At 43.6% G+C, this 55,939-nt stretch carries 60 protein-coding genes and 3 pseudogenes (2 of these 63 cut by a window edge); 28 read left to right on the top strand and 35 right to left on the bottom strand.

Going from position 1 to position 55,939, the window contains the following annotated elements:
- Both CWO08_RS15225 and catB read left to right on the top strand, forming a co-directional pair.
- On the top strand, positions 1-142 hold the 3' portion of the coding sequence (locus CWO08_RS15225; protein ID WP_102479144.1) for an SDR family oxidoreductase. 590 nt of this gene lie to the left of the window's left edge; 142 of the gene's 732 nt are visible here — the last part of the coding sequence; its start codon lies beyond the left edge, outside the window; its stop codon occupies positions 140-142.
- Positions 143-247: 105 nt separating this feature from the next.
- Positions 248-874: a type B chloramphenicol O-acetyltransferase gene (gene catB, locus CWO08_RS15220; protein WP_102479143.1), complete on the top strand. Its 627-nt coding sequence runs from the start codon at positions 248-250 to the stop codon at positions 872-874.
- 78 nt (positions 875-952) lie between these two features.
- Here catB and CWO08_RS15215 read toward each other — a convergent pair whose 3' ends face one another.
- Positions 953-1,318, bottom strand: coding sequence for a c-type cytochrome (locus tag CWO08_RS15215; protein ID WP_108020719.1), 366 nt, complete (start codon positions 1,316-1,318; stop codon positions 953-955).
- Between the two features lie 205 nt (positions 1,319-1,523).
- Between CWO08_RS15215 and CWO08_RS15210 the strand changes: the two genes are divergently transcribed.
- The 3 genes from CWO08_RS15210 to CWO08_RS15200 are packed head-to-tail and all read left to right on the top strand — an operon-like array spanning position 1,524 to position 2,527.
- Positions 1,524-1,775, top strand: coding sequence for a Rho-binding antiterminator (locus CWO08_RS15210; protein WP_048658678.1), 252 nt, complete (start codon positions 1,524-1,526; stop codon positions 1,773-1,775).
- An 8-nt stretch (positions 1,776-1,783) separates the two neighbouring features.
- Entirely contained in the window at positions 1,784-2,017 is a 234-nt protein-coding gene (locus tag CWO08_RS15205; protein WP_108020718.1) for a hypothetical protein, read from the top strand.
- 60 nt (positions 2,018-2,077) lie between these two features.
- Complete coding sequence (locus CWO08_RS15200; protein ID WP_108020717.1) at positions 2,078-2,527, top strand: GyrI-like domain-containing protein; 450 nt, start codon at positions 2,078-2,080, stop codon at positions 2,525-2,527.
- Positions 2,528-2,706: 179 nt separating this feature from the next.
- Here the strand turns inward: CWO08_RS15200 and CWO08_RS15195 are convergent, their stop codons facing one another.
- Positions 2,707-3,369, bottom strand: coding sequence for a glutathione S-transferase (locus tag CWO08_RS15195; RefSeq protein ID WP_108020716.1), 663 nt, complete (start codon positions 3,367-3,369; stop codon positions 2,707-2,709).
- Between the two features lie 104 nt (positions 3,370-3,473).
- Between CWO08_RS15195 and CWO08_RS15190 the strand changes: the two genes are divergently transcribed.
- Positions 3,474-5,729: a peptidase U32 family protein gene (locus CWO08_RS15190; RefSeq protein ID WP_017063916.1), complete on the top strand. Its 2,256-nt coding sequence runs from the start codon at positions 3,474-3,476 to the stop codon at positions 5,727-5,729.
- Positions 5,730-5,884: 155 nt separating this feature from the next.
- On the opposite strand, the gene CWO08_RS15185 is transcribed toward CWO08_RS15190, so the two are convergent.
- Together CWO08_RS15185 and CWO08_RS15180 are read right to left on the bottom strand one after the other, a co-directional pair.
- Positions 5,885-6,349 (bottom strand): thioesterase family protein, encoded by a 465-nt coding sequence (locus CWO08_RS15185; RefSeq protein WP_108020715.1) that lies wholly within the window; start codon positions 6,347-6,349, stop codon positions 5,885-5,887.
- 179 nt (positions 6,350-6,528) lie between these two features.
- Complete coding sequence (locus tag CWO08_RS15180; protein WP_108020714.1) at positions 6,529-8,352, bottom strand: ABC transporter ATP-binding protein/permease; 1,824 nt, start codon at positions 8,350-8,352, stop codon at positions 6,529-6,531.
- 553 nt (positions 8,353-8,905) lie between these two features.
- Here CWO08_RS15180 and artP point away from each other — a divergent pair.
- The 6 genes from artP to CWO08_RS15150 all read left to right on the top strand — a co-directional run bounded on the left by artP (position 8,906) and on the right by CWO08_RS15150 (position 13,272).
- On the top strand, positions 8,906-9,634 hold the full coding sequence (gene artP / locus CWO08_RS15175; protein ID WP_032545343.1) for an arginine ABC transporter ATP-binding protein ArtP: 729 nt from the start codon (positions 8,906-8,908) through the stop codon (positions 9,632-9,634).
- A 120-nt stretch (positions 9,635-9,754) separates the two neighbouring features.
- Entirely contained in the window at positions 9,755-10,486 is a 732-nt protein-coding gene (locus CWO08_RS15170) for a lysine/arginine/ornithine ABC transporter substrate-binding protein (RefSeq protein WP_102431858.1), read from the top strand.
- A gap of 3 nt (positions 10,487-10,489) precedes the next feature.
- Positions 10,490-11,176, top strand: coding sequence for an arginine ABC transporter permease ArtQ (artQ, locus tag CWO08_RS15165; RefSeq protein WP_108020713.1), 687 nt, complete (start codon positions 10,490-10,492; stop codon positions 11,174-11,176).
- Positions 11,173-11,841, top strand: a complete 669-nt coding sequence (gene artM / locus CWO08_RS15160) for an arginine ABC transporter permease ArtM (protein ID WP_102431859.1) — start codon at positions 11,173-11,175, stop codon at positions 11,839-11,841. The genes artQ and artM overlap by 4 nt, the downstream gene beginning before the upstream one ends.
- A gap of 320 nt (positions 11,842-12,161) precedes the next feature.
- Positions 12,162-12,632: a GNAT family N-acetyltransferase gene (locus CWO08_RS15155; protein WP_108020723.1), complete on the top strand. Its 471-nt coding sequence runs from the start codon at positions 12,162-12,164 to the stop codon at positions 12,630-12,632.
- A gap of 145 nt (positions 12,633-12,777) precedes the next feature.
- Positions 12,778-13,272: a GNAT family N-acetyltransferase gene (locus tag CWO08_RS15150; RefSeq protein WP_102530232.1), complete on the top strand. Its 495-nt coding sequence runs from the start codon at positions 12,778-12,780 to the stop codon at positions 13,270-13,272.
- Positions 13,273-13,309: 37 nt separating this feature from the next.
- Here CWO08_RS15150 and CWO08_RS15145 read toward each other — a convergent pair whose 3' ends face one another.
- On the bottom strand, positions 13,310-14,266 hold the full coding sequence (locus tag CWO08_RS15145) for an IS110 family transposase (RefSeq protein ID WP_108020712.1): 957 nt from the start codon (positions 14,264-14,266) through the stop codon (positions 13,310-13,312).
- Positions 14,267-14,610: 344 nt separating this feature from the next.
- Here CWO08_RS15145 and CWO08_RS15140 point away from each other — a divergent pair, with 344 nt between their 5' ends.
- On the top strand, positions 14,611-15,108 hold the full coding sequence (locus CWO08_RS15140) for a DUF2867 domain-containing protein (protein ID WP_108020711.1): 498 nt from the start codon (positions 14,611-14,613) through the stop codon (positions 15,106-15,108).
- A gap of 22 nt (positions 15,109-15,130) precedes the next feature.
- Here CWO08_RS15140 and CWO08_RS15135 read toward each other — a convergent pair.
- Together CWO08_RS15135 and CWO08_RS24010 are read right to left on the bottom strand one after the other, a co-directional pair.
- Positions 15,131-15,406 (bottom strand): annotated as a pseudogene (locus CWO08_RS15135) (transposase); the annotation flags it as partial.
- A 13-nt stretch (positions 15,407-15,419) separates the two neighbouring features.
- Positions 15,420-15,554 (bottom strand): annotated as a pseudogene (locus CWO08_RS24010) (IS110 family transposase); the annotation flags it as partial.
- A gap of 189 nt (positions 15,555-15,743) precedes the next feature.
- Between CWO08_RS24010 and CWO08_RS15130 the strand changes: the two are divergent.
- The 9 genes from CWO08_RS15130 to CWO08_RS15090 all read left to right on the top strand — a co-directional run bounded on the left by CWO08_RS15130 (position 15,744) and on the right by CWO08_RS15090 (position 20,379).
- Positions 15,744-16,226, top strand: a complete 483-nt coding sequence (locus CWO08_RS15130; protein WP_108020710.1) for a DUF523 domain-containing protein — start codon at positions 15,744-15,746, stop codon at positions 16,224-16,226.
- Positions 16,227-16,348: 122 nt separating this feature from the next.
- Positions 16,349-16,828, top strand: a complete 480-nt coding sequence (locus CWO08_RS15125) for an ATP-binding protein (protein ID WP_108020709.1) — start codon at positions 16,349-16,351, stop codon at positions 16,826-16,828.
- A 210-nt stretch (positions 16,829-17,038) separates the two neighbouring features.
- On the top strand, positions 17,039-17,461 hold the full coding sequence (locus CWO08_RS15120) for a hypothetical protein (RefSeq protein WP_102431971.1): 423 nt from the start codon (positions 17,039-17,041) through the stop codon (positions 17,459-17,461).
- Positions 17,462-17,487: 26 nt separating this feature from the next.
- Positions 17,488-17,940, top strand: coding sequence for a hypothetical protein (locus CWO08_RS15115; RefSeq protein ID WP_108020722.1), 453 nt, complete (start codon positions 17,488-17,490; stop codon positions 17,938-17,940).
- Between the two features lie 104 nt (positions 17,941-18,044).
- Positions 18,045-18,449 carry a DUF1801 domain-containing protein gene (locus tag CWO08_RS15110; RefSeq protein ID WP_102479195.1) on the top strand — a complete coding sequence of 135 codons (405 nt, stop codon included), beginning with the start codon at positions 18,045-18,047 and terminating at the stop codon, positions 18,447-18,449.
- 194 nt (positions 18,450-18,643) lie between these two features.
- Complete coding sequence (locus CWO08_RS15105; RefSeq protein ID WP_102431969.1) at positions 18,644-18,925, top strand: hypothetical protein; 282 nt, start codon at positions 18,644-18,646, stop codon at positions 18,923-18,925.
- 63 nt (positions 18,926-18,988) lie between these two features.
- The gene (locus tag CWO08_RS15100; RefSeq protein ID WP_102431968.1) at positions 18,989-19,438 is read left to right on the top strand and encodes a DUF3291 domain-containing protein; all 450 of its coding nucleotides are present in this window, start codon (positions 18,989-18,991) and stop codon (positions 19,436-19,438) included.
- Between the two features lie 104 nt (positions 19,439-19,542).
- Complete coding sequence (locus CWO08_RS15095) at positions 19,543-19,839, top strand: hypothetical protein (protein ID WP_102431967.1); 297 nt, start codon at positions 19,543-19,545, stop codon at positions 19,837-19,839.
- Between the two features lie 87 nt (positions 19,840-19,926).
- Positions 19,927-20,379 (top strand): hypothetical protein, encoded by a 453-nt coding sequence (locus tag CWO08_RS15090; protein WP_102431966.1) that lies wholly within the window; start codon positions 19,927-19,929, stop codon positions 20,377-20,379.
- A 129-nt stretch (positions 20,380-20,508) separates the two neighbouring features.
- Here the strand turns inward: CWO08_RS15090 and CWO08_RS15085 are convergent.
- The 18 genes and pseudogenes from CWO08_RS15085 to CWO08_RS15000 form a co-directional block, all read right to left on the bottom strand.
- A pseudogene (locus tag CWO08_RS15085) lies at positions 20,509-20,805 on the bottom strand (hypothetical protein); the annotation flags it as partial.
- 81 nt (positions 20,806-20,886) lie between these two features.
- Positions 20,887-21,546, bottom strand: coding sequence for a sugar transferase (locus CWO08_RS15080; RefSeq protein ID WP_102431965.1), 660 nt, complete (start codon positions 21,544-21,546; stop codon positions 20,887-20,889).
- Positions 21,547-21,555: 9 nt separating this feature from the next.
- Complete coding sequence (locus tag CWO08_RS15075) at positions 21,556-22,743, bottom strand: glycosyltransferase family 2 protein (RefSeq protein ID WP_108020708.1); 1,188 nt, start codon at positions 22,741-22,743, stop codon at positions 21,556-21,558.
- A complete protein-coding gene (locus CWO08_RS15070) occupies positions 22,740-23,840 on the bottom strand; it encodes a glycosyltransferase (RefSeq protein ID WP_102431963.1) in 1,101 nt (366 codons plus the stop codon). Before CWO08_RS15070 ends, CWO08_RS15075 begins: the two co-directional genes overlap by 4 nt.
- A 341-nt stretch (positions 23,841-24,181) precedes the next feature.
- Entirely contained in the window at positions 24,182-25,606 is a 1,425-nt protein-coding gene (locus CWO08_RS15065; RefSeq protein ID WP_102478763.1) for a Wzz/FepE/Etk N-terminal domain-containing protein, read from the bottom strand.
- Complete coding sequence (locus CWO08_RS15060) at positions 25,603-26,721, bottom strand: glycosyltransferase (RefSeq protein WP_102431961.1); 1,119 nt, start codon at positions 26,719-26,721, stop codon at positions 25,603-25,605. The genes CWO08_RS15065 and CWO08_RS15060 overlap by 4 nt, the downstream gene beginning before the upstream one ends.
- Positions 26,714-27,499: a DapH/DapD/GlmU-related protein gene (locus tag CWO08_RS15055; protein ID WP_108020707.1), complete on the bottom strand. Its 786-nt coding sequence runs from the start codon at positions 27,497-27,499 to the stop codon at positions 26,714-26,716. The genes CWO08_RS15060 and CWO08_RS15055 overlap by 8 nt, the downstream gene beginning before the upstream one ends.
- A gap of 92 nt (positions 27,500-27,591) precedes the next feature.
- Positions 27,592-28,968: an O-antigen ligase gene (locus CWO08_RS15050; protein ID WP_108020706.1), complete on the bottom strand. Its 1,377-nt coding sequence runs from the start codon at positions 28,966-28,968 to the stop codon at positions 27,592-27,594.
- 242 nt (positions 28,969-29,210) lie between these two features.
- Entirely contained in the window at positions 29,211-30,317 is a 1,107-nt protein-coding gene (locus tag CWO08_RS15045) for a glycosyltransferase family 4 protein (RefSeq protein WP_108020705.1), read from the bottom strand.
- Positions 30,298-31,809: a sigma-54 dependent transcriptional regulator gene (locus CWO08_RS15040; protein WP_102431957.1), complete on the bottom strand. Its 1,512-nt coding sequence runs from the start codon at positions 31,807-31,809 to the stop codon at positions 30,298-30,300. Before CWO08_RS15040 ends, CWO08_RS15045 begins: the two co-directional genes overlap by 20 nt.
- Before the next feature lie 223 nt (positions 31,810-32,032).
- Positions 32,033-32,437, bottom strand: coding sequence for an Hpt domain-containing protein (locus tag CWO08_RS15035; RefSeq protein WP_102431977.1), 405 nt, complete (start codon positions 32,435-32,437; stop codon positions 32,033-32,035).
- 348 nt (positions 32,438-32,785) lie between these two features.
- Positions 32,786-34,018, bottom strand: coding sequence for a glycine betaine/L-proline ABC transporter ATP-binding protein (locus tag CWO08_RS15030; protein ID WP_102431956.1), 1,233 nt, complete (start codon positions 34,016-34,018; stop codon positions 32,786-32,788).
- Positions 34,011-34,910 carry a proline/glycine betaine ABC transporter permease gene (locus tag CWO08_RS15025; protein ID WP_108020704.1) on the bottom strand — a complete coding sequence of 300 codons (900 nt, stop codon included), beginning with the start codon at positions 34,908-34,910 and terminating at the stop codon, positions 34,011-34,013. Before CWO08_RS15025 ends, CWO08_RS15030 begins: the two co-directional genes overlap by 8 nt.
- A 144-nt stretch (positions 34,911-35,054) precedes the next feature.
- A complete protein-coding gene (locus CWO08_RS15020) occupies positions 35,055-36,047 on the bottom strand; it encodes an ABC transporter substrate-binding protein (protein ID WP_019823101.1) in 993 nt (330 codons plus the stop codon).
- Positions 36,048-36,591: 544 nt separating this feature from the next.
- Entirely contained in the window at positions 36,592-37,281 is a 690-nt protein-coding gene (locus CWO08_RS15015; protein ID WP_108020703.1) for a tyrosine-protein kinase family protein, read from the bottom strand.
- Complete coding sequence (locus CWO08_RS15010) at positions 37,281-39,380, bottom strand: SLBB domain-containing protein (protein ID WP_102431953.1); 2,100 nt, start codon at positions 39,378-39,380, stop codon at positions 37,281-37,283. The genes CWO08_RS15015 and CWO08_RS15010 overlap by 1 nt, the downstream gene beginning before the upstream one ends.
- Entirely contained in the window at positions 39,377-40,213 is an 837-nt protein-coding gene (locus CWO08_RS15005; protein WP_107899215.1) for an OmpA family protein, read from the bottom strand. The genes CWO08_RS15010 and CWO08_RS15005 overlap by 4 nt, the downstream gene beginning before the upstream one ends.
- Before the next feature lie 62 nt (positions 40,214-40,275).
- Positions 40,276-40,605, bottom strand: a complete 330-nt coding sequence (locus CWO08_RS15000) for an STAS domain-containing protein (protein WP_004733793.1) — start codon at positions 40,603-40,605, stop codon at positions 40,276-40,278.
- 311 nt (positions 40,606-40,916) lie between these two features.
- On the opposite strand from CWO08_RS15000, the gene CWO08_RS14995 reads away from it, so the two are divergent.
- Entirely contained in the window at positions 40,917-41,759 is an 843-nt protein-coding gene (locus CWO08_RS14995; protein ID WP_048658712.1) for a DNA ligase, read from the top strand.
- A 101-nt stretch (positions 41,760-41,860) separates the two neighbouring features.
- On the opposite strand, the gene CWO08_RS14990 is transcribed toward CWO08_RS14995, so the two are convergent.
- A complete protein-coding gene (locus CWO08_RS14990) occupies positions 41,861-43,231 on the bottom strand; it encodes an MATE family efflux transporter (RefSeq protein ID WP_061017956.1) in 1,371 nt (456 codons plus the stop codon).
- 161 nt (positions 43,232-43,392) lie between these two features.
- On the opposite strand from CWO08_RS14990, the gene CWO08_RS14985 reads away from it, so the two are divergent.
- Positions 43,393-44,001, top strand: coding sequence for a riboflavin synthase subunit alpha (locus CWO08_RS14985; protein ID WP_102431951.1), 609 nt, complete (start codon positions 43,393-43,395; stop codon positions 43,999-44,001).
- Positions 44,002-44,170: 169 nt separating this feature from the next.
- Here the strand turns inward: CWO08_RS14985 and CWO08_RS14980 are convergent, their stop codons facing one another.
- Positions 44,171-44,374, bottom strand: a complete 204-nt coding sequence (locus tag CWO08_RS14980; protein WP_004733789.1) for a CPXCG motif-containing cysteine-rich protein — start codon at positions 44,372-44,374, stop codon at positions 44,171-44,173.
- Positions 44,375-44,485: 111 nt separating this feature from the next.
- Complete coding sequence (locus CWO08_RS14975) at positions 44,486-45,352, bottom strand: fructosamine kinase family protein (RefSeq protein ID WP_048611040.1); 867 nt, start codon at positions 45,350-45,352, stop codon at positions 44,486-44,488.
- A gap of 586 nt (positions 45,353-45,938) precedes the next feature.
- Between CWO08_RS14975 and CWO08_RS14970 the strand changes: the two genes are divergently transcribed.
- Positions 45,939-46,283: a DUF3802 family protein gene (locus CWO08_RS14970; RefSeq protein WP_108020702.1), complete on the top strand. Its 345-nt coding sequence runs from the start codon at positions 45,939-45,941 to the stop codon at positions 46,281-46,283.
- An 87-nt stretch (positions 46,284-46,370) separates the two neighbouring features.
- On the opposite strand, the gene CWO08_RS14965 is transcribed toward CWO08_RS14970, so the two are convergent.
- Positions 46,371-46,856: a C40 family peptidase gene (locus CWO08_RS14965; RefSeq protein WP_108020701.1), complete on the bottom strand. Its 486-nt coding sequence runs from the start codon at positions 46,854-46,856 to the stop codon at positions 46,371-46,373.
- Positions 46,857-46,960: 104 nt separating this feature from the next.
- Between CWO08_RS14965 and CWO08_RS14960 the strand changes: the two genes are divergently transcribed.
- Positions 46,961-49,006 (top strand): methyl-accepting chemotaxis protein, encoded by a 2,046-nt coding sequence (locus tag CWO08_RS14960; protein ID WP_108020700.1) that lies wholly within the window; start codon positions 46,961-46,963, stop codon positions 49,004-49,006.
- A 189-nt stretch (positions 49,007-49,195) separates the two neighbouring features.
- Here the strand turns inward: CWO08_RS14960 and CWO08_RS14955 are convergent, their stop codons facing one another.
- On the bottom strand, positions 49,196-49,999 hold the full coding sequence (locus CWO08_RS14955) for a sterol desaturase family protein (RefSeq protein ID WP_108020699.1): 804 nt from the start codon (positions 49,997-49,999) through the stop codon (positions 49,196-49,198).
- A gap of 68 nt (positions 50,000-50,067) precedes the next feature.
- Between CWO08_RS14955 and CWO08_RS14950 the strand changes: the two genes are divergently transcribed.
- Positions 50,068-50,814, top strand: coding sequence for a tRNA-uridine aminocarboxypropyltransferase (locus CWO08_RS14950; protein ID WP_102448257.1), 747 nt, complete (start codon positions 50,068-50,070; stop codon positions 50,812-50,814).
- 163 nt (positions 50,815-50,977) lie between these two features.
- Positions 50,978-51,886: an N-acetylglucosamine kinase gene (gene nagK, locus CWO08_RS14945; protein WP_004733781.1), complete on the top strand. Its 909-nt coding sequence runs from the start codon at positions 50,978-50,980 to the stop codon at positions 51,884-51,886.
- A gap of 187 nt (positions 51,887-52,073) precedes the next feature.
- On the opposite strand, the gene CWO08_RS14940 is transcribed toward nagK, so the two are convergent.
- The 5 genes from CWO08_RS14940 to CWO08_RS14920 all read right to left on the bottom strand — a co-directional run.
- Complete coding sequence (locus tag CWO08_RS14940) at positions 52,074-52,340, bottom strand: DUF2960 family protein (RefSeq protein ID WP_004733780.1); 267 nt, start codon at positions 52,338-52,340, stop codon at positions 52,074-52,076.
- A gap of 282 nt (positions 52,341-52,622) precedes the next feature.
- Positions 52,623-54,440 (bottom strand): bifunctional molybdopterin-guanine dinucleotide biosynthesis adaptor protein MobB/molybdopterin molybdotransferase MoeA, encoded by a 1,818-nt coding sequence (locus tag CWO08_RS14935; protein WP_108020698.1) that lies wholly within the window; start codon positions 54,438-54,440, stop codon positions 52,623-52,625.
- The gene (mobA, locus tag CWO08_RS14930; RefSeq protein ID WP_048611024.1) at positions 54,440-55,024 is read right to left on the bottom strand and encodes a molybdenum cofactor guanylyltransferase MobA; all 585 of its coding nucleotides are present in this window, start codon (positions 55,022-55,024) and stop codon (positions 54,440-54,442) included. Before mobA ends, CWO08_RS14935 begins: the two co-directional genes overlap by 1 nt.
- Entirely contained in the window at positions 55,002-55,721 is a 720-nt protein-coding gene (locus CWO08_RS14925; RefSeq protein WP_004733775.1) for an energy-coupling factor ABC transporter ATP-binding protein, read from the bottom strand. The genes mobA and CWO08_RS14925 overlap by 23 nt, the downstream gene beginning before the upstream one ends.
- 10 nt (positions 55,722-55,731) lie before the next feature.
- Positions 55,732-55,939, bottom strand: partial view of an ABC transporter permease gene (locus CWO08_RS14920; RefSeq protein ID WP_108020697.1) — the 3' end only. 491 nt of this gene lie beyond the right edge of the window; 208 of the gene's 699 nt are visible here — the last part of the coding sequence; its start codon lies off the right edge, out of view — the gene reads right to left on this strand; its stop codon occupies positions 55,732-55,734.

Below are 55,939 nucleotides of genomic sequence, written 5' to 3'. Positions count from 1 at the left end.
TCGCGTAGACAGACTAGCTTCGCAGCTACCGTTACAACGAGGTGGCACACCAGAAGAAGTCGCGAACTCTATCGCTTGGTTGTTATCAGATGAAGCTTCATATGTCACTGGCTCATTTATTGATATTGCGGGCGGTCGATAGGGCTTAGGGGCTCTAAAATTAAGAGAACGTAGGCTCTAAAAAACGCTTGTGAAGAACCAAGCAACAAAAGTACCTAACTAAAAGAACGAAACTAAGAGTACAAACATGAAAAACTATTTTGAAAGCCCGTTTGTCGGCAAGTCACTCAAAGAACAAGTGACTAACCCAAATATCATTGTGGGCGAGCACAGTTATTACTCGGGTTACTACCATAACCACAGCTTTGATGACTGTGCGCGTTACCTTTTACCGGATAGAAGCGACATCGATAAGTTAATCATCGGTAGCTATTGCTCGATTGGTTCTGGCGCCGTGTTCATGATGGCGGGCAACCAAGGCCATCAAAACCAGTGGGTGAGTACATTCCCGTTTTTCTATCAAGAGGATGAGAAGTTTGAAGGTGCGATAGACGGCTTTGAACGCTCAGGCGACACTGTGATTGGTAACGATGTGTGGATCGGTACAGAAGCGATGATTATGAGCGGTGTTAAGGTCGGTGATGGGGCTATCATTGCAAGTCGAGCGGTTGTGACTAAAGACGTTGCACCATACTCGATTGTCGGTTCGAACCCAGCACGCCACATTCGATACCGCTTTAGCGAAGCGGAAATTACACTGCTATTAGAAATGAAATGGTGGGAATGGAGCGAAGAGCAAATCAAAGGTGCAATGTCGCTGATGTGTTCTTCAGATATCGGTGGACTTTACCAATACTGGAAGGCGCTCAAGTAGTCGCCTTCCCGATATAGCTTCGCGTGAAAATATATTCCCACATGATGTTTATACAAGAATACTCAAACAAGTGAAAACTTACTGAATTGCTTCTACGTACGTCAGAATATCCAGAGCATCTTGCTTTGTGATTACACCTTGCCACGCTGGCCTGCCTTGCTCTACATCGCCTTCTAAAATGTCATCCGCCAAAGAACTTGGACTGGTAAAAAAGCCGCTCAATTTATTAGCGATGTTAGCGGGCTTGTGTGGCAATGAAGCGGCTGTAGGCCCGTCTCCGTGACCTTTGTCGCCATGACACACCTGACAAAGCTGTCGATATTTGGTTTTGCCATTGGCGAAGTGGCTCGCATCGACTTCTGAGGCAGCACTCGCACTAAACGCCATCATTGAAGCGACTAAACCCAAGAAAGCTAACACGTGTAACTGGTTGATGTATTTCATTGTTTTATTCTCGATTGTTATTTAATGGTGCAAGAATAAATAAGCGTGAGTAAAAGAAACGTGAATGACTACAGCGAGACTAAACTTAACTTAAATTCGCTTATGTGATTAAAGGTAAGCAATGTGATCTAAGTAAATGATTGATTATAAACAGTTTGCATAGTACAGCGTGCCGCATTAGCGTGATGGATGAATGGGAGGCATTATGATTAGTTGCAGTGATTACGATTATATTGAAATTGTGTGTATGCACCGGTACCCAATTAAGCTGACTTTGAATTCTGGTGAATGGGTTGAAGGTGTTGCTTTAGATACTAAGCGTAACCAAGACCGAGAAGAGTGCATCAAGCTAAGTGTTGAAGGTCGAGAACAACTTGTTGTGTTGACTGAAATTATCGAATTAGAAGTGTGTGTCGACAACCCTCATTTTAAGCAAATATCTTTCAAAACGTCATAGGGTGACATATGAATAATTCAATAGAACAAGGCTACTGCACATCTTGTCGTGAACGCACGCAACACGTTGTTGTTTTGGTTAGAAAGGAAAGTGCATTTGCAGGCAAGCCAAACCAAAAGCGACATGAATTTATCGCAGGCTTAATTAAAGGGTGGTTTTTGGGGCCTTTTATCGCCTCTATGGATGAGTTTTCTCGTCATGTTGTGTGTGAAAAGTGCGGACACAAAGAGATTCAAGATTAGAATTCGATTCAACGCGTACTGAACCTTCTGGTTTAAGAAAATGGCTTAGGAAATAGAAGAGTGAAAGAACAAATATTAGAAGCGGTAAAAGCATATGGTTTCTCGGTAAGAACCAACAATACCGATGAGGTTGATCCGGCTAAGGCGCAAATTGGGCAATTGTGGCAAGGCTTTTTCGAACAAGCTTTTCCTAAGCTGACCCCAGACTCAAAGGTATACGGCGTTTACACCAACTACGAGTCAGATTTTACGGGCGAGTTTGATGTTATCGCGTGTACCAATGCGCTTACCGATAATAGTTTAGATAATCTAGTTGAAACCAATATCGAAGCAGGCAAGTACTTAACGTTTTCTGTTGAGGGTGAATTACCGCAAGCTGTGATCGACCTATGGGGTGAAGTGTGGGCGTATTTCAACGCAGCAGACTGCCCACATGTTCGAGCTTACACAACAGATTTCGAATTCTACAAAGGTGAAACTGAAGTCGAGATTTCGATTGCGATTAAGTGATTGGTTTAAAATGAACAAAAGGCTTAGCTTAGACTGTGGTCGCTAGTTAAGAGACAGTAGTTACCGGTAAAGAGACAACGGAAACCCAGTTAAGCCTTTGAATATCTGCTCATTACAAAGAAGATACAGTGTCACGTACTTATCTTGATTACTACGCTTTCTCTATCCTTGAATTACCATTATCCACCAAAAAGACAATCGTGCTTGGTTTCATTCCACAAAGGGTATTGCTTCATTACTTGGGTGTAGAGCTTACTTTCGAGATGCGCTCTTAACCAACGTCCTACGTTTTGATATTCCGATTTCACAAACCACTTCTTTTCGACTCGCACAAACTGGCTGACAAAAGGCATCACCGCAAAATCGGCCAAGCTTGGGGTTTCTCCAAAAAAGTAGGGCTGATCGGTGAGTCGCGCTTCCAGCTGACTAATGAAGGTTTCGCAGGCTTGTCGGCGTTGTTCAACATCAATGTTTCGGTAACGAAACGATGCACGATACTTTTCTAAATAGCTAATAAATTCTTCATCGTTGGTTTTAATGAGTTGCTGCACTTGTTCGCTAAGTATTGGCTCACTTGAACGCAGAAGATCTTGAGGATCGTTCTGTTGAAGTGCCCAGTTCATCACATCCAAGCTTTGTTCAATGACTTGTCCGTTGGGTAACACCAATACCGGTACTGTCCCTTTTGGCGAACTGGCTAATAGTTCGCTAGGCTTGTCTTTGGTAATGATTTCTCGAAGTAACACTTTTTGCTGTGATAGTGCGATGCCCATTCGTCCGCGCATTGCATAAGGGCAACGGCGCAAAGAATAAAGGATAGGTAGATCGGATTCGTTCGGCATTATTGAGGTCATTTAGTTTGAAAAGTGTTGTACGGTGGTAAAGAGATCGTGATGTGGGTAGAATACGCGGCTTAAAAATTATAAGTAAGTGAGCGACTTCAAAAATGAGCAGAAAAATTGAGTTATTAGCCCCAGGTGGCGATGTAGAAGCGATAAAAGCCGCCATCGTAGCGGGTGCTAATGCAGTTTATTGTGGTTTAGACACATTCAACGCTCGTAACAGAGCCTCTAACCTATCGTTAGACGAATTGAATGGTGTGATTCGCCTTGCTCATGAATACGGCTGTGAAGTGTTCCTGACTCTTAACGTTGTGCTACTGGAGCACGAGACTAAGAGCATCACCAAACTGCTGAACCAGCTTGTGAACACCAAAGTCGATGGCATCATTGTTCAAGACTTGGGTTTATTCAACCTGGTTAAGAAGCATTTCCCATCGTTAGACGTTCACGCGTCGACTCAGTTAACTACGCACAACGAAGGCCAGATTAAGTTCTTGTCTAAGATTGGCGCGACGCGCGTTAACTTGTCTCGTGAGTTGAACCTGCCTGAAATCAAGATGCTGACGGAAGTGGCACACGATCACGATGTACTAACCGAAGTGTTCGTACACGGCGCTCTGTGTATCGCATTCTCTGGTCAATGTTACTCAAGCTCAGTAAGTGTGGGTAACTCAGGTAACCGTGGTCGTTGCAGCCAAGCGTGTCGTGATGAATACGAAATCACCAATGCAGGCAACAAGTTCCCACTCAACCTGAAAGATAACTCAGCATACTACGACCTACCTGAATTGGTTGACGCGAAAGTCGACTCACTGAAAGTAGAAGGCCGTATTAAAGGCGCACACTACGTTTACACCGTGGTAGACACATGGCGTAAACAGATTGATAGCTTTGTAGAAAGTGGTTTGTTGATCGAAGACGATTCGAACCTGCACAAAGTATTCAACCGTGATTTCACCAACTCTTTCCTAAAGGGCAACCTAACGAAAGACATGTTCATCGATAACCCGCGCGACAACAGCATGAACTACGCTGTTGAGAAAGCGACGGAGCAGAACAACGAAATCTCAGTAGTACAAATTCAAGAAGTGACCAACGAACTTCACCAAGCGAAAGACGTTCTTGGTAACGAAATGCGTGACAAGATCGAGTTCCTTGATATTCGTAAGACACCAGTAGCCCTGTCGTTCAGTGCAAAAGTGGGTCAACCATTTACGGTGACTGTGAACACGCCAAAAGAGAACTTTACCCTTCAATCTAAATCGCTATTGAAAGCGGTTGAAGAGAAGGCTATTACTCAAGAGCTACTTGAGAAGCGATTCAAAAACGTGAAGAGTGCGGTTCACACACTAGAGAGCCACGACTTCAGTGAAGTGGATGCGGGCTTGCTGATTCCTCTTAAAGAGGTTTCGGATCTGAAAGACGAGATCGACTTCATTCTGAACGGTTCTGTGGAAGTGATTAAGCACGTTGAAGTGCCTGCACTGCCTCAACACCCTAAAGTGAACGAGAAGCCGACTATGTCGATGCTTATCGCTGACGTTGAAGACTTACACCTATGTGATGTGACTGACGCGGATGTTTACTTCAAACTGCCAGAAAGCTTCAAGAAGCGTTGTAACAAATACATCGACATCTTGGCAGCAAACCCACGTTTGATTCCTTGGTTCCCAGCGGTATTGATCGGTAAAGATTACGACGAAGCGGTTCGTATTCTAGAAGAGATCAAGCCAGCTCGCATCGTGACTAACAACACGGGTATTGCTTACAAAGCTTATGAGATGGGAATTGAGTGGGTTGCAGGCCCGTTCATGAACACAACCAACTCTCACGCACTGGTTACTTTGAAAGAAGAGCTTAACTGTGCTGGCGCATTCATTTCGAACGAGATCAACAAAGGTCAGATTCGTCATATTCGTCGTCCAGAGAACTTCAAACTGTTCTACAGCATTTACCACCCAATCTTGATGATGACTAGCCGTCAGTGTTTCTTCCAAAGAACAGTGGGTTGTAACAAGCCAAGTATTGAAGCGGGTTGTATGTTGAAGTGTGAGAAAGCAACCACGATTACCAACGTGAAAGGCATCTCTTTCGCGGTTGATAAACAGAAGGGTGGCTACCCAAGCATTTACAACCACGAGCAGTTTTTGAACCATGACGCAGTGACAGATTTCTCTGGTCTGTTCGACGAGTTCTTCATTGACCTAACCAACATCGGTGCAGGTTCTAAAGAAGTGAAAGATAAAGTCGAGCTTATCAAGCATTTCGAAGCGCTACTGAACGGCGTAGAAGGTTCACAACAGAACCTAGAGCAGATGGTTGAAGTTCGAACTAACGCTCAGTACGTCCAAGGTCTATAGGGTTCAAGGTTTATAGCTTCCAAGGTCGAGAGCACTCAAGGTCTATAAGTCTTAACCGCTGATAAGCATTCTGAACCAATAAACAAAAGGCCACTCAATCGAGTGGCCTTTTTAATGTCTGAAACTTTCTGAGTCTTTCTCAATCAGCGAATACGTTATTCTGTCACGGCTTCTTGTTTGAAGCATGGGCTTTTCAACGTGTTCATCTTTTCGATTTCATTGGTTAAGCGTAACGAGAGCAGGGCTTTTTGGTTTGAAGCAAAATCAAACATCACGATAGTTGCGGTGCCGATGGTCGTCAGTTTCTGCTGAGCCTTACTGACAATCGCGTATTCCATAATGAACCGGTCATCTTGAATGTCGGTAACACGTGAGCCAACCATCAAGGTATCTGGATACGTGACTGGGCGGAAATACTTACAGTAAGTGTCACCTAGAACAGGACCAACTTTGGTAATCGCCATCTCTTCCATTAGCTCGACGTGTTTGAAAAAATCTAAGCGAGCGGTTTCGAAATAGCGAAAATATACTGCGTTGTTAACGTGATTGAGTGCGTCCATTTCTCCCCAAGCGACAGGGATTTCTGTTACTACCGGGTAGTCAGATAATAGTGCTTCCATGCGAACTCTCTTATGCTTATCTGTGTAATTAACGTTATCGACTTACCCTTCATCGGGATAAGTTGTTATTGGAATAAAACCCTACCGCCAAATTAACAAAACTGCAACACGTGTGATTCAAGTTTTTGAAGCTCGAAACCACACAATGTCAGTCACTTAGTTACACCTGCACGCAATGGTTAGGCACTAAGGTGTTTGAACTGCAGCTCAACCAAGCGTTGGTACAATTCGCAGCTATTGATGAGAGACTGGTGGTCGCCGATGTCTACTAGCTGTCCTTTATCGAGCACCGCAATCTGGTCGGCGTGTTTAATTGTTGATAATCGATGGGCGATAATGATCGTCGTTCTGCCACGCATTAACTCTTCTAACGCTTGTTGTACGTGATGCTCACTTTCGCTGTCTAGTGCACTGGTTGCTTCATCCAACAATAGAATATTCGGATCTTTCAAGATGGCACGTGCGATGGCAATACGTTGTCTCTGCCCACCAGAAAGCCTTACACCACGCTCACCAAGAAAGCTGTTGTAGCCATCTGGTAGGTTCTGAATAAACTCGTGCGCGTGTGCTTTCTTAGCCGCTTCGATAACTTGCTCGTCTGTTGCCTGCGGGTTGCCGTAGCGAATGTTATGGAACACATCATTACTGAACAGAGCAGGTTGCTGCGGCACCAATGCCATCTGCTTTCTTAGCTCGTTAGGATCAAACTGATTTAGTTCAACGCCGCCTAACGTCACTTTACCCACTTGTGGGTCGTAGAAACGTTGCAGCAGCTCGAATAGGGTAGTTTTACCTGCGCCAGATGGGCCAACCAGTGCCAATACTTTGCCTTCATGGGCAGTGAGCGTGAGGTTGCTTGTTGCGGGCTGGTCCGGTCTTGATGGGTAACAGAAGGTCACATCATCAAATGCGACCTCTGGCGTTACGTTAGCAAGCGAAGTTGGATTCGTGACTGGCGCAACAATATGGCTTTCAACTTGTAGGATCTCGATTAATCGCTCGGTCGCACCTGCCGCGCGTTGCAGTTCGCCCATCACTTCAGAGATCGTACCTAATGACGAAGCAACCATGATTGCGTAGAACACAAACGCGGCTAAATCACCTGCTGACATAGTGCCGTTAATAACATCACTGCCGCCAACCCAAAGCATGCCTGCGATAGCACTGAATACAATCACGATAACGCCAGATATAAGAATCGCGCGCTGTTTTACACGCTGACGGCCAATCTCATACGCCTTTTCCACTTCAACCGCGAATGACGCTTTCTCTTGCTCTTCTCGGCTGTAGCTTTGCACCGTTTTTATGTGCTCGATCGCTTCACCTGCGTAAGAGCCGACATCAGACATTGAATCTTGGCTTTGACGAGATAGGGCTCTGACACGACGCCCGTACACAAGGATCGGAATCAAGATAAACGGCACCGAGGCCAATACAATCAACGTCAGCTTAATATTGGTCGCGAACAACATGATGATTGCACCTGCACACATCAACGCGCTGCGCATCGCCATAGAGAACGATGAACCTATGATGCTTTGAAGCAGAGTGGTATCCGTTGTGATGCGCGACATGATGTCTCCACTGCCATTGGTCTCGAAGTAACTCGGATGCAGCGTAACGACATGATTGAAAACCGACAAGCGAATGTCCGCACTCACGCGTTCCCCAACAGAAGAAACCAAATAGAAGCGGAAGAAAGTACCAATCGAGATCAATACGACCACGACCATGATGAATTGAATCGCGCTGCCTAAATCTGAGAGTGATTGTTGGCTGAAACCTTGGTCGATGAGAAGACGAATACCGTGTCCGACGGAAAGGGTTAAGCTTGCCGTGAAGATCAACGCGATCAACGCTGCAATAACACGACCTTTATAAGGCTTAATGAATTTACTGAGCTCAAACAAAATACTGAGGCTTTTTTTCTCAGGTTTGGCATCGGGATTATTTTGAGTCTGTCGCTGAGTTGAGTCGAGCGTAGAAGAGACATCGTTTTGCATATGACTGCCTTAATGTGTTGTCGCTTTAAAATAGATGGCTTGTTACTTGTTACTTATTGCTTATGACTTATTGCCTGTACTGCGCGTTGTTCGCTGGGAAGTAATTGCTGTTGAGAATAGAACCCATTAAAGCATTTATTGCGCTGTGACGCTCCCTAGGAAACTCAATTTCCAATATTTCCTCACCTATAAATGAATAATTCGAAACGATCTGAAAGGAAAACTAAGCATTCTGATTCAGTCAGTTCGATACTAAAGTAGGGGAGTTACCCCTAATTTTTATGCAAGTAAATTGGCGTTTATAGGAGAGTGTACTCATAAGTTACCAATCGAACGATGATTATAAATTGATAGCGAAACGATTGCTTTTTGTCTCGATATTAACTTTATCAATGACTTGCAACTTTTGGTTGTAAGACCAGTTATAGCGACTGTTTTTTGTGCAATATTTGTTACAAAAATTCAACAAAGTAGTTTTTTATACATTTTTCTTGCATAAAACCTCGGATTGAATAGAATAACCAACAAATGACAATTAATGCAGTATTGTGGCATGAGTATTCAAGTAAAGAGCATCAACAAATCATACGGTGATACCCAAGTTCTTCACGACATCAGTTTCGACTGTGAGAGTGGCGAAACCTTGGTATTGCTTGGCCCAAGCGGCGCGGGCAAGAGTTCATTACTGCGTGTATTGAACCTGCTAGAAATCGCGGACAACGGCGAATTAGACATTGCGAACGAGCAATTCGACTTTTCAAGCCAAATCCAAGAGAAGCAGGGGCTTAAACTTCGTCGTAAAGTCGGCATGGTGTTCCAGCAATACAACTTATGGCCACACATGACGGTGATGGAAAACTTGATTGAAGCACCAACCAAAGTGGCGGGTTTGGATAAGCAAGAAGCGATTAAGCAAGCTCAAGAAGTACTAAAGACACTTCAACTTGCTGACAAAGCAGACGCTTGGCCACTTCAACTATCTGGCGGTCAACAACAGCGTGTTGCGATTGCTCGTGCTCTTATGATGAAACCGGATGTGTTGTTGTTTGATGAACCAACAGCGGCGCTTGATCCTGAGATCACCAACCAAGTCGTGAGCATTATTAAAGAATTGAGCGGAACGGGCATTACCCAAGTGGTCGTAACGCACGAAGTCGATTTCGCGAAGAAAATTGCTAGCCACGTTCTGTACCTAGAGAAAGGGTACATCGTGGAACACGGCACCAGCGATTCATTCGTTAATCCGCAGACACCTGAGTTTGCCGAGTATCTGACTCATTAAGTAAGTCAGTTACTAAAAGAAAGTTGACTCACTAGATTTAGCTAAACACAACATCAATTAAAACAATCAAATTATAAGAATGGCCACAGGCCGCTATTACACAGTATTCGGAGTAACAAAATGAAAAAGATTCTACTAGCTTCACTTATCGGCCTTGCTTCTTTCAACGCAGCAGCTCAAGAAGAAATCAAATTCGCAATGGAAGCAACTTACGCACCATTCGAATACATGGATGAGAACAACCAAATCCAAGGTTTTGATGTAGATCTAGCAAACGCACTTTGTGAAGAGATGAAAGCGACATGTACTTTCCACAACCAAGCGTTCGATAGCTTGATCCCTGCACTTAAATTCAAACGTTACGATGCCGCTATCTCAGCAATGGACATCACTGAAGCGCGTCTTCAACAAGTAAACTTCTCTAACGCTTACTACGATAACTCTGCAGCATTCATCTCTTTCGAAGGCAAAGTAGCAGACCAAGCCGCTCTAGAAGGCAAGCGTGTTGGTGTTCAAAATGGTTCGACTCACCAGAGCTACCTACTTGAGCAAATGACTGGCGTAACAGCAGTACCTTACTCAAGCTACCAAGATGCATTCATCGACATGAAGAACGGTCGTATCGATTCTGTATTCGGTGACACAGCTGTTGTAGCTGAATGGTTCAAGAAAGAAGACAACCTAACGTACGTTGGCGGCCAAGTAACAAACCAAGAGTACTTCGGTAACGGCTTTGGCATCGCAGTAAACAAGAGCAACCAAGAGCTTGTAGACCAGCTTAACGTTGCACTGGCAGCAGTGAAAGCGAACGGCGAATACGACAAGATCTTCAACAAGTACTTCGGTAAGTAATTTATGGAATTAACGGGTTACTCTTTAGGGCTCGTCGAAGCAAGCTGGATGACTGTTCAGCTTGCGTTCGTAAGCCTATTGGTTGGATTGGTTCTAGCAGTTTTGTTTGCAAGTGGTGAGATGTCTCGTCGTATCGCAATCAAATGGCCAACGGCTGCATTTGTGACGATTGTTCGTGGTTTACCAGAAATTCTGGTCGTACTGTTTATCTACTTTGGTTCGACACAAGTTCTGTTCATGATCACTGGCGACTTCATAGAAGTGAGCCCGTTCTTATCTGGTGTTGTTGCACTGTCACTTATTTTTGCTTCTTACGCTTCGCAAACCTTGCGTGGTGCTTTGAAAGCAGTAAGCAAAGGGCAGAGAGAAGCAGCAAGCGCGCTTGGTATTTCTCAGTCTCGTGCATTCTTTCGTATTGTGTTACCTCAAGCGGTAAGACACGCACTGCCAGGATTAACCAACCAATGGTTAGTGTTATTGAAAGACACAGCGTTAGTTTCGCTGATTGGTGTAACAGATTTGCTGAAACAAGCACAACTAACATCAGCGGCAACGCACGAAGCATTTACTTGGTACGCGACAGCAGCAGCAATCTACTTGGTCATCACTTTAATCACACAAAGACTAGTAAAAGTGATTGATGGTAAGTTCTCTATTCAAGGTTTGGGTAACAAAGGGGCAATGGCATGAATCAACAATACCTCTCTCAAATGCTTGAAGGCTTAGCGACCAGTATTCAACTCACAGGCGCTTCACTGCTTGTTGGTTGTATCTTGTCATTGCTGATGACGGTTACGCTAATCCTAAGAATACCAGCCATTCACTGGTTCACTCGCGGCATCATCACGCTGTTCACTGGCACACCATTATTGGTGCAGATCTTCTTGGTGTATTACGGCCCGGGTCAGTTCGATTGGATTCGTGAAAGCTTCATGTGGGCTTGGTTAAGCCAGCCGTGGTTCTGTGCGATGCTAGCATTAGCTTTGAACACCGCCGCATACAGCACGCTACTGTTCAGAGGTGCGTTCAACGCGATTCCAGCAGGTCAGTGGGAAGCATGTCGCGCGCTAGGCATGGACAAAATCGCAACGCTTAAAGTGTTACTGCCATACGCTTTGCGCCGTGCTGTTCCAGCTTATTCGAACGAAGTGATTCTAGTCTTCAAAGGTACGTCACTGGCAAGCACCATCACCATCATGGATTTGATGGGCTACGCTCAGCGTATCAACGGCCAAACCTACGACACGCTCACCGTGTTCGGCATTGCTGGCGCATTTTACTTAGCAGTGAACGGCATACTAACGCTGATCTTCCGTCAGGTAGAGAAAAAAGCGCTCGCTTTCGAAGCCGCGTAAGCCAGTCACTCACAAGCTTAACTAACGTATAAAAGCCTGCCATTTATGTTCGCATAGATGGCAGGCTTTTTGATGTTTGGGGTATGTAAGGTGAGTACAGTGTTTACGTACAGTTCAGTGGGATTTTCGCAAAAATCATACTATATAGAAACATTCTGCATTTTGTCATTCAATGAGTTTATCTATGTTTTAAGTCACTGAAATACTATGATTAATCGTGATAGATTACCGTGCATATGAAACTAGATAGAAAGATTCTATATTTAAATGCAGAATTTTTCGGTCTAATAGCTGTTATACGAATAAGGAAAATTTGGAATATGGAAATTAAAATAGACGATCTATCGGGTGGTGAAGTCATTGAATTACTCGAAGAGCACTTGGCTGATATGTATGCAACTTCGCCTCCAGAAAGTGTTCATGCTCTAGATGTCGATGCACTTAAATCATCAGATATTACATTCTTCAGCGGTTGGGTTAACGGTGAATTACAAGGTTGTCTTGCTATCAAGCAACTCAATCCCCGTCATGTTGAATTGAAATCAATGAGAACTTCTAGTTCATCCCGAAAGTCCGGTGTTGCAACTAAGCTGTTAACTCATGCTTTGAATACTGTTATCGACAAGGGATACCGCAAAGTTAGCCTTGAAACCGGCACTCAACAATTCTTCCAACCAGCTCGAAATCTGTATGAGAAATTCGGGTTTACCTATTGTGAACCATTTGCCAACTATGAACTCGATCCACATAGTCACTTTATGACACGGGAATTGGTGGAAAAATTCGTATAACAAAGCATTTAAGACGGATTCCCAACGCTTGGAATTTTCGGCTTACTTTGGGTTAAGTGTTTATGTCACAATGGTTTAGGCAGGGTGGTAGCGTTGCTCACCACTTAATGCGGCGTTATAAGGCTCGAAAATAAAAGGAACTTTCGTGGAAATTAGAGTAGGGCAACTAAGCGATGTTGCAGCTATTACAGACATCTTCAATTTTTACATTGAGCACACTAATGCTCGTTTTGAAGAATGCGCATTTACGCAAGATAATCGTCTAAATTGGTTCTCTCAGTTTTCAAGCAATAGTAAGCATCAACTTTTCGTTGCTACCGAAAATGGGGAGTTGCTAGGTTTTGCATGTTCCCAACTATATAGGGACATTTCAGCATTTGAAGATGCGGTAGAAGTGACAGTGTACCTTGCTTCAACAGCAAAAGGTAAAGGAGTTGGTTCAAAACTATATTCCAAACTGTTCTCATCAATTTCTGATTACGGAGTCCACAGGGTGTTGTCAGGTATCGCATTACCTAATGACGCTTCAGTTGCTCTACATAAACGTTTTGGTTTTAGAGAAATTGGCGTATTTAATGAATATGCAAAGAAAAATGGTCAGTACATCAGTTCGGTTTGGTTGGAAAAGGCGCTTGACTAAACGTCCGCCTTATAACAAACGACTATGGCGTCAATGATTAGTTTTTGGCTGTATTTTCATCCCACATTGCGCCATCTCTCAGCATAGAATTAAGGGTCACAACCATCTTTCGAACACATGCGATTATTGCGACTTTCTTTGGCTTCCCAGCAGCTAAAAGTCGAGCATATGTTGCTTTGAATACGGGGTTACATTGCATGGCCGACATCATTGCCATATATAAAACTGTGCGTACTTGCGCTCGACCACCTTGGATTACGCGCTTACCTTTGTAGCGACCACTTTCGCGTGTAATTGGAGCTACACCAATCAGTGATGCCGCTTGTTTATTCGTGATGTAACCAAGTTCAGGTACGTTGCTAATTATTGATGCAGCGGCAATGTTTCCTATTCCTGGGACGCTCTGCAATATTGTGTTTTTTGCCTGGTATTCAGGGCTATCTTCAATGAGTTTAACGAGCTTTTCTTCTAACTTGGTGATTTGATTCTTTATCGTGGTTAGCATTGGTTTGATAGTCGGATGGAGAGAAGCGGGAAGTATCTGGATTCGGTTCTTTTCCATGGTTTGCATGGATAACAACTGGTTTCGGCGAATAACTAAGTCACTCATTAAACGTATGTTTTTTGGCTTTATGACAGTAAAAGCTGGTTTGATTGCTTCACCATAGTGAGCGATCAACTCTGCATCTAAACGATCATTTTTGGCTCTGCGGCCAATAGCATCAGCGAATCGTTTTATGTGGACAGGGTTTGCTCTAACAATAGGTAGTTGAGCCTCTGCACATGCAAGAACAAAAGGCATTTCTAATCGGCCTGTTGCTTCAATAACTATACGTTCAGGATTATGACTTTTAATTGTTTTGAGTGCTTTCTTGATGCCTTTTTCATTGTTCTCTACTGAGAAAAATAGGTCTAGTGGCCTGATATGGATGTCTAATTGTGTTTTGCCGGTATCAACTCCAACGTTGATGCTTTGATTGATTTTGGTATTCATAATAAGCTAACTCATGCTTGCGTAATGCGGGTTCGAGACCCAGTCGACTATTCGAGGTTTATGCTTGAAGTCCTATGTAGCGTTCATGTTTGTTATCGGTCTCTCGATAGAGGAGCCAGCGTTTAAACGAACTACTACATAGAAAGCTTTAGTTGCAGCTAAAGCCTGGGTCTCACATTACCCGATTGGAGTGCTTATTATCCATACAAGCGTTTAAGGCAGATTCCCAACGCTTGGCGGCTTCAGTTCAAAGTCTAGTTTAAGTGTTTATGGCACAATGGTTTAGGTTAGGTGGTGGCGTTGCTCACTACTTAACGCGGCGTTATGCCTTTTGGGAGAAATACATGTCAATTCCAAAACATTCTGAGTTGTTTGATTATGCTAAAGGGGCTTATTTCGCTGATAGCTTTTCGCGCGAAATCCCTAACAATGACCAAACCGCACTCGATATCTATCTTGAAATCGCGAAACAAACACCAGCGTGGGTTTCATTCTTAATGGCAACGAGAAATCGCATCGTATCAGTGCTTGGTCTAAAGAACTTAGGCCGACTTCAGGATGCTATGTCAGCGGAAAATGTAGCAAAAATTAGCGTTGGTGAGAGAGTCGGTATTTTCACGTTACTTAGCAATAGTGATACTGAAATTGTCTTAGAGGACAGTGACAAACATCTTGATGTAAGAGTGTCGTTTTTACTGGACGTAGTTGGCGATAAAATTACAGTACACGCAACCACGGTGGTGTATGTACATAACATGTTTGGCAAAGTGTACATGTTTTTTGTTGCTCCAGTTCACAAGCTCATCGTCCCTAGTTCTTTGAAAACGTTGGCACAGGCATAACAAACGACTATGGCGTCAGTGATTAATTTTTGGCTGTATTTTCATCCCACATGGCGCCACCTCTCAGCATAGAATTAAGGGTCACAGCGATCTTGCGTACACACGCGATTATTACGACTTTCTTAGGCATCCCGGCAGCTAAAAGTCGAGCATAAGTCGCTTTGAATACGAGGTTACATTGCATGGCTGACATCATTGCCATATATAACACTGTGCGTACTTGCGTTCGACCGCCTTGGAGCTCGCGCTTACCTTTGTAGCGTGCACTTTCGCGTGTTATTGGAGCGACACCAATGAGCGGCATATTTGCTATTGTAGTTAGTAGTTAGTAGTTTAGAGCGAGTTACCGACTTATGAAGTATGACCTTACCATTTTGGTCTACGGCATGAAGACTAAAGTAGTTTTTAGCTAGGTCGATACCGCAGAAATAAGAATAATCAGACATGGTGCCTCCGATGCATTTAAGTACCACATAAGTGTGGCAGATCCTCGGTAGGGGGAATCCATGTCATTCGTTAGCTGGGTTTTAATTTTTGCAGAAACTTTACAGCTTCAATATGCTGTAGTCTTTCGTACCTACGGCTTAAATGTTTAAATTGCCTTAGTTTTCTCTTATAGGTTAAAGGTGTCTATTGTGAGTAAAGTATTGGTTAGTTCATGTTTACTTGGGTGCAAAGTTCGTTATGACGGCAATGATTTAAAACCTGAATCTCCTGAGTTTCAGAAGTTTGTCGAAGCAAATGAAATTGTCTCTTTCTGCCCTGAAGTTGCTGGAGGTTTGCCAACACCTAGAGTTCCGGCTGAAATCTGTGGAGGCGATGGCACTAACGTCATCGAAGGCTCTTCGAAGATCATGGGAAAAGATGGCTCTGACGTAACAAAGGAGTTCCTCAAGGGAGCTAGGTTAGCTTTGAAAATTTGTCAGCAGGAAAATATCTCAAGTGCGATTTTAACGGATGGGAGCCCTTCTTGTGGCAGCTCTCAGATTTACAATGGAAAATTTGAAGGAACAAAAGTTGTTGGCGTGGGCGCCACTACTGCATTACTTCGCCAAAACGGTATAACTGTTATGAGTCAGCATGACGTTGCTAACTCTAAAAATAGCCCAAGTGAGTAGCTTGTAATACAACTAACAAGAGACTAAAGCAGATTCACACTAATTGGTTTGATTCAACTGTGTTGATTTAGGTGCCAGGGTTTAGATTAGGCGGTGATGTGCTGACAAATAATAGAGGGATCATGAGTAAAATCTATTTCGTATGTGGCTTTATCGGTTCGGGTAAAACGACTTACTCTAAATCGCTTGCAGAAAAGCATGGCGCTTTTCGTTTTTCGATCGACGAGTGGATGATTCCTTTGTATGGCGAGCATATGGAGCGTGAGGTTTTTGATAGCCGACTGGCTACGCTTCAAGGCTTATTCAAGGACTCTGCAATGCAACTCTTTTCTTTGGGTATTCCTGTGATTTTCGACTTTGGTTTTTGGCGTAAATCTGACCGAGACTCTTTTACAAGCTGGGCATCAAACCTAGGTGTGGACAGCGAAGTTCACTACCTTGATGTTCCGTTTGAGACTTGTAAGAAGAGGGCATTTAGTCGTAACTCGAAACTCAATGGTAAGTCTTATGAAATGACACCAGAAATGTTAGATCTGTTTTGGTCTTGGTTTGAGGTTCCAACTTCAAATGAAAATGTTGTTTGGGTTCAACAGGAAGCTTGATAAGGTATGTAGTCAGGCGCGAACGTGAGTGGCGTTTTTGTTATCTAGCTTGTGTTCTAAGTCTCACGTTACATTGGGTTTATGAAAGTCTGAGTCGTCCATCGAATAGTAGTGCAACAAGGGCATTTCTCATGCCGTATTTTTGGTAATTAGTTCTTCCTGTCGATTATCGAATTTGTCCTAAACCCACTATTAAGGCAGGGAACCCCAATGAATAGAACGCTATGGTTCGCACTCATTTCGCTTTTGTTTTCAATGACAATGGTATTTTGTACATACAGTTATGGCACAGAGAGCCACGTTGAAGTAATCACACTCACTTTAGTACTGTCGGGCCCTCTGATTTTGACCTTTGCGCTTGTTGTCATCTTTTGTGGCGCACCTGTCATTAACAGGCACAAGTTACTTGGAACCGTTGTAATTTGTGTGCATGGATTTACAGCCTCACTGCATGTGCTGTGGAACGGTTTTATGTTTGTCGATGTGATTAATAAACAAGGCTTAGGTCCGGGACAAGGTTATTCTGGTTTGATACTTTGGGTGGGTAGTATCAAGGCGATGCTACTTGGTTTGGTTGTGGGAGTATGCCTGCATTACTTGCTACGATTATTTAGAAAGGCCGCAGTAAGATAGCGGTTGGCTAGTTAGTGGGTTGTTCGTTGTCTATAGGAGTTGTCGCTGTGTTTTATAGTAAGGAATTCAACAAGGGATTGCTGCTCATCCTTGTTGCGTTAAGTGCTTTCATTGTCGTTACCTCGGATAATAACCCTGGGACATTAATCGCTCACGCCATCAATGGTCTAATTGCTTTGCTCTTTTTCTCCATGACAATTGAGGTCAAAGACAATGTACTAAGCTGGTATTTCGGCTTTGGTTTTTGGCGTAAGAATGTCGAAGTATCAGACATTACAGAGACATCGTTCTATCAAAGCAAGTGGTATCAAGGTATTGGTATCCGAATGCTGAATGATCGCTGGTTGTATAATGCATCGATAGGTTCAGCGCTGAAGTTAAGCTTAAGCAATCGAAAGCATGTTTACATTGGTTGTAAGGATACGGACGGTTTAAAGCTGGCCTTGAAAACCGCTAACGAACAGATAACTGAAAAATGATTTACTACGCTTGGCACTTTTCATATCAAGTTGGACTAATTTTTAAGGCTCTATGCTTTAAGTGAGCTGCACTTTAATATCTCAACAAGTGAATCGGAGATTGAATGGACAAAGCAATCAAAACACATTTCGATGAGTATCCCGATGATGTTCGAGCTCGGCTTGAAGAGTTGCGTGCATTAATTTTTGAACTTTGTTCTGATTTGGATTTAGGTGACGTCGAAGAGTCTCTGAAATGGGGCGAGCCGAGTTACAGCGTTAAGACGGGCAGTCCAATTCGAATCGATTGGAAATTAAAATCGCCAAATAACTATTACTTGTTCTTTAACTGTCAAACGAAGCTAATCGACACATTCAGAGAATTGCACGATGGCACATTGGCATTTCAAGGTAATCGGGCAATCATCTTGAACCTAACTGAACCACTTCCCAAAGCACCAATCAAGCAGTGCTTAGAGTTAGCCTTAACTTATCAACAACGAAAACATCTACCGCTTCTTGGCGCGTAATTCTTACGCGCTGTCATTATTTTTCTTAAACTGGTTATCTGTGTTCTAGCTATCACTCTTTAAAGCGTTAAGACTGTACCATCTTGATTAGTATCAAGAGGCTAGGGAAGCTCTATAACCAACGCTGATTGTATTGCTTACCGTTTAAAAAGTTGTTCTAGTCACCTTGTATTTCAGACTTAAAAGGAAGTTGTATGAATTTAGATAAAGCCAAGAAACGCATCGCAAAGCAGGTTAAAAAAGGCGACCACGGATACCCAAAAATCACGTTAGCGTACTACGGAGCGACCAAAGAACTCGCAACGGAAGTCGCGGTTCAATTCATGTTGGGTGAGGGCGATGGTGTTCAAGAAGAGCGTTTTTCTTGTGAAACCGAAATTCGAGATAATGAACTAATCCAAACGACGTTACTCAAGATAATCGAGCGCGCTAATGTTAACTCAGTGATTGAAGTTGAAGGCGTAGCTGTTCTTTAGTTTTGTAAGAATCAGTCGGCGTGCTAGAAAAATTTACTCATAATTTATCAAGGAAGAAACGTTATGAAATTAGCTCAGTTAAATATCGCTTTGGCGAAATACCCGTTAGATGCGCCAGAAATCAAAGAGTTTGTCGATAACTTAGAGTTGGTTAATGGAATCGCAGAAAGCAGTGAAGGGTTCGTTTGGCGTCTGAAAGATGAATCTGGTGATGCGACCAATATCCAAGCTTTTGATGATCCGAATATGATTGTGAATATGTCGGTGTGGGACTCTGTAGATTCGTTAAAGAACTTCATGTTTCGCACACATCACCGTGATTTTATGCGCCGAAAGGGTGACTGGTTTCATCGTTTACCTGAAGATACTTATGTTCTTTGGTGGATCGAAGAAGACCGTATTCCCACACTCGAAGAAGCGATAGAGCGACTTGAACACCTCAGAGAAATCGGTGATACGCCGTATGCCTTCACTTTTAAAACCAATTTTACAAAGTCAGAAGCGCCAAAGTAGCGTTCATAGATAACCAAGGTTATGTTTTTTAGACGTTTTATAGCAATCCCCGTGAAGATGAGTCGATTGTTGGTATGATGTTTCTATAGTCTTCGAGAGGTTTAATGATGTTGAAAATGAAAAGTAGTGTACTTGCGGTGTGTTTATTTGGTTTCAGCATGGTTGCTACTGCTTCAACACTGGAAGAGTGTGCCAAACTCCTTCCAGATGGTCACACGTATAAAGTAGAGATCATTTTAGACGTAGATAAGACTGAGAAGGATCCAGTGGTGAAAGGCAGTTTTGGTGTGACGGGCGGAGCCGATGCGCCAGATACTTTCGATATCGGTGGTTTTGTCGAGTGTGCTGGTCCTCTGATCAAAACCGTAGATACAGACAGCAACGATGCGTCTAATTCCTAGTCACTGGTTGTCGCGTAAATAGTTCACTTTCGTCATGGAAGACATGATCAGGGGTACTTAAACTAGGTTGAGGTGAATAGGTTAATTATGGGCGACTATTTAGATATTTGGTTTACGGTTACCTCCTTAGTTTTTATTGTAAGCTTACTTTCAGCTCTTTTTGTTGGGGTCTGGCGTAAAAATATAAAAGCGTTGATTCTATTAAGTGGAGTCGCAGCAATCAGTATCGTTCTGTTTCTCTCTCAGAAGTATCAAATCCGAAAGCTCCTCGCTGAAGAGCTGAGCGTGTCGAGTTTCGTTGTGGAGGCTCATGAGGAGTTTGAGGAATCTAAATTGTTAGACTCTTTGAGAAGTAGTAACTACGTAACGATAAATAGAACGAAGCCTTTATCAAAAAGTAAAGTACGTATTGCTATTAACTCTGGCGAGGTTGAGTTATTGATAGCTCAAGACTCTAAGAACGAAGAACTGTTTTGGATCTATTACCCTAAATACCGATTTAGTCGTTTAAACCCAATTGGAAAGGTACATATCCGTTAAACATGGGTGCACAATTGCCACAGCGACTTTCAGTAACAAAAATACCGCCGATGATTTCGGCGGTATTTTCTTATTAAGCTTATCTGAACGATTACAGCTTATTGTTTAGGTGAACAGCGTGTAGCTTTGTTAGTTCACAGAAGCTAACTCGACACTTTGTGTTTCTCTAGCGACTTTCCAATCTCCACCTAACGCTTTATACACGGCAATCGTGGTGTTGGCGGTTTGAAGCTTGGCGGCTACTTGGCGATCTTGCATCGCTTTTTGTTGTCTTTGTGCGTCTAGCACCGATAAGTAATCGACTAGGCCTGCTTTGTATAGCGACTTTGCTTTGTTCACCGCGTTATCGACGGCAAGGGTAGCTTCATCGTTTGGCTTGTTTTGAGGCAGTAAAAAGCCAGCCGATAAATCACTATCAAAGCTGGCTTTGTGTTCACATTGGACAAGACTGCTCTATTTTTCACCTTGGACTAAGCAGCTGGTTCTCTCACTTTAGACCATACTGGTTTAGCGACCGCGACCATTAACCATAACGACGATCGTTTTTGTTATGATGCTCAGGTCAGTGGCAATCCAAGATTTCATAGAACATAGACTCAGTGCGTAGCTGTGATCAAAACCTACTTTACGACGTACATCATCGATGCAGGTGTCATAACCTTGGTTCACTTGTGCAAGCCCTGTAATACCCGGCATTACGCCATAAGTGCGGTCAGCAAAGTAAGGGATTTCGTTCTCTAGTTTAGTGTAAAAAGTAGGGCGCTCAGGGCGTGGACCAATAAGAGACATTTCACCTTTTAATACATTAAACAGTTGTGGCAGTTCATCGAGACGAGTCTTTCTCAAGAATCGACCAACCGGTGTGATTCGTGGGTCATTCGCGGTTGCCCAAACTGCACCAGAGCGAGTTTCTGCATCTTCGTACATGCTACGGAACTTCATGATTTCAAATAGTTCCATTTTCTGTGGTGTTGATTTACCAACGCGAAGTTGGCGGTAAAAAATAGGACCACGAGAAGTGAGTGCAATCGCCATTGCAATCAGTGGAAATACCGGTGCTAGCAGAATCAAAGCAATCAATGAGCTTACCAAATCAAATGTACGTTTAGCTCGTGAAATTTTGTCTTGGTATAGGTTTTGAGTAGATAGCTGTTCAATGTTCATCATAATAAGTCCTTAATGATTCGCTCGTGTCCAAGGTGAGTTTTCTAGTCCGATTAGGTAACGTATGCCACCAATGAAGTTGGCGTAGTGTCCAACTATCAAATAAGAGATTAATGAAATAGGTTTGTTTACTAAACGCTTTGGCAAGATACAGCCAATTACGCCAATGGTATAAACGGTAACTTGAGCCCATAACAGTGCTTCGAACACCAAGTAGTTGCTAAGCAAGATGGAGCACACTAAGCACACAATCATTAAATATGGTGTTAGGAGGCGAAGTCCTTTTCCTGAGAAGAACGCAAACGCGATGCCTTTGAACTTCGGGCTGAACAAGCCGAACAATCGAATCGCTTGTTGCATGTTGCCCGCTGAAATACGAAGTCTTCTTTTGAAGTCTGTTTCTAGGTTCGATTCTTCTAGCTCTAGTGCCACCATTTGGGTTTCATACTCAGCAATGTAACCTTGTTTTACGATTTGCATCGGTAAGATGAAATCATCATTGATGGTATTTAAAGGAAGTAGTTCAAAGAGGAGTGTTCTGAATAAGTAGAAGGCGCCATGAGAACCTAAGCTCGAACCTAATGAAGCCTCAGACTCTTTAACGGCGGTTTGGTACTGCCAGTAAGTGTTTTCGCCTTCGTTGCCTGTTGGGCAAAGCTGATACGTTGCGTTTACCACGCCAACCTTGTCACTTTCAAAATGAGCGGCAGCAATAAGTAATGCATCCAATGAAATAAGGGCGGAAACGTCACTCAATGCTGTAAGGTCACTGGTGATATGTGTCACTTCCTCATTAATAACCGCTACTTTACCTCGGTTCAATTGGTGGTCATGTATCTCAAAATGAATATCACTACACATCGCTTCTTGGATGGTCATCTGAGCAATTGCGACCGTGTTATCGGTACAACCATCGCAAGCGATAATGACTTTCAGTTTCTTTTTTGGGTAATCGAGAGAAGCAAGGTTACGAATCTTGTCTGCAATCCACTGTTCTTCGTTAAATGCAGGAACAAGAACGGTGATGGTCGGTAACGTGCAATCTTGTTGTTCCTCTTTGTAACAACGATGACTCTCTTCAACTTGACGTGCAGGGTGGTTTTTCGCGTACCAGCGCAGCAATAAAGGGTAGGCTGCGTGATGATAGACAATCAACGCACCTGAAAATAAACAAAGTCCGGCAAGTAACCAATCGATCATGCGTAAGCTCCTTCTGAGATGCTGTTGTAAGAGGCAACCATATTCACTATGTCGAAGTTGTCTAGTACATAGTGGCGGGGTGACAAAAAGCGCTCATTTTGAGTTTCTAGTAACGCATTGGCTAACTCTATAATGCTGCCCTTTTTAACAAGGGTGCTACTGATTGGGCATAAGGTTTCATCGACAGCGCCAACGTCCATTGCGACGGTTGGAATATTGCACGCTTGAGCTTCGAGTGTTGAAAGAGGCAACCCCTCGTGGCGAGAAGGAAGGCAGAAAGTATCCAACGCTCCGTAAAACGTGGTCATGTCGTCGACTAGGCCGAGGAAGATGACTCGGTCACTGAGATTCAATCGGCTAGTGAGTTGCTCTAGTTGATTGCGTTTCGTACCGCCGCCAGCAAATGCAACAACCATGTTTTCAGGTAGAAGAGTCAACGCTTTGATGAGTTGGTCTTGGCCTTTGACATGTTCTAGACGACCTGCACAGCCGATGATGTGTTTGTCTGTTGGTAGGTTTAGGTTTGCTCTTGCATGCTCTTTCGACATTGGCTTAAATTTCTCACAATCCACACCATTTTTGATGGTAATGATGTTCTCGTAAGAAAAAGCGGTGCGGAGCTGGTTGTAAACACGTGTCGCGTCGGCAACCAACGTTGGCTGAGCAGCTTTTAAAGCAAGCGCTTGTAAACGGCGACGTTTACTATTGTTTAGGTGCCAAGCATCATGTTCAGTATGAATTCGAGTTGGAACACCCGTTACGCGGGCGGCATATCCAGCATAAAGTAGGGGGCCGATGTGATGGGTATGAACCACATCAGGTTGAATACCATTAAATGCTTTAATCAATTTGATGATGATATTGAATTGCACACCTGGTGGTTTATCCAAAAAGACGATCTGATTTTGGTACTGCTTTAATTTAGGCCAGTTGTTGATCGAGTCTTGTTTTGTTCCTTCTAGACTGACAATCAACACTTGGTCTGTTGGTTTAGCAAGGCGCAGCAAATCAAGAGTTAGGGTTTCTAAGCCACCCGGAGCAAGGTGCTGAACAACGTGTATGATCTTTTTGCCATGCTTCGTTAAATGCGTATTCATAATTTGAACCCTGCCTTTATAATTCTTGTTTCGCCTTTCTGCCGTTTCTCGTGAAGTAACTTCTTTAAAACGTTTAACTACACAAGGAGATAGCAGGAGTTGTGCCAACTAAATAATCTCTAATTTTCAATTACTTAAACACGGTTCGTCTGAGGCGGTTTTCATTTCTCAAAATGGGAATCAAAACAAAATGCGATTGAATGGCTGTTTGGATCATAGGGCTTAGGGAAATTAGGAAGTGGGTTTAAGAACTTGGGGTGTTAGACAAGCAAAACGCCAATCGAGTGTTGGCATTTATTGTAAGGGAGTAAACCTCAGGTAAGGTCTGATTTTAAAGCTGACTAGCTCATTTTAGGAATTACCGTTATTACTGGAACACCCAAGATATCTTCGATTTCGGCTTTACGTTTGATTGTAGAATCGAATAACTCAAACAATACCGCAAGACCAATGCCCAATCCGATGCCTGCAACAAATCCAGCCAGAACAAAGATAAAAGTCGGCATGTTAGATTTCATGCTAGGTGTGAAAGGCAAGTCGATAATTTTCACACGTTTGTTTTGCTCGAATACCCCAAGCGAACCCGTTAGCTGAGCCATTTCATAACGTTCTGTCAGTTCATCATAAAGTTGGCGCTTAATCTCAACTTGTCGCTTAAGACGGTACATCTCTTTTGCATTTTCACCGAAGTTATTGGCCTTGTGTTCTAGTTCGAAAATCATAGTACGAAGGCTTTTGGTCTCTTCTGTTAAAGACTCAAAGCGAGCACGAACCAGTTGTAGGCTATGTAGTTGAGTGACCAAAAGAGGTTGGGTATCAGAAAGTTTGTTCAGTGTCGCGCTACTTGCAATGTCCCAAAGTTGGTCACTGTTCATCGTTGGTTGGGTTACTTCGAGTAAACTTTTTCTCTCATTTTCAAGTCTGTCTAATTCACGGACTTTAGCTTGCACAGCACTGTGTTTGTCTGTGTATTTAGCTTGTAACAGGGCAAGGTCGCTTCGAATATCGATGATTTGGTCTTCTAATTTACCTATCACAGGGTTGGTTCTTGAAAGTTGTTGGTCAATTGAGCCAAGACTTTTTTCAACGCCCGATAACTCTGCCTCTTTTTCAGCAAGGTTCTGTTTCAGCGATGCTAAGCGGTTTAAGCTTTGGCTTTGTACTTCTGGCGTCGATTGCACGTTTTCGTTCATGTACAAGGCCAATGCTTCTTCTGCTGTTTCAAGTTCAATACGACGCTTGTCTATATGAATTTTTAAAAAGTCACTTGAATCTTCAATAGATGAGCGTTCCGGCGCTAACAATTGTTCAATGAAATGTTCACTGACCGATCGCAGCGTCGCTTCCATTCCAGTTGGAGTGTTGGACGTTAAACTGATCTTGAGAAAGTCTTTTCCAAGCTGAGTAACTGATAAGCGTTGAGACAAGTCGGTGATGATTTCTTCTTTTTCTAGATCTGGCATATCTGGTGTGGTTAGCTGCAATTCATCAGCGACCGAGTAAAGAACATGTCGACTGTGTAGCAGCGTTCTTAATGCATTGAGTCGGTCTTTGAGCATGGTAGAAACGGCTATGTCTTCCAAGAATGGATTCATTTTGGCGGTTTCTTGAATCAACATACTGGTATGCGCGTCATATTTGGTCGGAGCCAACTTGCTTACACCGAAGCCTACAAAGGGCAAAATAAGCATTGGTAGAACGATAACGTAGCGTTGGCGCCACATGGCATTGATGATGGCCAATAACCGCAATTTCAGATTATTCATAATAGCTCCAACATCCAATGAACGAAGTTACCACGGTTCTGCCAACTCTCTTGTTCGACGACAGAGATAGGTGAATTGCTCAGTTGGCGCGCATGGTCAAGCGCCCAAATCATTTGATTTGCACTGCCAACAGTCGTTACGTGCTCTTGGTATGGAACTAAAGCAGGGAATGGCGTTGTGATAATTGGTGTGCCGGCCGCAAGGTATTCCATTAGTTTAAGTGGGCTGCAAGCTCGGATCTGCTCGTTATCAACAAACGGCAATAAGCTCACATCCCAGTGTTGAGAATAGCTCGGTAATGTATGGTGCGGACGTGGGCCTAGGTAATGTACGTTACTCAACTTAGGCAGCATGAGCGTATCAAGCTCGTTTGGGCCAATAAAAACAAAATCCCATTCCGGCATTGCATTCGCAACATGATCAATTATTTCATAATCAAGCCACTTAGAAAGGCTGCCATAAAAACCAGCAATAGGGCGGTGGTTACTTGGTAAATCTTTTGCTCTTGGTGCTGGTGTTGAAAATAGGTTTACGTCGACACCATGTGGTAGCAAGTGTGCTTTATGCTTTGGAAACTTATCCATCAACTTTTTGCTGGCCGCGAATATAAGAGTCGCTTTGTTGATCAACTCCGATTCGTGTTGCGCTACCGTGTCATGATCAACACCTGCCAAAGCGCTGAAATCATCGCCACAGTAATAAACCACAGATGACTCACCTAAGTGTCCGCACAAATCAACAGCGGTCGGAAGTGAAGTCCACAGGATAGGCGAATTAAGATTAAGTTCAGCAATAACCGGTTTTATTTGGTGTAACATCATTTGCTGAGCCAACTTTCTAGAAAACTTAGAAGCAGGCGCAGGAATGGTCTTCAAGTTCACGATCGTAATGTTGTCGTGTCCCTCAGAGTCGAGCATGTTTTGAGTCACAGCTTTGGTTTTGCCAAACAATTTGTTGAACGCTCGGGTTGCATCTTTAGCGGACAGCTTCGGTTGTCTTAGACCAATAGAGTTGACCCACAAGACTTTGTGCAGCTTAGCAAGGTGACGAACTAAATGTTGAGTCGATGAAGGTAGGCCGCCAAAGTCTTCACCAAATACGATTAAATCACGCATGGTCACCTCCATGAGTCTCTAACGAATCGAATACATCGGATTCAGTCCCTTCAACGGATTTAATCTGACCGACAACTCGAGCAGGGTTACCGCCAGCGATTGCAAAGGCAGGGATATTCTTTGTTACTACGCTACCTGCGGCTATTACCGCACCTTCGCCGATGGTTACGCCACCTTTAACCGTTACATTAGTGCCTAGCCACACATCAGGTTCAAGTATGATGTCGCCGATTTGCTGAGGATCATCGCCTTCACCTAGTGCTCGGCGTTTTGCATCAAGTGGGTGTCCAGAGTATCCAAATAGGAAAGTACCGCCAGCAATGCGTACGTTGTCAGAGATAACCACTTTTCCTCCAACAGCGATAGTCGACTGCCAACCGATGTCGACATTGTTACCAATCGAAAGCAATGGATGTTCTAAGCCTTCCAATGGTTGCGTACAACCAGAGAACGTAGTGTGCCCAGAGATGCGGCAATTGTCGCCAATCGAAATTTGTACCGGACCGCTCACGAAAGGTAGACCACCATACAAATACAGGCGTTTACCACATTGAGCCACACGACCTTTAAAAGCTGGTGTCCAGTAGAAGAAGCGAGTAAAGCCAGAAACCAAATTCACCACTAGCTTGTGCGCTTGATATAGGCAGCGATTAAGTACTTGAGGGGTAGGTAGCTCTGCGCTTCTGATATTTTTCAAAATGAAAAATACATTTCTAATTCGAGAATTAGGATGAAACTTAAGCCAATGCTTGAATTGATGTATAGATACTGACGTCATAATGAAACTCCTCTGTCTTGTTATATAGAAGTACTTTCATATACTATGCCATTTAATAAACTCAATATTTTCAATTGGTTAAGAATTGGCTTTTAGGTTTTCTCATTTTGACAGGCAGTTTGAGATATGTTCGCGATAGCGACAACCAGTGCTGCGAGGATATAAATAGGCCAATTGAAGCCTTGCGTTAGAAAAGTTCCTGACACGATGGTGCCGATCAACCCAGCATATACAGCGTAAGCGGCGGCATTAAGGTTTGGATCTATGGTGTTAGTTGTTTCTGAAAGCTGCTTCAGTGTGGAACGTATGGTTTTGATCAGTGAGGTAATCAGTATCACGTATATGATGAGTCCTAGAAAGCCGGTTTCTGCAAGTACGCCAAACCAAGTACTGTGAACAGCATGGTTTAAACCATCCCAGTGGGAACTGTAGAAGAAGTAGTTGGAAAAGAAGTTATCCAAACCGACTCCGGTTAAAGGGTTATCTAGCGCCATCTTAAAGGCAGCTTCCCAAGCATAAATCCGCCCCATAGCTGATTCATCGATACCTTGTTCAGCCGCACCGCCAGATGCTCGATCTGAAATCCCGGCAGCGAAATAAAGGCCAATCGCTCCAATTGCTCCCAAAGTAATCAACAGTGATTTTGAACGAATGATTTTGAGCGCAAAGATCCCGACTACAGCAAGTGAGCCAAGTAAACCACCTCGACTTTGTGTGGCAATAACGGCAGCAAGTAATAAAACCGTTGCACCAACACTAATGATACGTCTTGTTACCGGGATCCCCGTCGTGGTCGCTTGACTGATAGCAAAGGCTAATGGGAACATAAGAACTAAGGATAGGTCATTCGGGTCGCCTAACATCGAACCAAAGTCACGACCTATAGTTACGCGACTGCCTTCCACTAAACCAATCCCGTTGATTGAATTATTAATCGCGATGCTAGCAACTAATGATCCCGCACAGATAATAGCGGTCGAAGTCTTGACCAAATACTCTGCACTGTTTACTAACCAAACGATGGCGAGTGTCATCACCATTATTTTCCAGTAAACACCTTTGAATTCCGCCAGAGCAATCGGTCTGTTAGTCGCGAAGATAATACCAATGAAAACCAAACCCCAAAATATGGCGAGCCAATTCAAGCAAGGGTGCCAAAATATTTTAAGCTCTTTACTGATTAATGCATGCCAGAGTAGGGCTGATAGAGCGCCTAGTGAGAGCATCAGCGGTATTTTTAGTGAATAAAGTTGAGGTATTGCTTCGTGAATTCGGAAAAATGAAAAGACAACGAACAGCAACACTAACCAAAATGTCTTGTTTAACACGAATAATCCGGCTAATGGCAGAAGAGCTAGCGCTACAATAACAGCGGGATGAGGCACAAAGTACCAAACAACACCAAGCCCAACACATAAGGTGCTGATCATAATGATGACTGGGAATCTATTGGCTTCTGGGTTGATCATTGTTACCTCTAATATCGCAAATAAACTGGCTCACCAATTTTTTAAGGCGTAGTGACGCCTGATGTTAAATATTGCAAAGCGAGTGCCAGTTATGCATTTTGTTTAAGCTGCTGATTTAAGGTTATATTACAGAGGGAGGTGGTAGATTTGAGTTGAGGTTTTTCATTTTGAGAATCACTATAAAACTGACTAGGGTGCCCAAATCGTTAAGCCAAAGTGATCAACCCTGACTACGACTCGTTTTAGCGGTCGAGTTGATAGATCTCCAACAACTGCGGGATAACAGCTTGTGGCGAGTATTGGCTTTTGACGGTTTCTATCGCGTTACTCTTTAGAGAGTCGCGTTGTTCACTCGTCAATGACATCCACAAAGACAAACACTGTTCTAGTTCGGCTTCAGAATGGGCTAGGTAGCCGTTAACTTGATGCTCGATGAGTTTAGGTAAGTTGCCAACTGAGGTGGCGAGAACGGGAATACCGCGAATCATGGCTTCTAATGCGGCCATCGGTAAGCCTTCGAAGCGAGAAGGGATAATCAACAGATCGATTTGGCTCCAGACATCACCCATATTAGTCTGATGCCCGTACAAGTTAACATTATCAGGTTGAGATTTAACTAACGTCTCCATTTCTGGTCCGTCACCAAAAACGTCAAACTGAACCTCGGGAAACTGTTTAGCTAATGTCACAAATCGATCTGGCGCTTTTTCATGGCTTAATCGACCCACAAAACCAACGTGAATTTGGCTTGATGAAGGGGAGCTTGTTAACCCGGTTGGGACTTTAACAAAGTTATTCAATTGATAAGTCCCACTGGGCACTTTCGCTTTAATCTTCTCACTGACCACGAGCGACTGATCAGAAAGAAAGCTGCTGTAACGGTCGAGCCAGTCATAAAGCCACACCTTGCCTGTTGGGGTTTCACCTGCGTGATAAGTGGTGATTTGCTTTGTGTTGTTGAAACGAGGTGGGAGCTTGATTAACTTGCTGACCAAACTGGCTTTGTAACCATGAGCATGGATAAGCCTTGGCTGATAATGTTGAACGGCACGTTTAAGCTGTGCCGCGCTATTGCTGCTTGAATCTGCTGAGCAAGAGGCTAAATCGGAGAGGTAACTAAAAGGGATGTTCAGCGCTTCCAGCTTTTCAACGATGATGGCTCCAGGATTAAACTTCGTCAAAAGAACAATTCGAACAGCATCTGAATACTGAACGCTTTCAGATATCAGGCCTTGTGCTAATTCTAAAACATGTGTTTCTATACCTCCAAAAGTTTGGCTGTCGATCAACAGCCAAATCTCATGACGGTTTACGTTGAGTACACCTTGGCTAGGCTTGATTGCACTCATCTTCCGATTCCCAAGCCTGTTTCTTACGGTAAACAGTAGAAGGGCTAAGTTCTAACAACACCGCGGCATTTAACACATTCCCATCGCAATGATTAATGGCATGTTGAATAGCTTCCCGTTCTATTTGCCACATAGGACGAATAGCTCCTTCGCTTGTGGTAAATGCGGGCGTCATCGAACCGTTGCCAGTTGAGACAACTGACGATTGCTCTAATTCCTCTGGAGTAATAGGTGGCAACTTAGCGTCTGGAGCTTCTACCACAGCTGGTTGGGGCACCGTTACTCGAATAGGCGTCACTAATTTCGATGTTGGAGCAGCATCTGCTTTATTAATCGGAGACGGCAACATGTCTTTGGTTACGCTTGTTTCATTGTTCAACACCACGATGTTACGGATGATGTTTTGTAACTGACGGACGTTACCAGGCCATACGTAACGTTTAAGTAGGTTCTGCGTTTCTTTGTCTATTGATTTGAACTTCTTCTTGTCTTGCTTCGCATATAGCTTCAAGAAGTGATTGCAAAGGGTGACAATGTCACTTCCCCGTTCGCGAAGTGGTGGCATTTCGATAGGCACAACGTGAACACGATAATAAAGATCTTCTCTAAAGCGTCCTTCTTCTACCTCAACCAGTGGGTCACGGTTGGTCGCACAGATAATTCTGACATCAACTTTGATTTCGCGGTTGCCGCCGAGTGGAGTAAACGTACCAGTTTGCAAAAATCTTAGGAGCTTCTTCTGCATCTCCAATTCCATTTCACAAAGCTCATCGAGAAATAGGGTACCGCCATGCGCTTGCATCGCCGCGCCTTTACGGTCGGTTGTTGCGCCGGTAAACGCACCTTTAACATGACCAAAGATTTCACTCTCCATTAGGTCTCGAGGGATAGCGCCACAGTTAATGGCAAGGAAGGGTTTGCCGTTACGCTGGCTCTCTTGATGAATGGCTTCTGCACACACTTCTTTACCCGTACCACTTTCGCCGTTAATAAACACGCTAGCAGTGGTTGGCGCTACAGAATCAATGATTTTATAAACCGCCTGCATAGGTAGGCAAGAGCCGATGAAATTATGAAACCGATCACGATCGAACTTACTTTGCATGTTATCGACGAGGTTTTCGAGTTTCGCTCTTTTTAGATGTAAACGAACTGAAGTTTTAAGTCGATCTGCTTGAATGGGTTTCTCTAAGAAGTCTTCCGCACCTCGCTGGATAAGATCTACAGCAATGTTTACTGAGCCATGTGCTGTCGCGATAATAACTGCGGTCGGTATTCCGTTCGCGCTAATCCAATCTAAAACTTCCTCCCCCGGCATGTCCGGCAGCTTGAGGTCGAGAATAACAAGCTGAGGAGAGTGTCTTTCAATGAAGGTTTTAGCTTCCGCGCCGGTTTCGACGTGAAAAATATCGTAGGGCTCATCTTTTACGTACTGCTTGTAGAGTACGGCGAGCGACGTGGAGTCTTCAACTAACAATACCTTAGGGCGCATTGTATATTCCTTTTGAAACTTTATCCTAACTAACCAATAACATAGTGATAGAGGCCATCAATACGAGTCTTGTGCATTTGTTATCTACCGCATGCAATCTTTTAAAAAGCGGGCGGTATATTTTCCCGAATTGTTTGTCATGCTTGAACGTATCTTAATGGTGACTATATTGATAAACGACTATGTTGAGTTTTTAATTCGATACCGATATGAACATCTAATGTTAACTAAAGCCAGCATCTTTCCTTTCAAGCAAGGCTTTTATTGAGCGTTCTGCGAGTTCTAGTAATTCGTCAACTTGTAGAAATGCCGCATCATGATTTTGGTTTAAACATTGCTTTTCTAGAGCGCGAGCTAACTCACCCAAGGGGCGATTACCTAATGAAAGCGCCGTGCTGCCGAGAGTGTGGACCTCGAACTCAAGTGTCTGAGCGTCTTTCTGAGTGACAGCCTCTTTAATGGTAACCAAGCGTGTTTGTGTTTCTTCGACATAGTGGTCGATCAAGATCGGGATAATGTCCGCACTTGTATCTCGAATCATTTGCTCTAGAACGCTTTCATCCACAAGTTCGCTAACTTCTCGTGAGTTGAGATCTGCGGGTGCGTCTGACGCTAAAGTAGAATTGATCAAACTAAGTCCTTTTGTTGAGCCTAATATTCATGAGTACTATTAAGTTCTAGTCATTTTCTAGAATAATTTCAACTGGTTGCCGTGCAAATAGAGCAATTAATTGCTATCTCGCTTACCTTACTACCGTGTTTGTGACAAACCTAACGGGCTGATTTAATTTGTTTTCTCTTATGAAATATAAACTTAGGTGACTATAAAACGTAACGTGCGGGTAGAGTGTGGGCGAAAACGAGGTCGATACAAATAAAAAAGACCACCGCAGTTAAATAACAACAGTGGTCTTAGGAGGTGTTAAGCAATTTTGACTAATTTAAACAGCCGTACTCTAAATAACGAACAGTAGAACTACGAAGCCTTATCAATCCTTGGCTTTGGGTCGACTTCTACTTCTTCCTCGCTACTTTCAGAGAAGATGTCGGCAACAGCGCTTCTCTCCAGTTCACCTTTCAGATTACCTTCTTCATCAACAACCGGAAGTGAGTAGTCACAAGACATGGTGTCTGGTAGCACTTCTTCAATCACGGCATCAGGCAAGATAGCAGGGACTTCTTCGTATATCTCTTCGCTGAAATCATGCACCGATGCATCTTCAACGGCATCTTGTAGGCTCTCTTGAGTGACCAAGCCTTGATAGCCATCATCCGTAACGTGATAAGCGTAATCGTTCTTAAGCATCTTCATTTGCGCGAGAGCACCTTCTATTGTTTCCGATGTGATTCGGTAGAGAGGGGGCTGCATAACGGTTTCAACGGTCAATGCACGAGCACGGTTTACGTCTTTAACAAAAGCTTCTACGTAGTCATCGGCAGGGTTCAGAAGAATCTCATGTGGTGTGCCTTGTTGTACTAACTCGCCGTCTTTCAAAATTGCGATTCGATCGCCGAGACGGAGTGCTTCATCCAAATCGTGAGTGATGAAAACAATGGTCTTATGAAGTTTCTCTTGCAGCTCGATAAGCTGATCTTGCATTTCACTTCGGATCAAAGGGTCGAGTGCCGAGAAGGCCTCATCCATTAACAAGATTTCGGCGTTGGTACACAAAGCGCGAGAAAGGCCAACACGTTGTTGCTGACCACCAGACAGTTGGGCAGGGTACTGATTACCGTAGCCTTTCAAACCTACAGTCTCTAACCACTCGTTGGCTTTCGTTAAACGGTCTTCTTTTTTGATGCCTTGTACTTCCAACCCATACGCAACGTTTTCAACCACAGTGCGATGAGGCATTAAGCCGAAGCGTTGGAATACCATCGACATTTTATGACGACGGAACTCTTCTAACTCTTTAGTGTTGAGGCTCATCACATCAATGCCTTCAACCATGATTTTGCCTTGAGTCGGGTCAATCAAACGGTTGAAGTGGCGAATCAGCGTCGATTTACCCGAGCCAGAAAGACCCATGATAACGAAGATTTCGCCACGGTTAATCTCAAGGTTGATCTCTTTTAAACCAACGGTATGACCCGTGTCCGCGAGAATCTGATCCTTATGTTCGCCGTTTTGAACTCGGTTCATAACAGACATTGGTTTTGGTCCAAACACTTTGTATAGGCCACTAATCTCAATCAATGGTTTAGTCATGCTTGAATCCTCCTAAATGCGCATTAGTTCTTCTTGCGTACGCCTGAGAAGCGCGGTCAAAAAGGATTGCGAGGGCAACGATGGCGAAACCATTCATCAGGCCTAATGTGAAGTACTGGTTGGTAATCGATTTAAGAACCGGCTGTCCTAGACCTTTAACACCAATCATGGATGCGATAACAACCATAGACAGTGCCATCATGATGGTTTGGTTGATACCCGCCATAATCGTTGGCATTGCTAGAGGAAGTTGAACACCCCACAAGCGCTGCTTTTTGCTCGCACCAAAAGCGGTAGCGGCTTCAAGGACTTCTTTGTCGACTAGGCGTATGCCTAGGTTGGTTAAACGAATCACAGGTGGAATCGCATAGATAACCACGGCGATTAGCCCTGGAATCTTACCTATACCAAGTAGCATTACCACTGGAATCAAATAAACGAATGCCGGCATGGTTTGCATGATATCGAGCATCGGCGTAACGATAGATTGCGCTCGATTTGAACGAGCCATCGCAATGCCAATCGGAATGCCTAAGAATATCGAAACTAAGGTACACACAGTAATGATACTGAGCGTCCGCATGGTGTCTTCCCACATTCCAAAGTAACCAATGAGAATTAGAGAAACAACACAACCTAACGCCAGTTTCCAAGAACGGCTTGCTGCGTAGACAAGGCTGGTACACACGGCGAGGACTATAATCCAAGGTGTTGAGATAAGGAGTTTTTCAAACCAAACAAGGAATGAAAGAAGAGGGTCAAAGAGAGATTCAATCATTTCGCCGTATTCACGGGAAAATTCACGGTATGCGCCATCTAGCGTCTTTTTTATGGTTCGTAAATCAGAGCGTTCCATCTCTGGAAAGCTTGATAACCAATTGCTGTCAGCCATTTTATATCCTTATAGTTCGGAGCCACTTGTTCATGCGTTAGAAAAATCGGCAATGAAAAGGGCTCCGAATCATGAATAACATCAAGTATAGCGACGTTATTTCTGTTTTATTGTTGAAGCGTAATTACTCGTTGATCCAAGCTCTTACAGTTCAGCTTCAACTTTCTTAGCCACTTCTTGAGAAACCCATGGGTGCCATACTTCTGGGAATTCACTCAAGAAATGCAAACTCGCTTCTTCACCATCAGCTTGGTTGTCTTCCATCCAAGCAAGTAGCGAGTTCATTTTGTCGTTGGTGAAACCACGTTTAGTAAAGTAGTCGTACGCTTCAGGTGCTCGTGAAGCAAAACTTTCAGTGGTAATCGTGTGGACGGGTGAAGGCGGGTACATGGTCGCTTTTGGCGATTCACAATCTTCTTTGGTGGTACAGTTAAGGAACTCTTCCTCATTTACGCCACTGCCAAAGTCGACTTTAACCATGTCGTATTTACCTAGAACAGCGGTTGGTGCCCAGTAGTAACCAAACCATGCTTCTTCACGTTCATAAGCTTTTGCGATAGAGCCAGATAAGCCGGCACTCGAGCCTGGATCAACAATCGTGAAACCACTGTTTTCTAGCTCAAGAGCATTAAACAAATTTCCGGCGCTGATCTGACAGTTCCAGCCTGCAGGGCAGCTGTAGAATGCAGATGTATCTGGGTCTTCAGGGTGTTTGAATAAGCTAGCGTTCTTGCGTACGCCTTCGATGGTTGCCATTTCAGGGTATTGTTTAACTAGGTAAGCTGGAACCCAAAAGCCTTCTTCGCCGCCGTTCACAAGTGCTTTACCTGCGTAGCGAAGGCGTTTTTCTTCAACACCTTTATCCAATGCGTCTTTTAAGCTGTTGCTCCAAAGTTCAGGGGCAACATCAGGCTGGCCTTTTTCGATCATAGATGTGCCTGTTGGCATCGTGTCGCCAGGGATAAGTTCAGCATCACACCCATAACCGTGTTCTAGGATGAATTGGTCGATATTGGCGATCAGTGTTGCAGAGTTCCAGTTCATATCTGCGATTGTTACGCTGCCACATTCTCCAGCGTTAGCATTACCACTGGCTGCTGCTACTAACAAAAATACGGAGCTTAACTTGTATTTCATATTGAGTTTCCTTTCTCTTTAATAATACAACTAAGGTAACCAAGGTAAATTGATTATCTAAATTGCTCGATGGTGATCCTTTCCGTGTATTTGAACCATTTGAGCAGAAGGAGGGATGGGTGAAGTTTGAATAGATAAACGTGCAAAGTCAGTGAAGTGTGATTTGCCAATTCATCCACTGTGTTTCAACAGCCATCGGATAACTTTGTCAAACTATTACAAATTCGTCAAAAACCACCTCTATTTATAATCTTAGGGAATAATCGTACGAATTCCATCTTTGATTCGATTTACATGACGCTTTAACTGTCTGTGTCACATTACCGCTAAAGTTAGGTGTGGGGCTGTTGATTTTTGAAGGGATTTAAAGGTGGTAAGACCATGATTGACGTGTGTGAAATGCGTTGAATGGTTTTAAAAATCGTATTTTTAACAATAAATTCGCCAAAAATAACTAATTTGGTTTTAACAGGGTTGGCTTGAGGCCTAATAGGATAGGTGGCTGTCAGGGGGTAAATGACAGCCATAAAATTACACGCGGAAGTTATATTGGCAGGTTCAAAAATTCATTTTGATACAGTTTGTTTGCCAAACTATCGCGAAGCTTAGTAGGGATGAATTTCATTCGATTGACTTGTCTTACCAGCTCTTGAGCAAAACTAGGCCTTTGTTTCATGTTCATCACACTACCCATTAGGTTGATAGTTTGCGCATCAAGCAGCTTTTTCGCTTGTTCTAGGTGGTGACTCGATGTTTCACCGTATGCGACAACCATAAGTGTGCTGTCACAAGCGCTCGCAACTGACTGCGCCGGAATGTTACCTTTGTTTATGTTGAGAAGCGGTGAAGTATCAATGATGACTCTGTCGTATTTCTCTAACCATTTGTTGACTACTTTTTGTAGCGTTGTCGGATCTTTATAAGCCAATTGCGTTGAAGCGACTTGTGGAGCAGGGACGCCGATAAACGTACGATGAGATTCAACATGTTCTATTAATTGACCTTGCTGACTGTCTTCTAGCATATTCAAATCTTTGAAAGCAGGGTTGAACAAGTTGAGATCGACATAAAGCGTAGAGTGGCCAGCAAGAAGAAAGCGCTCGGCTAATGCGGTTGCAATAGACGTTACCCCGTCACCCGAATGACAAGCGGTCACGCATATTGATTTCTGGCCGTTAAGTTCAGAAGCTAAGTACAGTTGTTCAACTTCGGCATGCGTTGCTGAAATAGTCATTATAACGCTCCTATTAACACGATGGTGGTGGTAATTCGTAGGATGTCATCTAAGCCAACACGGGCTTTCTCAATAAAGCTTTCACGACGGTCTGGGATGTAAATCGTATCACCTGCACGTAACACAGGTAGGCTATAGATGTTCGCTGTTTTGCTGAACTCAACAAGGTCAAAGGTACGTGCTTGGCCTTGGCAACAAGACATGTTCACAATAGTAATCTTCTCCACATAAGCATTGTCAGTAGGGCCTGCAGCTTCTGCCAAGATATCTAAGATGGTCATGTTGTCGTTAAACACGTAACGACCCGGGTTATTAATTGCGCCAAGCACGCGAACCGTTTTTTCTTTTGGTGTGTCTAACCAATTCTTATCTTTTTCTGGGATATAAATAGTATCGCCGGCAGTTACGTTTGGTAGGATGGATTCATCCCCCGTTTCGAAATAGAGAGATAAGTTCAATTTGCTCACTTTAGAGTAAGTCTTATCTCTGTGGGTTACGCGAATATTGTGAATGTCGGCGTCTTTCGTTGGTCCATCTGACGCTGACAATATATCTAGAAAGTGCATGTCTTTTGTAAATCGGTAACGGCCTGGTGAACGAACTTGGCCAAACACGTAAATTGATGCATCTGAGCTTTGACGTACCCATTGAGATTTGTTGTCTGAAGGGTCTTGAGGTAAGTCGTGTACGCGCACAATTGAGCCTGCACGGATGAAGGGCAGTTGGTCACGTGGAGCTCCAGATTTAATAAATTCGTCTAAGTCGAAAACCACAAGCTTTCTACCTGTAACCACTTCTATTTTTGTGGTGTCGGCGCGCAGTGTTGGCCCTCCAACATGAGCAAGTAGGCCCATGAAATCCATTTCGTCTGACCACTCAATACGTCCTGGTCGAACAACTTCACCAATTACATTTACAGCTCTATCCGGCGAGATCTTTAGCCATGATTTCTCGTTCATGTCTGTTTTCTCTGGAACGAAAATCGCGTCTCCAGCTTTGATGCTAGGAGGGTTAGAATTAGGTAAACCTTCTGTGTATGCCGCTAAATCGAATTTAACTACTCTGCCGTCGGCTTTTAGTACACGGATTTGTCGTGACTCAGCGAAACGAGTCGGGCCGCCCGCATTAGCTAGGATATCCATAAAGGTGGCACCTCTTTTACCTTCAAAAGCACCAGGGGCAGCGACTTCACCCATCACGTAAACCATGTTCGCGCCAGATTTGATCTCTTCTTCTTGCTTGGGAACGAAAATGGTCGCGCCAGGTCGTAAAATTGGAAGCAGACTTTCGTCACCAGAATCTAAGTAACGTTTTAGGTTGAATAGCGTTGGGGTGTTATTTGAGATGACTCGGATTTGCTCGACACTGGCATAGCGTGTTACACCGCCTGAGCGCATTAGCACGTCGACAAGGTCAGTGTTCTCTTTGTAAGTGAAAGAGCCTGGTGCGTTAACTTCACCAAACACTTTGATTGAATTACGAGAATCAGCACTGTCACCTGAGTTAGCAAGCTTTGCAGCGTCAAACTCTTGCTCAATGTTGCCCACTAATGGGGAAGCAGGTACAAACAGTGAATCCAATGATTGCAAAGCGGGGAGCGTTGATTCATCCCCCGAATCTAGGAAACGTTTGTAGTTGAATTCTACCTTGTCAGCACCTCGCTTAAGAATAAGTTTATCGAGTTGTGCCCCTGAACGTAGACCACCTGCAGCGTAAAGTGCCATTTGGATACTAGAACCCAATGCAAGTGTGTATTCGCCAGGCTGTTCTACATAACCTTGCACGTAGATGATGATTTGCTGCTCTTTGACGTACACCGATGCGTTCGAAAGATCTTTATAAGCAGTTGCCAGCGACTCTAGAACGACTTTGTTGAGCTGTTCACTGTCATAACCTGCGACAAACACCGCACCAACTTCAGGAAGGGTTATACGGCCACGTTTGTCTACTTGGAACCCTATGTTTAAGGTGCTTTCGCCGGGTACGTTAACTTGGATTAGGTCACCGACTTGAACCGCGTCTGAAAACTCGTCGCTAGCATTGACGATATTCGCAAAGCACAACAATAGGGAGACGGTAAAAGCGATCAATAATTTCATAGTCCACCTCCCATTTTCTCCGCGTTTTTAGGCGAGATGACTTCGATGCTCACTCGGCGGTTAGTTAAACGTGTGCCGTCGGATTCACCTTCAAAAAGAGGGACGGTCTCACCAACAGAGACGGCTTTGATTCGTTGAGCGCCTAAACCAAAAATAGTCAGGTAGCGTTCGACTTGTTTCGCTCGTCCAAGCGCTAACTTATCGTTATATTCTTCGGTACCTGTCGCATCAGCATGGCCTGTAACAACAAGGTCTAGAGATTTGTGTTCTTTGAGTAGGCTGGTTGCTTCCGCAAGTCTTCCCATGTACTTCGGATTGACTTCGGTCGAATCTTCCGCGAATTGATTATCAACATTAAGCAGGTCATATAACTGTTCGATAACAGACAATTGCATTCTAAATTGGTTTTCATTTTTTGGTGGCTCACAGTGGGCTTGTGAGGTTACATAGTCTAGTTGGACTTCAAGTTCATTTAAGCGTTTTCTTTGGATCACCAGGTCGTTGGCTGCATCCAGAAGTAGACCGCCTTGAAGCTCACGTGCAATGCGATTTTGTTTTTCAATCGCTTGGACAACAGCTGCAGGGAAACACCAACGAGCACCTTCTTGAATCAAAGCATCGAGATGTAATTTAGCTAACTGCCAATCAAAACGTAATCCATGTTCTGGACCAAGAGGCTCGTCGGGCATAACAGGAGAGAAATCTGAGTTTTGATAGTTGATGGAATCATAACTTTCAGCTAACCCCCCTGTGCCTTGCTCTGGGTAGCTGGTGCAGCCACCCAGAACCAGAGCGGACAGAGAAAGGGCTATGTAGTTTTTCAGTATTTTCATGCCAACGTCCTATGTTTTTACTTTTTATTATTATGTTTTGTTACTTCTAGCTTAGTGGATCTTCATGAATTTGTAGGATTTTTTGAATTTACTGGGATAGCGTGGCCAATTCGTAGCAGGTTCATAATTTCAAGAGGCTGACCAGTCACATTTTCAAGTCGCATGTTGCGTTCGCGCTCGGTCAGGCGTTTGAACATATAAACAATCGCACCAACACCTGATGAATCTAAGAACTCAACTTGGCTAAAATCAACTTCTATCTCAGGGTGACCGTCATTAGAAATGACATCATCAATGTCTGTTTGTGCGTCACGACTGCCTGCTGCATCCAAATCACCGAAGATAGAAAGCGTTAGTGTCGTTGTATTCAAATCAATCTTACGTAGTTCCATAGCGATATCTCCTTTTAAGTATGTATGAACAATTGCACTGAATGTGCCAACTTTTATATTTATATTTTTCAATAACTTATGTTTAGGTGTCATTTCCATCTCATATTGAGAAAAGACGTTTCTCAATATGAGAACTAAAAACGGTGGGACATTTGAGATCTACAAGTCATTAATATGATGAATGAAAATGAATATTAAATAAGGTTGGAGAGTTGATCGCATCTTCTAGCAAAGATTGTCTAACTACGTGTTAGAGCGCTTAGGATTAAAGGCATTTGTTGACCACTACAGTTATTAATACGGAGCAGATGATGAGATTAACCAAACTGGCTATAGCCACTCTATGGGCATGTTCACTTTCATCTCATTCATCCTATTTACCACCCGACCATCTGGTACTTGCCAACTCTTACCAGCAAGGCATCGATGTTTCTGAATACTGGAAGAGTGAAAAACTTGATGGGATTCGGGCTTTGTGGGATGGCCAATATCTTTATACTCGCAATGGAAATCGTATTTACTCACCCAAGTGGTTTACTGAAAAATTGCCGAAGGTCCATCTCGAAGGGGAGTTGTGGGCAGGAAGAGGCAATTTCCATCTAGTTCAATCTACCGTTCTCGACCATACGCCGAGCGATGCGGCATGGCGGCAAATCGATTTTATGTTGTTTGATATGCCAGGCGCTGCAGGGGATTATCAAAAGCGTTATTACAACATTTTGCATTGGGTAAGCGTGATTGGTGAACCTCATGTCAGCTACATCGAACATGTACCGATTCATAATGAGGAAGCACTGTTCCATCAACTCGATAATGTCGATGAGAGTAATGGTGAAGGTTTGATGCTTAGAAAAATCACCAGTCGTTATCAAGCAGGCAGAAGTAATGACCTGTTAAAGCTTAAAAGGCATCATGATGCCGAAGCGACAGTTATTGGCTACAAGGGCGGGACAGGTAAGTATAAAGGGATGATGGGTTCGATTTTGGTCCACACAGAAGAGGGGGTGGAATTTTATATAGGCAGCGGATTCAGTGACCAAATGAGACTCGCACCGCCAGAGATCGGCAGCCGTATTACCTTTCGCTACAACGGTTTTACTCAAAACGGAAAACCTAAATTTGCGCGCTTTGTTCGAGAAAAGAGTGACTACTAAAACACATAGGATCTCCCTGACCAGTAAACGAAAAAGAGCCCTGAAAATCAGAGCTCTTTTTTGTATTCGAAATCAGATAGACCGATTTAGTGAGTGCGAATCTAGCGAGAACTGAACTCTAACTGAACGTCGTCGTCCTGCTTGTGCATCCAGTGTAGGCGCATACCCAGCATAATCGCGGCCGATGTTAGACCGACAATGAAACCAATCCAGAAACCGTGTGCACCCATAGGTTCAACAATCCAATCTTTCATTCCTAAAATGTAGCCGATAGGAAGACCAAGCAACCAGTAAGCCACGAAGGTAATGTTGAAGATCGAGCGCATGTCTTTGTAGCCACGTAGAGCACCTGCTGCGATAACTTGGATTGCGTCGGTGCACTGATAAACCGCAGCGAACAAAAGCAATTGCATTGCAACGGTAATTACCGCGGTGTTCTCTGTGTAGAGTAAAGACACTTGCTCTCTGAACAATACAGTTAATGCCGCCGTCATTAAGGCTGTGACTAAACCAACAATGATACCTACGTGTGTCGCGATTTTTGCTCCTTCGGTGTTGTTTTCACCCAACTTATGGCCAACACGAATACTCACAGCCGCACCGATACTCATTGGAATCATGAAGACTAGCGAAGAGAAGTTGATCGCGACTTGGTGCGCGGCAACTATCAATGAGCCGAGCGGAGCAACCAACAGAGAAACCACTGCGAACAAGGTTACCTCGAAGAAGATAGCGGCAGCGACAGGGAAACCAAGTCTAAACAGGCGAATTTGCGCTTTGAGCTGAGGCTTATGGAACGTACCGAAGATGTTGATTTTCGCTAAACGTTTTGATGTTAAAACGTAAGCAAACAGCAGTGCAAACATCACCCAATATACGATAGCCGTTGCAACGCCACACCCAACACCACCCAGCGCAGGAGCACCAAGCTTTCCGTATACGAACATCCAGTTAAGCGGGATGTTCAATAGCAAGCCAATAAAACCAATCACCATTGCAGGCTTAGTTAAAGACATACCATCAGTAAAGCTTCTCAATGTTTGGAACAACAAAAATGCAGGGACAGCAAACATCACCGCATTCATATAGCCGATGGTCTTTTCTGCCATGAGTTGTTCAATGTCCATCCACTCCAATATCAATTGCGTCTGGAACAGCACGCCAATGATAGGAAGGGAGATGACGAGCGCTAAAAACGCACCTTGTTGAATCTCAAATGGTATTTTTACTTGTCGACCAGAACCATTCAGTTGTGCAACGACAGGAACCAACGCCATCAATAAACCAACACCAAATAATATTGATGGTAGCCAGATACTTGCTGCAATTGAAACCGCCGCCATATCTATAGCACTTACGCCACCGGCCATTACGGTATCAACAAAACCCATTCCAGTTTGTGCAACGGATGCGATTAATACTGGGGTCGCAAGTTTGATTAGATTCGAGGATTCTTCTTTGTAACGATGCACAAACAACTCCAAATAAGAGGAAAAATTAGAATAATAGTGTAGGAAAGGACATTCTGAAGGAATCAGAGACAATGATCTTAAGCTTCCACTGGACGAATCATAAAGAAATGTCACAATAACTGCTATGAAAAACTGTTACTAGAACGCTAAATAGGAATCTTATGTTTACAGGTATCGTTCAAGGCATGGCAACACTGGTTGCTATCAACAAAAAAGAGTTGTTTCAAACTCATACCATCGAGCTAACTGACGAAATGGTTGAGGGATTAGCAATTGGTGCTTCAGTAGCTCATAACGGTTGTTGCTTAACGGTAACGGAAATTTCAGGCAATCAGATTGCCTTTGATTTAATGCAAGCAACATTGCGATTGACGAACTTAGGCCAGTTGAATGTTGGTGACAAAGTGAATGTTGAGCGTGCAGCAAAGTTTGGTGACGAAATTGGCGGGCATAGCATGTCTGGCCACATTACTCTGATGGCTAATCTCGTTGATGTGATTAAGACAGAAAACAACCGCACGCTTTGGTTCGAGCTGCCGCAAGAATCAATGAAGTATGTGTTAAGCAAGGGTTACATTGGCGTTGATGGTTGTTCATTGACCATTGGTGAAGTAGAAGAGAGCCGTTTCTCTGTCCATCTAATCCCAGAAACGCTGAATCGTACTCTGTTTGGCGGCCGTGAAGTAGGCGACCAAGTAAACATTGAGTTTGATCCTCAAACACAAGCAATTGTTGATACTGTTGAACGCGTACTAGCAAACCAAAAATAGTAGTAGCGGTTTATCAATAGCACTTGCCCAAAAATCGATGACTAAGTAAAAGTCGAAGACATTAAAAAAGAGCACATTTAGTGCTCTTTTTCTATTTTTGTGTATTTGTGTTTTTCTAGGTTAGCCTAGAAATCGAGAGTAGATCTAACTCGACAAGAGAGTAAGTGTGTTAGAAGACTTGTTCGTCGTCTGCATCAATCGAGAGGTTGATTCTGTCTCTTACTTCGTCTACTTGCATGTCGAGATGAATAGCATTGCAACACGCTGGGCAATCGTCATAAAAATCTTGGCTTCCATTTGAAGCATCTAGCGTTATGCTGATTGCATGCCCACAGTGGGGGCAGGAGACATGTTTTTCTGTGTATTTATGCATAGCAAATTCTCCTCACTGTAACTCGTCCCAATCCTAGTAGCTTTATAGATCGCAATAGCTTGTATAGTTCGTAGTAGCTTTATAGAACGACTTAGCTAGCTGCGATTGGTATTAAACGGCCTGTATCTTCTGAATGCATGCCTCAGTTTGAGCTAAATACTCGCCGCCAAATTGATTGCAGTGGTTGAGAAGATGGTACAAGTTATAAATGTCTTTGCGATCAGTATAGCCAACGTCTAGTGGATTTACGCTCTGGTAACCGTCATAAAACTCTTTTGGAAACCCTTCAAACAATTCCGTTAAAGCTAAGTCACATTCATGATCGCCCCAATAACAAGCCGGGTCGTAACAGATTGGTCCAAAGGCTGAGTTTGCAACGTTGCCATTCCAAAGATCACCATGAAGCAAAGACGGGCGAGGGTTGTGGCCAGCAAGACGCATATTCACCACATCAACGATGTCATCAATATCACCGAATTCGATGCCTTTTTCTTTTAGCAGTTGTAACTGGAAACCAATACGCTGCTCAGAGAAAAAACGACCCCATTTCTTATGCCAAGGGTTAGGTTGAAGTGTGCTGCCGATATAGTTGTCTTGGTCGCAACCAAACTCTTTTTGCTCACCCCATTGATGAAGCTGCGCAAGCTGAACGCCGAAATCGAAGCTATTGTTGCCCGTCTCGAGCGGCTTGGTTGGCAAGTAATTGAGAATAATGAACGAGCACTCCTTGGTTTTGCCAATAAGCACTAATTCAGGTACGTAAACGGTGGAGGTTTCTCTCAACAAGCGTAAGTTCTCAGCTTCAATTTCAAACTTAGGTAAAAATTCTCGCTGATTCACTTTCACAAAGTAACGTTCATTACCATCGCTGATCATATAGCAATCGTTAATGTCGCCACCAGAAACCTTGGTACGCTCAGTAATCTGAAAGTTAAATAGAAGAGTATCTGAAAGTTGTTGAGAAATGGCCTGCCACATAGGAAATCCTCAAAGACTGAAAGTTAAAAAGATTGAAGGTTAGAAATACTGTTTGTTTAATAGCAATAGTTTAGGATAAATCTGAGCAATTTATAGACGCACTCGTCAATGTTCTTAGCTCTTCTTCACCTTATGCAGAATCAATTGGCCGAATTGTGAACTCGAGCTGATACAAGCTCGTTGAAATACAAACATAAATTGAAACCCTGACGTGGTGAAACAGTTTGGAAGTGGTCTCACAATCGAAACCGTTTTAATCACCACAAACTGGAAAAGTGGTTTGAGCTTGTTATTGTCTCCCCACCAATTTAAATGCACTTTTAGAGTAAGCTGAAAGGGCTATTGTTAACTGGCGCAATACTTTACTTCAAAGTTTGTCTTACACTTTGTTAGGCGTGAATTTACTTATGGTTTAAGTGGGCAGGTACACCGCATAGAGCTATATCGATTTAAATTTAAGCTGAAATACTAACTAGGATCATTTTAATGCGGTTTTGGGCAATAAAGTGATGACAAATAGCGTCATTTACATAGTATTAGGCAAGTACGTATTAATCTGCTTTAGAGCTTAAAACGGAGAATTATTGTGGTTGTAGAAACCGATGGCTATTTGGCTTTGATCGAGCACCTATCATTTAATCTGGACGTCTTTACCAATAGTAATGGCGATACAGGTAACGAGAGTGTTGAAGACATCATCACAGACATGATTTCAACGAACATCATGGTTATTTTCGAGCAAAACCCAGAGTTGCATTCGAGCGTTCGTTTTCAGCTATTGAAAGAAGCAGATGCCGTAGTAGCTGACCTTGGTGAAGTATTAGCGGGTGTTTGGGCTAAGAAAGCGACCAACGAACAAATTGTATTTCTTGATGAATACATCGCGTTAGTGAAGAACCTGTTTGATACGGCTGTTGCTAAATACGACTAGCTATTCACGTATCACTCTAAAATAGTAAAAGGCGTTTAAGTCGTAACGTTTTATGTTATGTCGTTCAGCGGTGAATCTTTTGAATCGCTATAAACGCCTAAAGTGCCAAAACTTGGAAGCCCAATAAGGGTTGTCCAGCCTCGATATAATCACACCTTTCGATGTAGAAGCATGTAGGAATTGATTATTTCCTAAGTAAACTCCAACGTGTCGCACTGTCATCGATGTTTTAAAAAACACCAAGTCGCCACTCGTTGCCTGCCCATACGCTATTTCTTTTCCCTTTTTACTCTGGTCTATTGTGGTTCTTGGCAGGGCTTGTTGAGTCGCATTTTGGACGGCTATCTGTACAAAAGCAGAGCAATCTATACCTCTAAATGAGGTCCCACCGAAATGGTATGGCACGCCTTTCCACTGTTCATACACGCTCATATAAGCGTTTGTAGTCAATTGTTCTGACTTTGATAGGGGTTTCTGTGCGGTTTGACTAAGCTGAGAAGGCGACGGTGACGAGCTACAAGCAGCCAATGTTGCTAAAGTTATTGTAACTACGCCCATTTTTCTGATTTTCATATGTAACTCTTCTGACAAAAAACTGAAATAAAAACGTCATCAAGGACTTCTAGTATACGGACTAACTTAAGGATATCTCTTTTCGTAGTCAAACTGGATTTCACATGCCCGACACAAATTTATCAATAAAACCCTCACGTTATACATTCTCGCTCATTCAAACCGTCACTGCTGTATTTATTTCCATTCTTTTACTTGTTAGTTTTTTATCAATGGTTAGCATTCGGGGCGTTGAACGGGTCGGGGGACACTTTGACGCACTCTCGGAACAAGCATTACCCCTTGCTCTACATAATGCCGAATTAACGCAAAGCGTTTTAGAACAAGTAAAACTTCTCACATACAGCACCCAATCAACCGACTTAGATACACTGAATGCCACAAGGGGCTCAATTGACCAACTTGCCACAGAGAGTAATACCACGCTAGAGGAACTCCTTTTTATCTCCCAGTCTTTTCCTGAAGCGATCTCTTTAGAGCAACAACAAAACCTTATCGATGACATGGCACAACTGCAAGCTATGACCAACACGGTACTGCTGGCGCAGATAGAGATTCAAAGTAAGCAAAATTTGATCGATAGTAACATGGGCGAGTTCCGTTATGGCGTCGGATCTATCGGACCAGAAATGAACCGTATCAGCTCATTCTTAGTCGAAGACAACCCAGAAGCGAGCGATGCCGCAAATCGTTTTACATCGAGCGCGTCGGCAATGGCGAACACCTTCTTGATGCTAATGATGCAGTCTGACATCGAAAAAGCACAAGACGAATATCGCCAATTAAGAAACCGAATTGCGGGCCTTAACTTGGCTTATAGCGACTTTGCTGATTGGCATCCAGACATCGCGGAGTTCGCAAGCCTTACCGCACCTTATGAGATGGTAAAAGAGGGCTTCACAGAAGAAGGTGTGATTAGACAAATATTGCTTAAATTGGAACTGGTTAAGCAGCAAGAGCAGAACCTAACCCAAGTGATTACCTTGGCGAATACCGTAATTAGTACCCTTAATCAATTATCTTCGACTGCTGCACACCTGATTGATGAAAGCGAACTGGTCGTAAATCAAACCATCACCAACATTGATCGTGTGTTGTTTATTAGTGGACTAGTGATCGCTGTGATCATTGTGATCTCATGGTTAGTACTGCGCCGCTGGGTAAACAAAGGACTGAAAAACATTACTCAACAATTGAGCTTGCTTGCAGAGCACGATTTCTCTAAGCACAGTGCATTGGTAGGGCCATTAGAGTTACAAGTGATTGCTTCGAAACTGAATACCGTTGTCGATTCGACCGCCGACTCGGTTCGCTTGGTGACTCGTAACTGTGAAACACTTTACCAAACGGCTGAAGTAAGTCACGACGCTGCAGAGCAAACCAACTCTAGCTTGAATGAACAAAATGAATCACTGCAGAACATGATCACCACGATTACTGAACTGGAAGCATCCATTGGTGAGATTGCTCGTATCTCTAACGCATCGAACGATGATGCACAAATAGCAGAAGATGAGTCAGTCAATGGCAGCCAAGTCGTTGGGCTGAACCAGCAACGTTTGCATGCGTTAGAACATTCACTAAGCATGAACGAAGAATCAATGGCCGACCTTGATGGCCGTGTAAAACAGATTCGTGAAATGGTCGATATGATCAGTGGCATTGCAGAAAACACCAACTTGTTAGCACTGAATGCGGCAATTGAAGCAGCGCGAGCAGGAGAGCAAGGACGAGGCTTTGCTGTCGTTGCCGACGAAGTACGCAAATTAGCGAGTGGCACGTCTCAACAAACCACCAACATTCGCAATATGATGAATGAGCTGGTGGCTGCGGCTGATCGATCTCGAACGTCTGTTACTGAATCTCGAAGTGAAATGATCAATGCACTGCAAACCAGTGGCGATGTGAAGCAAGCTTTTGAAAAGATTGAGGTTGCGGTAAGCCAGATTAAAGGACGTGTTGAACAAATCATGGTGGCGACAGAGCAACAAGCACGTGCGACAGTAGATGTGACGCATTCCATCACTCGGGTTTCGGAACAGGGTGAGAATACTAAATTACAGCTTGAATCCATGATTGAAAGCTCAGAGCAAGTCGGAGAGATAGCAGGGCACCAACAAGCTATGCTTCATAAATACGTAATGAAATAAACGAGCTTGTTGAAGTAAACAAGCGTGCTGAGTTAAGCCTTACAACACAAGAGTTGAAGCACTAGCTGCGCTTATATCCCTATCGATACACAAACGCCCTTAAATTCTCACAAGAATCTAAGGGCGTTTTGTTTTCGGATTAAGATAAGTTCACCTCAATACAAGCTTGAGGCTGAACTGAATTAGAACTTAGTCTTTCGTTGTCGGGAATCGTGCAAATGGCTGACGCAGCATCAAATCTAGCCTTTGTTCTTTCCCATCGCGTATCTCAGGGACGCCAATGGTTACCTTGTCGTGACCAAGCTTAGGTTGAGCGCGATAGGTTTTGAACCAAATGTCCCACACCGATAAAAAGAAACCAAAATTCGAATGCGTTTCTTTGATGATTATAGAGTGATGAACTCGATGCATGTCAGGTGTCACAATCACTTTGCGTAATTGCTTATCGAACCATAATGGCAAACGACCATTGCTATGGTTGAACATCGCACTCACATTCAACACCACTTCGAAGATCACGACCGCTAAAGCCGGTACGCCCAGTACAAAAATCAACGCCACTTTAATCAGCATCGATAAGATCATTTCAATCGGGTGGAAGCGTGTGCCTGTCGTTACATCAATATCCAAGTCTGCATGATGAACACGATGAAGTTTCCAAAGCAGGGGAATACGGTGGAACACGAGATGTTGCGTGTAAATGGCAAGGTCTAACAACACGACACAGAGAAACACGGTGACTTCAAAAGGAAGCATGATGTTATTAAACAGACCCCATTGATTTTGTTCAGCAATCAGCGCCGCTTCAAACGCTGCAACGGGGATTAATGTTGCCAACAAAATGCTATTAACCGCCATCAATGAGAAGTTATTCCCCCAACGAAACCATTTGCTTTGAGTCAGTGTTTTACGCGGGAAACGGTATTCCCAAAGCGCACACAATCCAAAAACGACAATAAAACAAACAAGGCGAAGCAGTGATGGGTCTTGCATGGGAATTCCTTCTATCATTCTAAGGACACTGTAAGTACAATCGTGCCACTTTTCTAGAGTTATCGTTATTGTCCATGAGAATCCACGCTTTTCACCGTTTATATCAACATCGTTTGTCCATTGCTACCAAACCGTTTAATGCGCGCGGGTGTAAAGTCGTGCGATGTGAATTCTGTAAAATCAAACAAGACAGCTGTATCTGTGAACATCAACCTAACGTTGATACGAACGTCGCGACTATGTTGATCTTGTCAGACAACGAAATCTTAAAGCCAAGTAACACTGGTCGTTTGATTGTTGATACGGTTAAAGACAGTTACGCCTACCTTTGGCATCGTACTGAGCCAAATCAAGAGATGTTGGATGTCCTCAAAGATGAAAAATACCAACCTGTGATCGTATTCCCGGAAGACTATACCGACGACAAAAAACGTGTGGTTCAAGATCTGCCACAAATGCGCGACCCAAACAAAACACTGTTGCTGATTTTCATTGATGGCAGTTGGCGCGAAGCTCGACGTATCTTCCGTCGCTCAGAGTATCTGCAAGATTTACCGGTGTTGTCGATTGAACCGGAATCAGTTTCTCAATACATGATGCGTAAGTCAGACAACGAACAACATCTATCAACGGCCGAAGTAGCGAGCTTAGTTTTGAAACAAGCCGGTGAAGAGCAGGGCGCTAAGACTTTACAGCTATGGTTTGAAGCATTTCGTGAAAGCTACATGCTAAGTAAGACACGTTACAAATCGGATCCGACCAAACCAAGCCTGAACGCTTTCATAGAGCATACCAAAAGTGAGACGTCACTCTAACCTTTAACCGCTTTGTGCTGACTTGTTGTTCAAACAGACTCGATCACGAGATAAGTTTGTTATCTATCACGGTTTGTAGGGGGAGTGTTATGGATAATGCTCCTTAGTTGTTTAATTTAAAAATTTTATTTGCCCGAATTTAGGGAAAAATTGGAGAGATTTCATGTATTACGGCTTTGATGTTGGCGGCACAAAAATTGAGTTTGGTGCGTTCAATGAAAAACTTGAGCGAGTAGCAACCGAACGCGTACCAACGCCTACTGAAGATTATCAACTGCTACTTGATACGATTGCCGGTTTGGTAAAAAAATACGATAGCGAATTCTCTTGCGAAGGCAAAATTGGCCTTGGTCTTCCTGGTATGGAAGATGCGGACGACGGCACTATGCTTGTTGTTAACGTACCGGCTTCAACAGGTAAGCCATTACGCAAAGACTTAGAAGCGCTGATTGGTCGTAGTGTTAAAATCGAGAACGATGCGAACTGTTTTGCGCTGTCTGAAGCGTGGGATGATGAGTTGAAAGATGAACCATCAGTAGCGGGCCTAATTTTAGGTACTGGTTTTGGTGGTGGTTTGGTTTTTGATGGCAAAGTATTCTCAGGACGTAACCACGTTGCTGGCGAGCTCGGCCATATGCGTCTTCCTATTGATGCATGGTTCCACCTTGGCGACAACGCACCGCTATTGGGTTGTGGTTGTGGTAAGAAAGGTTGTTTAGACAGCTACCTATCTGGTCGCGGCTTTGAACTAATTTATGAGCACTACTTCGGTGAGAAAAAGAAAGCGATTGAAATCATCCAAGCGTACAACGAAGGCGAAGCAAAAGCAGCTGAGCACGTTGACCGTTTCATGGAGCTATTGGCTATCTGTTTCGCAAACCTATTTACTGCGCTTGACCCGCATGTTGTAGCGCTAGGTGGTGGACTTTCAAACTTCGAACTTATCTACGAAGAGATGCCAAAGCGTGTTCCTAAATACTTATTGTCTGTAGCGAAGTGTCCAAAGATCATCAAAGCAAAGCACGGTGATTCAGGTGGCGTTCGTGGCGCAGCATTCCTTAACATTAAGTAATCGTTACTTACCGTTAACCTAGTTAAGGTTAGATAGTTAAAAGCACAAACAAAAATGCCGCAATCTCAAAATAGGTTGCGGCATTTTTTATTGTTCGGTGTTTTCGTTTCTTTAGCTCTTAATTCTTAGCTCTCAAGTGCAAACGAAAAGCTAGAAGCTACAGATCGAGAAAAAGAAGCCAGAGGGCTTACTTCTTCTTTTTACCAACACCAAGGTTGTCTTTTTGCTTCAACGTAAGCTTAGTAAAGCCTAGCTTACGGAAATAGTTGTCTTGGTAGTTACGAACCGCTTTAGTATCAGAAATAAACTCGAGCTGTTGCTCAGTTTTTAGATACTCAGTGATGTCGATACCTTCAGCTGCAGCGACAGCTTCTTGGATCGTGCGGTGTTCTTGTTTCGAAAACAGTAACTCTTTATCTTCGTCTTTGTAAGTGTACAGAATGGTACGAGCCATGATGCTCTCCAATAGAATTATTACTTTGCGCGCACTCTACATAAAAACAGTACGTGGCTCAAGGTTATGATAAAAAATCTTAAGATTATCGTTCTTCAGGCTTATCGCTATTTAAGCTTTTCGTCTTTTAAGGAAACGAACAGGTTGTCTTTCACAAAACAAACACAAAAGAAAGCCCCTTAACATCGAAAGCTCGATAGAAGGGGCTTCATCTATTCATGACAAAAGTCCGCTAAGTCAATTAAAGATCTGGTAAGTCAACTTAGCTGATTAAGCTTTGAATTAAACGCGCCCCTGCAGAGGTATGATCGTCACTGTCTCGCCAACTTTCACCGTATCAACCGCTGGCGAGATTTCGATTAAGCAGTTCGCTTCGCTCATTGAACGTAAAATACCTGAACCTTGCTTACCGGTTGTTTTCACTTCAAGTACGCCTGATTCGTTCATTGAGAACACACCACGGCTGAACTCAGTACGACCTTGACGAGAACGTAATTGCTCAGTTGCTATCGCGTTCGCTTTCACTGGCGTCCAGTTCGTTTGACCTTGTAGCTTGCGGATCGCGGGTTCTACAAAGTTAATGAATGACACCATCACGGCTACTGGGTTGCCAGGTAAACCGAAGAAAGGTTTGTCTTCAATTTTGCCGTAAGCAAGAGGGCGACCTGGACGCATGTTGATACGCCAGAAGTTGATTTCACCTAGCTTATCTAACGCAAGCTTGATGTAGTCAGCATCACCAACAGACACGCCACCAGAAGTCAGAACCATGTCGGTCTCTAACGACGCAGAGTGCAGCACGTCCATCATCTTCTGCTCATCATCTTTAATGATGCCGTAATCTACGATGTCACAGCCAAGCTTTTGAAGCATGCCGATAATAGTAAAACGGTTCGAGTCGTAGATAGAGTTTGGTTTTTGCTCGCTGCCCGGCGCTTGAACTTCATCACCCGTCGAGAACACACCCACTTTAACTTTACGCAGAACAGGGCAGGCACCAAAACCTAACGACGCCATCATGCCCATTTCAGGTGCTTCGATGCGTGTACCACGTGTAAAGACAGGTTGGCCGATTTCTAAATCTTCACCAGCCATACGGACATTTTGTCCAATTGAGATTTTCGCACCTGGGAAGCTAACCTTATCGCCATCTTGGACGGCTTGCTCGCGCATCACAACAACATCAACGCCTTCAGGCATTGGTGCACCTGTCATGATCTTAACTGCTTCACCTTGTTGAACAGTTTGCTCGTAGCTGTGACCAGCCATAACTTCAGCAACCAGTTGGTAACTATCCAGCTCTAAATCTTCACTACGAATTGCGTAGCCGTCCATTGCTGAGTTGGTGTTTTGAGGCACATTGATTGGCGAGATTATATCTTCAGCCAAAACACGACCGTAGCCCTGCAATAGTTCAATACTCTCTGTGAGATCAAGCGCGTCAATGCTATCAACAATCTTTTGTTGGCCTTGAGTAACGGTTAAACCAGCAGGAGAGAACGAATCACAACACACTGCGGGCGTGTTGTCTTTTGAAGACGAACAAGAAGCGGTTTCGCTTATTTTCGAGGAACCGTCAAACGACTGAGCATATTCAATAATGAAATCACGAATCGCTTCTAAGTCACTGATCGCCATTTGTGGCAGTTCGGATTCCACTTGGCTGTCTGCAGCAATGGCAATAATGTTGTCATCGTTCGGGTATAACCAAGGTTTACCGACTTCATCTCTGTGCAATTCAATTTTAGGGAAAGCAATGTTCTTGCAGCCTTCAACCAAAATCAGATCAAGCGTGTTGGTATCAAATCGAGTCAGCAGGTAATCAAAATCTGCTTCGGCTTCTGGTGTTTCTGTCATCATCACGTGACGATTACGAGAAGCAATCAACATTTGGTTCGCGCCCGCTTTACGTAAGCGGTAACTGTCTTTACCCGGCTTATCGACATCAAAATCGTGGTGAGCATGTTTTAACACGCCAACTTTTAAACCCGCATCAGTCAACAGAGGAAGCAGGGCTTCAAGTACGGTCGTTTTGCCTGTACCGCTATAAGCAGCAAAGCCCAATAAAGGAAGGTTAGGGCGTTGTTTAGAATCTTTCATTATTGAAGCGTTCCGAATTGGGTGAGTTCTTCTGGCGTGTTGAGATTAACAAAGCAGTTAGGAGAATCGCTGAAATCGACGTATTCGGTAACACACTCTTTGTATAGCAAGATGATTTTACGATCACCACGTTCCAAAAACGCTTCTAACTTTGGTAGAACACGTTTGTGGAATAGGGTGAATACAGGTTGCTTAAATTCGCCATCATGCGCGACAAGAATGTCACTGTCTTCTTTAACTGCAGAACAAAAACGCTCAACAAGGTCGTCACTGATTTGTGGGCTGTCGCACGGGACAAAGCCAACCCAGTCGGTGTTCGCGTTTTTAAGGCCAGCATGAATGCCACCCAACGGACCCGGGTAGTCAGGGAAAGAATCGGAAACAACCGGAGCAAATGCTTTATAACTGTCTAAGTTACGATTGGCATTGATAATGATGCTGACATCTTGTTGTGACAGCTTGTTTATAACGTATTGAATAAGCGGAGAACCGTTGAGCTCAACAAGTCCTTTATCTTTTCCGCCCATGCGGCTGGCCTGTCCGCCAGCCAAAATAACCCAACTAGTTTGCGTTGGAAGCAGCATAAATATTCTCTTGTGCTTTATCTTTCTGAATAACTTGCAGAAGCGGCGATTCGGTCAAAGTATTGTCTTTGATCCACCATTGCTTCTTACATAAGTCGGTTAACGCGTTAGTTTGGTGACTCGTGATGACTAAACTCGCGCCTCTTTGAAGAAGATCTTCGGCCATTATCACCAATCTTTCAATAGATTCTTTGTCTAAAGAGGCACTTGGTTCATCCATAAGCAAGATTGACGGCTTAAGAATCCAGGCTCGTGCCATTGCAACGCGTTGACGCTCACCCCCAGACAACACAGAAATGTGTTCATCTGCCAAGGTTTCTAAACCTACCATTCTCAGCGCATTAATTATTTGAGCTCGCTTATCTTTTTGGCTCTCTTTGTTAAAGCGAATGCCATAAGCGACATTTTGGTACACCGAACCATCAAAAAGATAGGGGGTTTGATGCAGGTAGATAATGTCTTTGAACTTGAGCCTAGGGAATAAGATCTGCTGCCAGCTTTGTGTCGGAGACTGAATGCGGCCAGAGCTGGGCTGAATCAATCCAGACAATATTTTAAGTAGGGTCGTTTTACCCACACCATTATCTCCTTTGAGATAAATGGCATCGTTGGGGCCGATCGACAATTCGGGAATATGGAACAAAACACGCTCTTTGTAGCGCATTGAAATTTGCTGCGTTGTTATTTTTATACTCATGACAGCGTTCCTAAGTTCTTAAATAGCCTTTTCCTCTCACACTGGAAAGGAAAAAGTTAAGGGCTAATGCCAATGCTAATAACACCATACCGAGGGCGACGCCTTGAGCGAATGCGCCTTTGTGGCTTTCCATAGCGATAGCTGTTGGGATGTTTCTTGTCATCCCCATAATGTTGCCACCGACCATCATTGAACAACCAACCTCAGTGACGATACGA

The organism is Vibrio sp. 10N.286.48.B8 (assembly GCF_003050085.1).
Taxonomy (GTDB): Bacteria; Pseudomonadota; Gammaproteobacteria; order Enterobacterales; family Vibrionaceae; genus Vibrio; species Vibrio crassostreae.
This window is presented reverse-complemented; position numbering and strand designations above follow the sequence as displayed.

What these genes read in the sequence shown, in the direction of transcription:
- CWO08_RS15125 (WP_108020709.1), top strand. Translation starts at nt 16,349, where the DNA reads ATGAGTAAAATCTATTTCGTATGTGGCTTTATCGGTTCGGGTAAAACG.
- CWO08_RS15170 (WP_102431858.1), top strand. Translation starts at nt 9,755, where the DNA reads ATGAAAAAGATTCTACTAGCTTCACTTATCGGCCTTGCTTCTTTCAAC.
- CWO08_RS14995 (WP_048658712.1), top strand. Translation starts at nt 40,917, where the DNA reads ATGAGATTAACCAAACTGGCTATAGCCACTCTATGGGCATGTTCACTT.
- catB (WP_102479143.1), top strand. Translation starts at nt 248, where the DNA reads ATGAAAAACTATTTTGAAAGCCCGTTTGTCGGCAAGTCACTCAAAGAA.
- CWO08_RS15105 (WP_102431969.1), top strand. Translation starts at nt 18,644, where the DNA reads ATGAATTTAGATAAAGCCAAGAAACGCATCGCAAAGCAGGTTAAAAAA.
- CWO08_RS15060 (WP_102431961.1), bottom strand. Translation starts at nt 26,721, where the DNA reads ATGCGTGATTTAATCGTATTTGGTGAAGACTTTGGCGGCCTACCTTCA.
- CWO08_RS14975 (WP_048611040.1), bottom strand. Translation starts at nt 45,352, where the DNA reads ATGTGGCAGGCCATTTCTCAACAACTTTCAGATACTCTTCTATTTAAC.
- CWO08_RS15005 (WP_107899215.1), bottom strand. Translation starts at nt 40,213, where the DNA reads ATGAAAATACTGAAAAACTACATAGCCCTTTCTCTGTCCGCTCTGGTT.
- CWO08_RS15185 (WP_108020715.1), bottom strand. Translation starts at nt 6,349, where the DNA reads ATGGAAGCACTATTATCTGACTACCCGGTAGTAACAGAAATCCCTGTC.
- CWO08_RS15075 (WP_108020708.1), bottom strand. Translation starts at nt 22,743, where the DNA reads ATGATCGATTGGTTACTTGCCGGACTTTGTTTATTTTCAGGTGCGTTG.
- CWO08_RS14925 (WP_004733775.1), bottom strand. Translation starts at nt 55,721, where the DNA reads ATGAGTATAAAAATAACAACGCAGCAAATTTCAATGCGCTACAAAGAG.
- nagK (WP_004733781.1), top strand. Translation starts at nt 50,978, where the DNA reads ATGTATTACGGCTTTGATGTTGGCGGCACAAAAATTGAGTTTGGTGCG.
- mobA (WP_048611024.1), bottom strand. Translation starts at nt 55,024, where the DNA reads ATGCTGCTTCCAACGCAAACTAGTTGGGTTATTTTGGCTGGCGGACAG.
- CWO08_RS14955 (WP_108020699.1), bottom strand. Translation starts at nt 49,999, where the DNA reads ATGCAAGACCCATCACTGCTTCGCCTTGTTTGTTTTATTGTCGTTTTT.
- artM (WP_102431859.1), top strand. Translation starts at nt 11,173, where the DNA reads ATGAATCAACAATACCTCTCTCAAATGCTTGAAGGCTTAGCGACCAGT.
- CWO08_RS15020 (WP_019823101.1), bottom strand. Translation starts at nt 36,047, where the DNA reads ATGAAATACAAGTTAAGCTCCGTATTTTTGTTAGTAGCAGCAGCCAGT.
- CWO08_RS14980 (WP_004733789.1), bottom strand. Translation starts at nt 44,374, where the DNA reads ATGCATAAATACACAGAAAAACATGTCTCCTGCCCCCACTGTGGGCAT.
- CWO08_RS15110 (WP_102479195.1), top strand. Translation starts at nt 18,045, where the DNA reads ATGGACAAAGCAATCAAAACACATTTCGATGAGTATCCCGATGATGTT.
- CWO08_RS15140 (WP_108020711.1), top strand. Translation starts at nt 14,611, where the DNA reads ATGTCAATTCCAAAACATTCTGAGTTGTTTGATTATGCTAAAGGGGCT.
- CWO08_RS15045 (WP_108020705.1), bottom strand. Translation starts at nt 30,317, where the DNA reads ATGAGTGCAATCAAGCCTAGCCAAGGTGTACTCAACGTAAACCGTCAT.
- CWO08_RS15120 (WP_102431971.1), top strand. Translation starts at nt 17,039, where the DNA reads ATGAATAGAACGCTATGGTTCGCACTCATTTCGCTTTTGTTTTCAATG.
- CWO08_RS14985 (WP_102431951.1), top strand. Translation starts at nt 43,393, where the DNA reads ATGTTTACAGGTATCGTTCAAGGCATGGCAACACTGGTTGCTATCAAC.
- CWO08_RS14940 (WP_004733780.1), bottom strand. Translation starts at nt 52,340, where the DNA reads ATGGCTCGTACCATTCTGTACACTTACAAAGACGAAGATAAAGAGTTA.
- CWO08_RS15210 (WP_048658678.1), top strand. Translation starts at nt 1,524, where the DNA reads ATGATTAGTTGCAGTGATTACGATTATATTGAAATTGTGTGTATGCAC.
- artQ (WP_108020713.1), top strand. Translation starts at nt 10,490, where the DNA reads ATGGAATTAACGGGTTACTCTTTAGGGCTCGTCGAAGCAAGCTGGATG.
- CWO08_RS15040 (WP_102431957.1), bottom strand. Translation starts at nt 31,809, where the DNA reads ATGCGCCCTAAGGTATTGTTAGTTGAAGACTCCACGTCGCTCGCCGTA.
- CWO08_RS15070 (WP_102431963.1), bottom strand. Translation starts at nt 23,840, where the DNA reads ATGAATACGCATTTAACGAAGCATGGCAAAAAGATCATACACGTTGTT.
- CWO08_RS15090 (WP_102431966.1), top strand. Translation starts at nt 19,927, where the DNA reads ATGGGCGACTATTTAGATATTTGGTTTACGGTTACCTCCTTAGTTTTT.
- CWO08_RS15155 (WP_108020723.1), top strand. Translation starts at nt 12,162, where the DNA reads ATGGAAATTAAAATAGACGATCTATCGGGTGGTGAAGTCATTGAATTA.
- CWO08_RS14965 (WP_108020701.1), bottom strand. Translation starts at nt 46,856, where the DNA reads ATGAAAATCAGAAAAATGGGCGTAGTTACAATAACTTTAGCAACATTG.
- CWO08_RS15030 (WP_102431956.1), bottom strand. Translation starts at nt 34,018, where the DNA reads ATGACTAAACCATTGATTGAGATTAGTGGCCTATACAAAGTGTTTGGA.
- CWO08_RS15195 (WP_108020716.1), bottom strand. Translation starts at nt 3,369, where the DNA reads ATGCCGAACGAATCCGATCTACCTATCCTTTATTCTTTGCGCCGTTGC.
- CWO08_RS15065 (WP_102478763.1), bottom strand. Translation starts at nt 25,606, where the DNA reads ATGAATAATCTGAAATTGCGGTTATTGGCCATCATCAATGCCATGTGG.
- CWO08_RS15015 (WP_108020703.1), bottom strand. Translation starts at nt 37,281, where the DNA reads ATGACTATTTCAGCAACGCATGCCGAAGTTGAACAACTGTACTTAGCT.
- CWO08_RS14935 (WP_108020698.1), bottom strand. Translation starts at nt 54,440, where the DNA reads ATGAAAGATTCTAAACAACGCCCTAACCTTCCTTTATTGGGCTTTGCT.
- CWO08_RS15050 (WP_108020706.1), bottom strand. Translation starts at nt 28,968, where the DNA reads ATGATCAACCCAGAAGCCAATAGATTCCCAGTCATCATTATGATCAGC.
- CWO08_RS15080 (WP_102431965.1), bottom strand. Translation starts at nt 21,546, where the DNA reads ATGATGAACATTGAACAGCTATCTACTCAAAACCTATACCAAGACAAA.
- CWO08_RS15000 (WP_004733793.1), bottom strand. Translation starts at nt 40,605, where the DNA reads ATGGAACTACGTAAGATTGATTTGAATACAACGACACTAACGCTTTCT.
- CWO08_RS15180 (WP_108020714.1), bottom strand. Translation starts at nt 8,352, where the DNA reads ATGCAAAACGATGTCTCTTCTACGCTCGACTCAACTCAGCGACAGACT.
- CWO08_RS15095 (WP_102431967.1), top strand. Translation starts at nt 19,543, where the DNA reads ATGATGTTGAAAATGAAAAGTAGTGTACTTGCGGTGTGTTTATTTGGT.
- CWO08_RS15145 (WP_108020712.1), bottom strand. Translation starts at nt 14,266, where the DNA reads ATGAATACCAAAATCAATCAAAGCATCAACGTTGGAGTTGATACCGGC.
- CWO08_RS15205 (WP_108020718.1), top strand. Translation starts at nt 1,784, where the DNA reads ATGAATAATTCAATAGAACAAGGCTACTGCACATCTTGTCGTGAACGC.
- CWO08_RS14960 (WP_108020700.1), top strand. Translation starts at nt 46,961, where the DNA reads ATGCCCGACACAAATTTATCAATAAAACCCTCACGTTATACATTCTCG.
- artP (WP_032545343.1), top strand. Translation starts at nt 8,906, where the DNA reads ATGAGTATTCAAGTAAAGAGCATCAACAAATCATACGGTGATACCCAA.
- CWO08_RS15025 (WP_108020704.1), bottom strand. Translation starts at nt 34,910, where the DNA reads ATGGCTGACAGCAATTGGTTATCAAGCTTTCCAGAGATGGAACGCTCT.
- CWO08_RS15215 (WP_108020719.1), bottom strand. Translation starts at nt 1,318, where the DNA reads ATGAAATACATCAACCAGTTACACGTGTTAGCTTTCTTGGGTTTAGTC.
- CWO08_RS15100 (WP_102431968.1), top strand. Translation starts at nt 18,989, where the DNA reads ATGAAATTAGCTCAGTTAAATATCGCTTTGGCGAAATACCCGTTAGAT.
- CWO08_RS15190 (WP_017063916.1), top strand. Translation starts at nt 3,474, where the DNA reads ATGAGCAGAAAAATTGAGTTATTAGCCCCAGGTGGCGATGTAGAAGCG.
- CWO08_RS15010 (WP_102431953.1), bottom strand. Translation starts at nt 39,380, where the DNA reads ATGAAATTATTGATCGCTTTTACCGTCTCCCTATTGTTGTGCTTTGCG.
- CWO08_RS15055 (WP_108020707.1), bottom strand. Translation starts at nt 27,499, where the DNA reads ATGACGTCAGTATCTATACATCAATTCAAGCATTGGCTTAAGTTTCAT.